Raw genomic sequence first — 57,671 nt, 5'->3', positions numbered from 1 at the left:
GAGCCTCCACCTTGCTCCAAAGCACGTGGCCCAAGGGAATAGACCCCGCTGTCGCTCGGGCCTGCCACGATTTGCAGGTTCAGCGGCGCGAGCAGCGCTTGCAGCTGACCGACCGATGCAGCCGGATCAATCACCAACCGAATTGTGGCGCCCATAGAAGCATTCTCCGCCGCAGAGAGCGTGCGATAGGATGGCGTATCACTGGCCCCCATCTTCATGCCAAGCACGGTCAAAACTCCGCTCTGCAACAGAACCAGCGCACCAAGACCGTAGGCCACCGCCAGCAGCCGTGGACGTAACACAGGACGCGGCGTATCGATACGCTGCGAGAGACGCGAAAGTCCCGCCTCAACATCAGGATAGACAGCGCCCTCGCTCACGTTCAGTGAGTTTTTCCAGTCTTGTTGTAGCGCCAACTCGGAACGGCAAATCTCACAGTGGTGCAGGTGGCTTTCGACTTCCGCCTGCTCGCTCACAGAGGCCGTCTGATTCACAACCCATGGGATCAACTGCCATATGCGTAAATGGATACGGTCGTCGTAGGTAGATTCGTTCATTGTGTGGTCCCCGTTGGCCGGCCAGAAAGCGCCGGCATCAGGTTACGAAGTTTGACGCGTGCATGGAACATCCTGGACTTGACAGCGGTGACTGGTACAGAGGTGATCTCCGCAATCTCTTCAAGAGAGTGTCCCATCACATAGGCCAATTCCAGCACCATTCGGTGCTCGGGCGACAGCAGGTTCAGCCCCTTCTCGATCCAGTCCTGTGTTTCAAGATCCTGGAAAGGTTCGACGACCATCTCCTCGATATCCGATGGCAGCGGCGCATGGTCCAGCCCCTGCTGCCGCAATGCCTTCAGCGTCACACGGTAAGCAATCCCCATGAGCCAAGTGGAGACGCGAGAGTCCCCTCGAAATTCCGCCGCTTTTTGCCAAATGATCATGAATGTATCGTTGATCACCTCTTCTATCAGGGCCTCGCTGCGCGTGAACCGATTCAGAAACCGGGCCAGTCTGCGGTGGTAGCTGCGATACAACGCGGCAAGTGCAGCCCTGTCGCCATAACCGACACGCTGAAGCAATGCGCTTTCACTAAGGAGGTCGGGCGAATGTTCTATCAAGGGACAAGAGCGATTAAAGGTTTTTGCGTTAGCCTGCCTGCGCTGAAATAGCGATGTCAGTATGTGCTGCACACGGCTAAAAAGGTTGCAAAACAGTGGAAATTCCATTTTGATGTCGTCGTAACTCCGTCCTCCGCACCCATTTTCCGAACGGGGAACCAGGTGCATTGAAGCGATGCTTGCAGTAACGGGCGCCGGCACGGGCGATAAACTGCCAGACCACTAGCCAAACCGACAAAAGGCCATCCATGGACGTGACATTCACCCGCAATTGCCACGCCTGGGCCGATGACCTAGCCATCGTCTCCTACACCGCCGGCCAGGGACCTGCACTGGTACTGCTGCACGGCTACCCCGAAACCCACTTGGCCTGGCTACCCGCAGCCCGCCTGCTGGCCGCGCATTTCACGGTGGTGCTGGTGGACCTGCGCGGCTATGGCGACAGCACGGGGCCGGCGCCGGATGCGCAGCACCACAACTACAGCAAGCGCGCGCTGGCCGACGATGTGGCCCGTGTCATGCGCGAGCTGGGGCACACGCACTATGCGGTGGCCGGCCATGACCGGGGTGGCCGCGTAGCGCACCGCCTGGCGCTGGACCACGCCGAGCACGTGCGCGCCCTGGTATCCGTCACCGTGATCCCCACCGTCGAGGTATGGAAGCGCGTGAACCTGGCGTTCGGCCTGCATGCCTACCACTGGCTCATGCTGGCCCAGCCCGCACCCCTGCCCGAGACGCTGCTGGCCGCCGACCCCGACATGTTCCTGGACAACACGCTGACGCGCATGACGCACGGGCGCCAGGTGATAGACCCGGCCAGCTATGCCGAATACCAACGCTGCTTTCGCCAACCCAGCGTACGCCTGGCCATGATTGAAGACTACCGCGCAGCCGCCGGCTATGACATTGCACTGGACGCCACCGACCAGGCCGCCGGACGCAGGCTGCAATGCCCCGTGCTGGTGCTATGGGAAAGCCGACGCTATACCGAGGGGGAAACACCAGTCGACATCTGGCGGCGCTGGGCCGGCCAGGTGCAGGGGCAGACACTGGACACGGGCCACCTGATGATGGAAGAAAAGCCGCTGGAAGTGGCCCAGGCGATCCGCGCCTTCCTGCAGAACCTCAAAGCCTTTTAGGCCTGCAGCGCAGGTAATACCTGCGCAAGCAGCTATTTATTCAATAGCACAACCTAGTCAAACGCCCAGGCAGAGGCCACAGACGGCCCTACCGGACCGCGCCATAGCCGACGCCCAGGCGCATCGCCACCCGCGCCGCTGGCCACCATCAAGGGCAGCAAATGCTCCTCGCGCGGATGCGATGCGCGGCCACCCGGAGCCGCGCTCCACTGGCTGAGTTGCTGTGTGCGTTCGGCCCAGCTGCCGGCCAGCGCGGTCTCCAGCCAGCTGTCAAACGCAAACGAAGCGGGCGCCGCAGCCTGGAAGTTGCGCAGATTGTGGAAGCTCATGCCGCTGCCCATGATCAGCACGCCCTCGTCGCGCAGGCTGCGCAGCGCCTGGCCCAAGGCACAGTGCAAGGCCGGGTCCAGGCTGTGGTGCAAGGACATGGCCAGCACCGGCACCTGGGCCTGCGGGTACATCACCTTCAGCGGGATGAAAACACCGTGGTCCCAGCCATAGCCTGGGTCCACCTGGACCGGCAAACCAGCCGCCTGCAGCAACGCGGCCGCACGTGCAGCCAATGCCGGCTGGCCGGGCGCCGGGTAGGTCAGCGCATAGGTCTCGGGCGGAAAGCCGAAGTAGTCGTAAATCAGCTCCGGCTGCGCCGCGCCGGCAAAGCTGGGCACGGCCGCCTCCCAATGGGCGGTAATGATGAGGATGGCCGTGGGCGTGGCCGGCAGCAAGGCCGGCACGCCGCGCAGAAAGTCCTCCATGGGCTGGTACAGCTGCTTGCGCTCCCCGGTCATGAAGAACGAGGGCCCACCGCCGTGCGGCAGGTACACCGCCGGCATGCGGCCGGTGGCAGACCCGCTCACAGCGTGGCTTCTATGGATTGGCGCAGCTCGGCGGTGATCACGGGCATCACGCCAAACCAGGCATTGAAGGCCGGGCGTGCCTGGTTCAGCAGCATGCCCAAGCCGTTGACTGTGGGGTTGCCGCGTGCGCGGGCAGCGGCCAGCAAAGGTGTTTCCAGGGGCACGTAGATCACGTCGGACACCAGCGCATGCGGGGGCAGCTGGGCCAGGTCCAGGTCCAGCGCGGGGCTACCGTGCATGCCCTGGTTGGTGGTGTTCACCAGCAGGGCGATATCGGCCAATGCCTCGTGGCGCTGCGACCAGGGCAGCACGCGGACCGGGCTGCCAAACTCCCGGGCCAGCTGCTCGGCCTTGTCCTGCGAGCGGTTCAGCAGGCGGATCTCCTTGGCGCCACGCTCGGCCAGACTCAGCACCACGGCACGCGCGGCACCGCCCGCGCCCAGCACAGTAATGGGGCCGGCATCGGCACTCCAGTCGGGCTGGGCATCCAGCAGACACTGGATGTAGCCGTAGCCATCGTTGTTGAAGCCTTTGAGCGAGCCGTCTGGCTGCACCACGATGGTGTTGATGGCGCCCATGCGGCGGGCCATAGGGTCGAGTTCGTGCATCAGCTCCATGGCCGTGACCTTGTGCGGAATGGTCACGTTGCAGCCCGCAAAGCCCAGGGCCGGCAGGCCGGCCAGTGCCGTAGCCAGGTTTTCCGGCTGCACCGGCAGCAGCACGTAGGAGCCGAGCAAGCCGTATTTCTGCAGCCAGTAATTGTGCAGCTTGGGGGAACGCGAATGCGCCACGGGCCAGCCCATGACGCCGGCAAGACAAACTTTGGAGGTAGACATGCGATCGGTATGCGTGGTTGAAAACTATTTTTTGCCTGCGGGCGGGAGCACGCTGATGATGACCTGTTTGCCGTTCTCGACCTTGGTCATATAGCTTTCCCGGTCCAGGTCGCCATTCTGGTCAAAACTGACGTCCATCAAAATACCGGGGCTATCTTTGACCAACAGGCTCACACCCTTCATGGCCTGGGCAAAAGCCTTGGAGTCGAACTTGCCGATCTTCTCAGTCACGGCCTTCACCACGTACATGCCGGAATAGCCCTTCAGGCCGTTGTGATCCGACTTGACCTTGTACTCGGCCAGAAAGGCGTCGCTGAACTTCTTGATCAACGGCTGCGGCGCGTCGGCCGTCAGGCCCACATGGGCGATGGCGCCGTTGGCGGCCTCGCCGGCCAGCTCTATCACCTTCTGGCTGGTCAGCACGGTCTCGCCCATCAATGGCTTGGTATAGCCCTGCTTGCGGAACTCGCGCAGCGCGCGGGCGGCCTCTTCTTCGTTGGTGTAGACAAAGGTGGCGTCGCTGCCCGACTGCTTGGCCTTGATCACGGCCGCGCTCATGTCCAGCTGACCGGGGTCTACCGAGATGGCGTTGCTGACCTTGATGCCGCGCGCCTCCAGCTCCTTGCGCACCAAATCCAGGCCGCCCTTGCCAAAGTCGTTGTTCACATAGATCACGTCCACGCTCTTGGCCTTGACCGCATCGCGGATGTAGTTGGCGATCTTGGGCATGGCCGTGGCCTGGGTGAAGCTGGTGCGGAAAATATACGGGTTGCCCTGCTGGGTGATGGAAGCCGCTTCGCCGCCGGTGAAGTTGGGAATCTCGGCGCGGCGGGTTTCCGCCATGCTGACCATGATGGAGCCCGAGAACACCGGCCCCATCACCACGTACGCGCCCTGGTCCACCGCCTTCTGCGCCAGCGCCTTGGCCACGCCGGGGTTGGACTGGGTGTCTTGCGACACGTAACTGATCTTGCGCCCCAGAATGCCGCCCGCTGCGTTGATCTCCTTCACCGCCAGCTTGATGCCATTGTCGAAATTGCTGCCCGACGTGGCGCCGGTGCCGCTGAGCTCCACCAGCCCATAGATCTGCACCGTTTGGGCATAGCCCGTGGCGGCCATAGCCAATGCCACACTGCCAATGGCGGCCCCGATAAAGCGGTTCATGTTGTCTCCAGTTTTGTAGTAGTAAACGCCCGCCCAGCCCAGACACTGGCAAGCGCCGCACATTGTGGGAAGAACGCCAGCATTTGGGGAGATAGCAAAACACCATGCGCGATAACCGCAGGTGATCGCATGGCAGCGGCGGCTACACCTCGTACACCATATGCATAGGCCAGGGCATCGCGCTGGTGCAGGAGGGGGCCTGAAAAAACTACATTTTTGATAGCAGCTTACGCAGTTATTACCTGCGCTACAGGCCTATTTCCTATAAATACTGGCAGCACTTACGACGCCATCAATTGCCGCACGGCAGCCCGCGCCTGGGCCCGCAACTCGGCCACATCCACGCCCTGCAACAGGTCGTCCGCCACCACCCTCTGCCCGGCCACGAACAAGGCCTTCAGCCTGGGCCGGCCACCGCTAACCACCGGGCCCAGCGCCACATCGTGCAGGCCGAAGTAGCGCGGGGCATCCAGCGCGTAGATGGCCAGGTCGGCGGCCATGCCCGGCGCCAGCGTGCCAACATCGCCCAGGCCCAGCACGCTGGCACCGCCCGAGGTGCCCCAGGCGACCACGTCGTCGGCGCTCACGGCGACCCGTTCGCCCTCGCCCGCGCCGCCACGGAATACCGGTTGGTTGCGGTCGCCCTGGGCGGCGCGCTGCATCAGCCAGGCGGCATGCACCTCAGAAATCATGTCGGCGGCCTCGTTGGATGCCGCGCCGTCCACGCCGATGGAGATCGGCACGCCGGCGGCCTGCAGCGCCATCACCGGTGCGGTGCCACTGCCGAGGCGGCCATTGCTTTGCGGGCAGTGGGCGATGCCGGTGCGGGTGCTGCCTAGCAAGGCGATTTCTTCGGCGTCCAGCTTGACCAGGTGGGCGAACCACACATCAGAGCCCAGCCACTCGTGCTCGGCGACAAAGCGCACCGGCGACATGCCGTGCATGCTGTGCACCGAGTCCTGGTAGCCCACGGTTTCCGACAGATGCGAATGCAGGCGAATGCCCAGGCGCCGCGCGGTGCGGGCGCACTCGACCAGCTCGCTCGGCGCCAGCGAATACGGCGGCGTGGTGGGCGCCATGACGACACGGCGCATCGCGTCAGAAGCCGGGTCGTGGTAGCGCGCGGTAAGGCGCTCCACGTCGGCCAGGTAGGCGTCCAACGTTTCGGGTCGCATGGCCTGCGATAGCTCGGCCTCCAGCTGGCGGGTGCAGGTGGCGCCGCCACGGCACAGCACAAAGCGCAGGCCCATGCGCTCGGCCTCCTCGAACAGAATCGCCGAGCTGTCGAACGGCATGTCGGGGTAGTACAGGTAGTTGTGGTCGGCCACCGTGCCGCAGCCGGACAGCGCCAGCTCCAGCAAGCCAATGCGCGCGGCGATGCGGAACAGCCGCTCGTCAAACGCCGCGCGGAAGCGGTACGGCGTGGCCGCCAGCCAGGCCGTCAGCGGCAGGTCGATGCCGTGTGCATCCCCTTTCAGCAGCGACTGAAACAGGTGGTGGTGGGTGTTGACCCAGCTCGGATAGATGACGCAATCGGTCGCGTCGATAACGGCCTCGCCCGGCTTCGGGCTGAGCTGGCCGATGGCTTCTATGCGCTGGCCACGCAGGCGGATGTCGGGGCCGGCAATGCGTGAAGCGGCACCGGGTTGGCCGCTGAGGATGGCAGCGGCGTTGCGGATCAAAGTGGTGGTCATGTCGTGCTTTCGTGCCAGTGTCCTAGAGCTTTATTGGAAAGCCAAACCATGCTGACGAACAGCAGCACGCCGGTAACCGAAATCAGTACCAAGGCCGCAAACAGGCGCGGGATATTGATCTGGAAACCGGCCTGCAAAATCTCGTACGCCAGCCCGGCGCCGGTGCCGCCGGTGCCAGCCACAAACTCGGCCACCACCGCGCCGATCAAGGCCAAGCCGCTGGAGATGCGCAGCCCGCCAAAGAAGAACGGCAAGGCACTCGGAATGCGCAACCGCACCAGGGTCTGCCAGCGGCTGGCGCCGTTCAGCTTGAACAGGTTCAGCAGGCCCGGGTTCACGCTGCGCAGACCCAGCACGGTGTTCGACAGGATGGGGAACAGCGTCACCAGCGTAGCGCACAGCACCAGAGCGAAAGTGGGGTTCTTCACCCAGATGATGATCAGCGGCGCAATCGCTACCACCGGCGTCACCTGCAGCAGGATGGCATAGGGGAACAGGCTGGCCTCGATGAAGCGGTTCTGCACAAACAGAAAGGCCCCGGCCACGCCCAGCACCACGGCCAGCGCAAACGCCAGCACCGTGACTTTCAGCGTCACGCCCAGCGCCCGCAGCAACGATGGCCCATCGGTCAGCAGAGTCTGGAAGATGTCGCTGGGCTTGGGCACCAGGTACACCGGCACCTGCCAGGCACTGCACAGCGCCTGCCAGATCAGCAGCAACACGATGCCAAAGCTGATCGGTGCCAGCCAGTTGAGCACGCCGGGGCGTTGCAGCCGGGGGGTTGTCATGGTCATCACTCCTTCAGTGCGCAGACATCAGCAAGGCTGAGAGTTCGCGGCAGTGGTCGGCGAATGCAGGCGACAAGCGATAGCTCTCGGATCGGTCCGATTCAATCAGCGGCACATCGGCCATCAGCCGACCGGGACGTGCCGCCATCATCACCACCCGGCTGGACAGAAACACCGCTTCGTAGATGCTGTGGGTGACGAACACCACGGTGAGGCCGCGCGCCGCCCAGAGCGCCCGCAGATCGGCATCCAGCTTGTTGCGGGTGAACTCGTCGAGCGCGCCGAAGGGTTCGTCCATCAGCAGCACATCGGGCTCGGTGACCAGGGCGCGGGCAATCGAAGCGCGCATCTGCATACCGCCCGAGAGCTCGCGCGGGTATGACTGGCCGAACGAGCCCAGCCCCACCTGCTCCAGCGCCGTGGCGACCCGGGCATCGGCCTCGGCGCGCGGCACGCCGTGCAGGTCCAGCGGCAGGCGCACATTCGCCGCCACCGTGGTCCAGGGCATCAGCGTGGCTTCCTGGAACACCATCGCCGTCTTCAGGCCGGACTTGGCCGGGGCGTCGAAGCCGGCCCAGCGCACATGGCCGTGCGACGGTGATTCGAGTCCGGCAAACATCTTCAGCAGCGTGCTCTTGCCGCAGCCGGACGGGCCTAGCAGCGAGACGAAGTCACCGCGCTGGATGCGCAAGCTCATGCGCGACAAGGCATGGGTGCCATTGCCATAGGTTTTCTCGACCTGGTTGGCGTGGAGCACGGTGGCGGCGTCCGGCGGCAAAGACGGCAGGGACTGCACAGGAATGGGAAGGGCTTGCATCAGCATGGTGCGGCTCCTTATGCGGCCACGGGCAGGATGGGAATGCGCCGGTTGCCCTGGTGCACTTCTTCCTCGCCATGGGCCTTCAGCAGGTCCAGCAGTTGGCGGCGCACCATCAGGCCCGGGCGGTCGCTGGGCATGTGGAATTCCTGCCGGCGCGTGGTGTCGATACAGGCGTCGAAGTCGGTGGCCTCCAGAATGTCGCGGTCTTCGGCGGTGATGGCCGCATCCCAGTCAATCAGCTCCTGCGTGCTGCACTGCGCCTCGCTATCGTTGCGGTACAGCCACTGCACCAGCATCAGGCGGTCGTCGCTGATCGGAGTCGCGCAGTTGTAAATGATGTGGTCGATGCCGCTGTCCGGGTACTGGCAGCCAAAGCGGCGCGCAAACGGCAGGTAGTAGCGGTTCGTTAGGTGCCGCTGCGTCATCGGCGCGGTGCTGCCGGTGACACGGTGGCCAGCCGGCGGGTTCTTGATCGGCACCAGGGTCTCGGCCTCGAAGCCGTAGTCGGTGTCATGGATCTCGTACTTCTGCGGCACCGGCTGGTCGATGTTGCCGAAATTCGCCTTGTGCACGAAGCTGAAGTGCGAGTTGTCGAAGGCGTTTTCCATCACCCGCACCGGGCTGGTTTTCCATTCCTCGTAGAACTGAAAGATGCGGCGGTAGCCCGGCGCGCCGTCTTCCGGGAAGTGCGGAATATCCCGCAGCGGGTCTTCCAGCGCCACCCACACATAGCCGTAGCGCTTCTGGCAATGGAAGGCCGGCACCTTGGCTCCTGCCGGGATATTGCCCTCGGGGTTTTGCGGAATGCGTACGCAGCTGCCGCTGCAGTCATAGGTCCAGCCGTGGTAGCCGCAGACGATGTTGTCGCCGTCGACAAAGCCTTTGGACAGCTTGGCCGTGCGGTGGCAGCAGCGGTCGCGCAGCGCGGCCGGCGTACCGTCCTGCTTCTTCCAGAGCACCAGGTTTTCACCCAGCAAGGTGAAAGGTTTCGGGCCGTTGTCCAGCTGGCTGATGGGCATCAGCGCGTACCAGAAGCGGCGCAATACGGGTTGTTGGGTGACTAACATTTCATCTCTCCTTCATCGGCGCAGAGCCTGCTTTGCAGCGGCTCTGCGCCACCGGCCGGCGTGCCAATGTGGTCGCCTTCGCCAGATTCTTCATCGTCCGATAATCCGTTTTAAGGCATGACCTTCAGGTCTTTCACGAACTGTGTGGTGTAGGCCTTTTTCCAGTCCACACCGGGCTTCAGCAGCCCGGCCGAGAGCATGAATTTATAGGTCTGCTCCCAGCGCGCATCGGTCATCACGCCAACGCCCTGCGTGGCCGCGTCGCCGCCGTCCACCGCCTTGACTTCCTTCAGGCGTTTCACCGCGAAGGCGATCAGGTCGTCTTCCATCTTCGGGTTGTCTTTCTTGATCAGCTCATTGCCCGGTGCCGGGTTCGCCAAGTAGCTTTTCCAGCCCTCCATCGAGGCGCGGACAAAGCGCGCCACCACGTCGGGCTTCTCGGCCACCATCTTCTGCAAGGTGACGATGGTCGTACCGTACGGCGGGTAGCCCTGGTCGGCCAGCAGGAAGAAATTTGCCGGCACACTGCTCTTCATCGCCATGAAGGGCTCGGACGAAAGGTAGGCGCTTTGTGACACGTTCTTGTCGGCGATGAAAGGCTGCAGATTGAAGGTGTAGGGCCGCACCTGGTCCATGTTGTAGCCGTACTTGCCCAGCAGCCAAGGCAGCCAGCTGGTCTGGGCCGAGGTATTGGCCAGAATGGTCTTGCCCTTTAGGTCGGCCAGGCTTTTCACATCGTCGTGCGCCATGATGCCTTGCAGGTCTTTCTGGAACGAGGCCGCTACCGTCACCACCGGCAGACCTTTCTCAATCGAGTTCAGGGTCTGGATGTCGTAGCCCATGATGAAGTCTGCCTGGCCGGCCGCCAGCAACTGGATTCCGTTGATCTGCGGGCCGCCCATCTTGATGGTCACGTCCAGCCCGTACTTTTTGTACAGGCCGGTGGCTGCTGCCTGGTAGAAGCCGCCATGCTCGGCCTGGGCGTACCAGGAGGTCAGCAAGGTGACCTTGTCTTGCGCCCAGGCAGTGCTGGCCAGAGTGGCGGCGGCCAGCGCCAATGTCAGGCGGGCACACCAGTGAACGGTGGGGAATGCTAGGTTGCGCTGCATGTCGATCTCTCCTAAAGCTACTTGCTGTGGAAAGACGAAAGCACCGCGCGGAGCCGCCAGGCGGGCTGCACACGCTCTGCGCAGCAAGCTGTTCTCCGTTGCGCCCCGCCATAAAACGGAGCACAAATGTCCAAGCCATCAGGCCTGGGCATGCGACGGTGCTGACGTCGCCGGAGCAATGACCGACAACCAACGCCTGGCTTGTATTGAGGCGGGTTGCTGACAGCTTCTACTCCAGTACCGAATGTGCAAATCCTGTGCCAGGAAAGTCGCACGGCTTTGGTGCGAAGCCCGCTGCCCCTCGGAAAAGTCAGTCCCAAAAAACTGCGGGCGCGCGCAGGTGACCGGCGTCGCAGCCGGCCACACCACTAGGCACTAGGTCAACGCAAACGCGCCTTCAACTCTTCGCTAGCCTGGTGCAAAGCGGCCTTGGTCGCGGGGACCGACGACAGCACATTCAACAGCCCGAAGTCATGGATCATGCCGTTGTAGCGGGTTGCCACGACGCTCACGCCCGCTGCGTCCAGCTTGCGGGCATAGGCCTCGCCTTCATCGCGCAGCACGTCTTTCTCGGCCGTCTGAACCAGGGCTGGTGGCAGTCCCTTCAATTGCTCTGGAGTGGCCTGCAGCGGCGAGGCGTAGATTTCCTGGCGTTGCTTTGGATCGGTCGTGTAGGCGTCCCAGAACCACTTCATCATGCCCTTGGTCAAGAAGTGGCCGTTCGCGAACTCGTCATACGAAGCATTCTCAAAATTGGCGTTGGTGACAGGCCAGAACAGTACCTGTGCGCGCAACGCCGGGCTGCCCTTGGCCTTGGCCATCAGCGCTACCACCGCCGCCATATTGCCACCCACGCTATTGCCGGCTACCGCGAGACGCTTGCCATCCACGTCGATCTGGGCGCCGTTCTCAGCCACCCATTGGGTGGCGGCATAGGCCTCGTTGATGGCCACGGGGTAGCGCGACTCGGGCGAAGGCGTGTAGTTGACGAACACAGCTGCGGCACCAGAATCGGCCACCAGGTCGCGCACGAAACGCTCATGGGTTGGGAAGTCACCCAATATCCAGCCGCCACCGTGGAAGAACATAAACGCCGGCAGCACGCCCTTGGCTCCTGCTGGGCGCACGATAGTGAGTTTCAACGGTTTGCCGTCAATGTTGACTGTCTTCTCGCTTACATCGGCGGGCGGCAGCTTGGCGCCCTGCTGTGCCCCGACCAGCACCGCGCGTGCATCTGCCGGAGAGAGGCTCTCCAGAGGCTGACCACCGCCCTTGGCGACCGCCTCCAGAAATGCCTGGGTATTGCGTTCAACCCCAGGGCTACCAGCAGCCAGCGCGACGCTGGAAACAAGAGCTGCGACGGACGCTACAAAAACTTTGGATGAGGACATGAGCTACTCCTATGTGACTAAATCGGTAGAGATATATGCCGTTTGGCAACACTTACTGTATCTGCGCAGAAATACTTTTAATCACATAAAATACGCATAAATTGATCTAGAGTATTTCATGAATACCTGTACCGACCGCCTGGATGCATTGCTGCACCACTTCCCCGTGCGGGCCCGCATGTTCCACTCGGGCGCCCTCTGCGGCATTACCGAATTCACAGAACAGGGAGACGGCCAGTTGCACCTGGTGAAAGCGGGGGCCTTGGACGCGATCCACCCAGGACTGCCCGTGCTACATGTGACAGAGCCCAGCCTGCTGCTCTACCCAAGGCCCTTGGCGCGCCAGTTCATCACAGACACTGAGCACGGCGCGGACCTGGCCTGCGCGCACCTGCACTTCGAAGGCGGCCTGGCCAACCCTATCGCGGGTGCCCTGCCCGACGTGGTCTGCCTGCCCCTGAAGGAGATTGACCGCGCCGACCACGTGCTGGCACTGCTTTTCGAGGAAGCGTTTGGCAGCAACTGCGGCCGCCGCGAAGTGGTGGACCGGCTGTTTGAAATCGTCCTGATCCAGATCCTGCGGCATCTCATGGAGACGGAGCGCATCCACAGTGGCCTGCTGGCAGGCATGTCGCACCCCAAGCTGCGCAAAGCCCTCACGGCCATGCATGAACAACCTGCAAAGGAGTGGTCGCTGGAGAGCCTGGCCGATATCGCGGGCATGTCGCGCAGCATCTTCGCCAACACCTTTCGCGACACGGTGGGCTCTACGACCGGGGTCTATCTGCAGGCGTGGCGGGTACGGCTGGTACAAAAGGCATTGCTGCAAGGGCAGCAGTTGAAAAACATCGCAAACGAAGTCGGGTACGGCAGTGAGGCCGCATTGTCCCGCGCATTCAAAGCCCAAAGCGGACTCACCCCGCGTGAGTGGAAGCAGGCTCGCCAGTCCACTTGAGTGCGGAGGCTGCATCTCCGCAAACTTTTAGAACGTGTCTACGTTCTAAAAGCCTGCTCAGACAAAAAGTCGTACATCCCAATGGTGCTGCCACATGGCGGCGGGCATAGGCCATTGCAATGTCGATCGGTATATGACTTTTGCCCCGAATGCATCCTCCAATTGAGGTAAGTTTCCCGTTCGAAAATTTACCAAAGGTTTACAGTCAAAACACAACCTGACAGCTAAAGGCTCACGCAGAAGCCTCGCGGGTGATTACGAATCGATACCCAGCGGCGCATGCCCTATTGCATGTTTTGTCGCCCACGTATGGAGACAAGCTATGCATTTCTTCAACCACTTGCTGCACCAGCTAGCTAAAGCCATGGCTGCCAACGGCACGTACCAGCATACCGTTCGCTTATCTGCATTTAGCGTTATCTCTGGCCCGCTTAAAGAAGCCAATGGAGGCTCCATACGCAAAACGCTTTAACCCGGTGCGAGAACCCCATGAACGCAAAGAGATAAGCCATCTTGTCCAGCCTCCATACATTTCATTTTATTTCCGGCCTGCCCCGCTCAGGCTCCACGTTGCTAGCGGCCCTTCTGCGCCAGAACCCGCGCTTTCACGCAGGCATGACCAGCCCGGTCGGCACTTTATTGTCTGGAATGCTGAACCAGTTCAGTGCTGGCAGCGAATTCGGTGCAACCATCGATCAAACCCAGCGCCAGCGCTTGCTGCGCGGATTGTTTAAAACCTATTACGAAGATCAGTCCGACAAAGAGGTCATTTTCGACACCAACCGCATGTGGTGCGCACGCATGCCCGCCGTGCTGGATTTATTCCCCACAGCCAAAGTCATTGCCTGCGTACGCAATGTCGCCTGGGTCATGGACAGCATTGAACGCCTTTACCGCGCCAACCCGTACGAAAACACCAAACTCTTTACGGACGACAGCGAGCGCAGTACGGTGTACAGCCGTGTAGACACACTCGCATTGCGCAACCGCCTGGTCGGCTATGCCTGGACGGGATTGAAGGAGGCCTATTACGGAGAGCACGCAAAGTCACTCTTGCTCGTCGATTACGACCTATTGGCCCAAGCGCCGGAAAAATGCCTGCGCCTTGTCTACGATTTCCTGGAAGAACCCTGGTTCAGGCATGACTTCCATCAGGTCAGTTATGACGCACCCGAATTCGACCAGGCTCTCGGCGTAAAGGGACTGCACAGGGTCAGATCCAAAGTGGAAATCCAGGCCCGCACCACCCTGCTGCCGCCAGACCTATTCAAACAGTATGCAGCCCTGTCCTTCTGGCAAGACGGTGCTGCCAGTGCCGCCAATGTCATTCGAATCACTGGCAACAAAGAACCAATGGGGTTGAGCCCATAACACCACCGGAATACGCTATGAAAAACATAATGGCGAAATGGTTCAGACCTGAAGCACGCACGACTTTGGCGGCTGCCACGGCAGATGCCAGACCGGCCCCTCCCCGGCCAGCGTTGATGATGCAGCTTGAGCCACGCATTATGTTTGACGGCGCCGCAGTGGCCACGGCCGAAGCCACTGTGATCACCCACGCCGTCCCCCATTTGGATGCACCGTTGGCGGTTGCCATGGAGAAAAGCCACGTTGTTGCCCCCCCACCCGCGCCCGACAATGCCGTTCCCGCAAACACCAACGCTGTCGTTTTTATCGATGCACGCGTTGTCGATGCGCCCAGCCTTTTGCGCGATGTGGCGAAAGGTACTCAGATTGTTTACTTGCAAGACCGACAGGACGGCTTGCAGCAGATCGCCAATTATCTTGATCAACACCAAGGTGTCAGCTCGGTGCAGATCATTGCCCACGGCAATGCCGGGGACCTTTGGCTAGGCAGCAGCTACCTGTCAGCCGAGAACGTCGCTACGCAAGCCGATGTGCTGGCACGCATCGGCAATGACATGCATGTCGGCGGCGATATCCTGCTCTACGCATGCAACACCGCCGGAAACGACAAGGGTATCGCCTTTGTCGACTCCCTGGCGCAATACACCGGGCGCGATATTGCCGCGTCGACCAACCGCACAGGACTGGGCGGCGACTGGACCCTGGAAATCGCCACTGGCACCATCGAAAGCCGCAACGTACTGTCGGCCCAGGCCATGGCCTCGTACCAGTATGGCCTCGCAACCATCACCGTGAACAACAACGGAGACAGCGGCGTCGGTACGCTGCGTCAGGCCCTGAGCGATGCAGTGGCGGGTGACACAGTGACGTTCAACAGTACCATGACGGTCAATCTGAACTCGCAACTGAGCATTACCAAGAACCTCACGGTGGAAGGTGACCTGAACCACGACGGCATTGCCGATGTGACCCTCAATGGTCAGTACAAAACCCGGGTACTTCAGGTCAATTCCGGGGTCACTGCGACCTTCGACGGGCTGATCATCAAACAAGGACTGGTGACCGGCAATGGTGCTGGCGCCGGTACGGACGGCACGGCGGCCATGGGCGGCGGTATTTTCAACGCCGGCAACCTGACCCTCCAGAATGTCACCGTAACCAGCAACGCCGCTTCGGGCGGCGGTGGCGGTGGCGGAGTTACCGCACCTTACGTCGGTGGCGCGGTCGGTGGCGGTGGCGGCGGCGGCGGTGCATTGGGCGGGCAAGCCGGCGGTCATGGTGGCACCTCCGGTTTCGGCACGGGTGTGTACGCCGGTACGAGTGGTAGTGCCAACACGGGCGGTAACGGTGGCGGGTACAACCCCAACTACATGGGCGGTCGCGGCGGTAGCAGCAGCGGTGGCGCGGGCGGTGTGGGGGCTGCCAACTACAGCAGCGGTGGTGCGGGGGGCACGGCGAACAACGGCACGATTTCCATCGGCGGCGGCGGCGGCGGCTCCGGTTGGGACAAGCCCGGCAGGGCCGGGGCGTCGGCCGCCGGTGGTATTTACAACGCCAGTAGCGGCACCCTGACGGTCATTGGCACCTCAGTGATTTCCGGCAACATCGCCGCCGGTGGTGGTGGTGGTGGCGGTGGCGGTCTAGGCGGTTCCGCCGACTCCGGTGGTGCGGCCGGTAAAGGTATCGGTGCAATCTGGAACAAAGGCACGTTGTTGATGACCGCTGCCAACTTCGCCGCCATGACCGGTAACGTTGGTGGCAGCGGCTCCGGTGGTCCGGCGCTGGGCGGCGGCAGTACCGGCGCCAGCACAGCAGCCGTGAACAACATCTTCAACGATGGCGGCACATTGAATACCAGCTATGCGCCAGCCCCGACCGCGACCGTCGTGGTCACCAACACGGCCCAACACATCGGTAGCACATCGCTGGTGACCTTCACCTTCAACCAGGCAGTGACTGGGTTCACCAATGCCGACCTAACGATTTCCAACGGTACCCTCAGCCCAGTCAGCTCCAGCGACGGTGGCATCACCTGGACTGCGACCTTCACCCCCAGCTCAAGTGTCACCAGTGCCACCAACCACATCGTCCTAGATAACACCGGTGTCAGCAGCACATCGACGAGCACGGCGGGTATTGGCACCACAAACTCCAACAACTACGCCATTGATACCGTACGGCCCACAGCAACCCTCGTGGTCGCCGACAACGCATTAAAAGCCGGCGAAACCTCACTGGTGACCGTCACCTTCAGCGAAGCGGTCAGTGGGTTCACCAATGCCGACCTGACCATTGCCAACGGCACACTGACCGCGGTGAGCAGCAGTGACGGCGGGATCACCTGGACCGCAACCTTCACCCCGAGCACCAGCACCACCGACGCCACCAACCTGATCACCCTAGACAACACGGGCATAGCTGACCTGTCTGGCAATGCCGGCACCGGCAGCACCGATTCAAACAACTACGCTATCGACACCCAGCGTCCGACCGCCACGATTGTGCTGGCCGACTCGGCGCTGACAGCGGGGGAAACCTCGCTGGCAACCATCACATTCAGCGAAGCGGTAACCGGCTTCACCAACGCCGACCTGACGATTGCCAATGGCACATTAACCGCGGTCAGCAGCAGTGATGGCGGCATCACCTGGACAGCTACCTTCACGCCCACCGTCGGCGTGAATGACTCCAGCAACGTCATCACCCTGGCCAATACTGGTGTGACCGATGTGGCCGGCAATACCGGCAGCGGCACCACCAACTCCGGCAACTACACGATCGATACCGTGCTGCCGACAGCAACTATCGTAGTGGCAGACAACGCGCTGAAAATCGGTGATACGTCTCTGGTGACCATTACCTTTAGTGAAGCCGTCAGCGGCTTCTCCAACGCCGACCTCAGCATCGCCAATGGCACGCTGACCGCCATGAGCAGCAGCGACGGTGGCATCACCTGGACGGCGACGTTCACCCCGACTGGCGCAATTACCGACACCAGCAACGTCATCACCCTGGATAACAGTGGTGTACAAAACGCATCCGGTAATGCCGGCAGCGGCACGACGGATTCCAACAACTACGCCATCGATACCGTGCGGCCCACTGCAACTGTCGTGGTGGCAGACAATGCTCTGAGCATCGGCGAGACCTCGCTGGTCACTTTCACGTTCTCTGAAGCAGTGAGCGGCTTCACCAACGCCGACCTGACAATTGCCAACGGCACGCTGACATCCGTCAGCAGCGGCGACGGCGGCATCACCTGGACGGCAACCTTTACGCCGACCGCCAGCACCACCGACGCCACCAACCTGATTACCCTGGACAACACCGGCGTGATGGACCTGTCCGGCAACGCCGGGACCGGCAGCACCGATTCCAACAACTACGCCCTCGACAGCCAACGTCCAACGGCCACCATCGTTTTGAGCGATACGACTCTTAAACCAGGCGAAACCGCGTTGGTGACCGTTACATTTTCCGAAGCGGTGACGGGATTCGACAACAGTGATTTAAGCATCGCAAACGGCACACTGACCGCAGTGAGCAGCAGTGACGGCGGCATCACCTGGACCGCAACCTTCACCCCGACCGCAAGCACCACCGACGCCACCAACGTCATCACCCTGAGCAACAGTGGCATATCCGACCTGGCCGGCAATACCGGAGCGGGCACCACAAGCTCGGCCAACTATGCTGTCGAAACCGAAGTGCCGACTGCCACCATCCTAGTAGCCGACAACACCCTCAAGGCAGGTGAAACCTCGCTGGTGACCATCACCTTCTCGGAGGCAGTGAGCGGTTTCACCAACGCCGACCTGACCATTGCGAACGGCACACTGAGCACCGTTTCATCCGGTGATGGCGGCATCACCTGGACCGCGACCTTCACACCCACAACCAGCGTGACAGATGCCACCAACCTGATCAGCCTGGACAACACCGGCTTCACCAACGCTTCGGGCAACAGCGGCATTGGCGTAACGGACTCGAACAACTACGCCATCGATACCGCTCGCCCCGCCGCAACCATTGCGTTCGCCGATACGACACTGGCCACCGGTGAAACCTCACTGGTTACTTTCACTTTCAGCGAAGCAGTCACTGGCTTTACCAATGCCGACCTGACCATCGCCAACGGCAGCTTGAGTGCGGTGAGCTCCAGCGATGGCGGCATCACCTGGACCGCAACCTTCACACCTGCTGCCAGCACCGCAGATACCACCAACCTAATAAGCATCGACAACACTGGCGTGCAGGATACGGCGGGCAACACCGGCACAGGCACGACCGACTCCACAAACTACATCGTCGATACACAGAACCCCACCGTCACCTCTGTCAGCGTGCCGGCCGACGCCACCTACATAACCGGGCAGAACCTGGACTTCACCGTCAATCTGTCGGAGGCCGTGCTGGTCGATACCAGCGGCGGCACACCGCGCATCGCGGTCAGCCTCGATACCGGCGGTGTCGCCTATGCCAACTATCTATCCGGCTCAGGCACCAGCGCCCTGGTGTTCCGCCTCAGCGTCACCTCGGGCCAGCTCGACAGCTCAGGCATCAGCCTGGCTGGCAGCCTGGACTTGAACGGCGCCAGCGTGCGCGATGCAGCTGGCAATGACACAGCCACGGGGCTCCACAGCGTGGGCAGTACGGCCGGCGTGCTGGTCGATGCCGTGGCCCCTGGCGTGACTTCTGTGGATGTCCCGGCGGCTGGCGACTACAAAGCTGGCGACGTGCTCAGCTTCACGGTCCAGACCTCCGAAGCCGTGGTCGTAAATACCGCTGGTGGCATACCGCGCCTGCCTATCGACCTGGACGGCACCACCGTCTATGCGACCTATATGTCCGGCTCCGGCAGCACGTCCCTGGTATTCCAGTACACCATACAGACAGGCCATACCGATACCAACGGCATTTCTGTCGCCAGCAGCCTGGAGCTCAACGGTGCGACGCTACGCGATGCGGCAGGCAACGCCACGGCCCTGGCGCTCAACGGCGTGGGCTCCACCAGCGGGGTTCTGGTCGACACCACCCCACCAACGATTCTCAGCGTCAGCCCCCTGGACAGTTCGCCAACCTCCGACGACAGCGTGCACTACACAGTCACCCTTTCCGAAGCGGTGCAAGGGCTGGACGCTGGAGACTTTCAATTAACCAAGGATGGCACAGTAACCGGCACGATTTCCGCACTGACCCAGGTAGATGCCCAAACCTATGTGGTAACCATCTCGGGCATTAGCGGCACAGGCGCTTTGCAACTCAGCCTAGCCGGAGCGGGCAACAATATCAGCGATGCCGCTGGCAATGGCTTGCAAGGTTCTCTCAGCGGCGCGGCATATGCCATTGCCCCGCCGGAATCCACCGCCCCACCAGCACCTATTGCCCCGCCGGTTGCCATACAGGTCTTGCCTCCCCCCAGTCCGCCAGTGCCCACCATCGGCAGCGACCCGATCCAGCTCGGGCCGGTCACACCCAATATCGTATTGGCCGTTTTTAGCAACGGGACGGGCGCAACAGCCTCGCCATCGCTCACGTTGGATCCCTTTGGCAGCAGCCAAGCCGGTAATGGGTTACAGCTGTACAGCCCGCCTGGCCAGTCGATTGGCTTTACCCTGAACCTGCCCACAGTAGGTGCCGGCCCCTCCGATGGCCACGCAACCTCGATACCGGTCCGCGACACCCCATTCATCACAATGGCCGATCCAAGCCAGCGCGAGGCCATCAGGTCCCTGCCTGATCTCGGAACCCATAGCATCCAGAGCGGCCAGAACTTTGGCTTTGCCCTGCCTGCTGACAGTTTCAGCCAAAAAGATCCGGACGCGCGCGTCAGCATTGCCGTGCGCCAAGCCAATGGCAGCGCCCTGCCCCCCTGGATACGCTTTGATCCAGCTACTGGCTGGTTCAGCGGCAAGGCACCACCTGGACAGAGTCAGACTCTGGTGCTGGAAATTGTGGTCCGTGACGCTAGCGGCGCGCAGGCCATCAGCCGCATGGAGATTTCGTTCGAAAAAAGCGATGCACCAGTCGTCCCTGGCGGTGGCACAAGCTTTCTGATGCCGCAGGGCAAGCCTGGGCTGCATGAACAGCTCGCGCAATTCGGCCACACGGCCTTCGAGCGGGACTGCGATGCCTTGTTGGATCTTCTTGCCACTGCCTAACCCCAGAACCACAAGGACATCGCCATGCAACACAAACTCAAACTGCTGCCGCTCCTGGTTCTGGCGACACTCGCCACTGGCTGTGCCGTACAGCCCCGACAAATCGGCATGGACGAGCGCCAGGCCAGCCTGGCCGAGGACCACAAGGCCTTGTTCGACCAGCAGGATGCGGTCACAGGGGCGATCAGCCTGGAAGAAGCCATGGCCCGGGCTTTGAAACACAACCTGGACTTCCGTGTCAAACTGATGGAAGAAGCCCTGGCACAGCGCCAGCTCAAACTCTCCAATATGGACATGCTGCCGCGCCTGGCCCTGGCCGCCGGCTACACCCACCGCAGCAACGACGCCGCGTCCAGCTCGCAGGACGTGGTCACCGGCAAGGAATCGCTGGTGCCATCCATCTCCAGCGAACGTGACAGCAAGACCATCGACCTGAACCTGAGCTGGAACGTGCTGGACCTGGGTGTCAGCTACTACAGCGCCCAGCAGCAATCCGACCGTGTGCTGATATTGCAGGAGCGCAAACGCAAGGTGGCGCACCAGTTGATGCAGCAGGTACGGCAGGCCTATTGGCAGGCCGTAGGCGCACAGCAGCTGGCCGAACCCATTGAAACGCTTTTGAAGGACGCCGAAAGCGCCCTGACCGATGCGCGCAAGATCGAAAAAGAAAAGCTGCGCGCACCGCTGGAGGCGCTCAACTACCAGCGCCAACTGCTCGACATCATCCGCCAGATGTCGCAGATCCGCGCCTCACTGGCCCAGGCCAAGCCGCGCCTGGCCAGCATCATGAATGTGGCACCGGGCAGCAGTTTTGAGGTCAAGATCAGCAACGAGCTGCCAGTACCCGCTCTGAACATGACGCAAGACAAGATGGAGGAAATGGCGCTGCTAAACCGGCCCGAACTGATGGAAGCCCGCTACAACCAGCGCATCAGCGCGCTGGAGACGCGCAAGGCTATCGCCAAAATTCTGCCCGGGCTGGAGTTCAGCCTTGGAACCCACCGCGATGACAACCATTTCCTGGTCAACCAGCAATGGAGCGATGCCGGATTGCACCTGACCTGGAACCTGTTCAACATCTTGAACGCCGGTACGATCCGCGACTCCGCTGAGGCCCAACTAAAAGTGGCCAAAGAGCAGCGGCTGGCACTGAATATGGCGGTGATGACCCAAGTCTACGTTGCCGTGCTGGACTACGAAGGGCGCACCCGCCAGTACGGGTTGGAGCGCGAACTCAACACGGTGGAACAGCGCATTTTCGAGCAAACCCGCAACGCCGCCCAAAGCGGTTCGCAGGGCAAACTGCAAGCCATACTCTCCAATGCCAATGTGGTGCTGTCGCAGTTGCGGCTCTACCAAAGCTATGGTGACCTGCAAAACGCCTATGGACAAATAGGCGCCACGCTGGGCCTGGACCCCTTGCCGCAGCAGGCTGCGGGCCATGACTTGGCATCATTGACGGCGGCCTTCCAGAACGCCGAATCCAGCTGGCAGGGCACGATAGGAGATGGCAAGCCATGAGGTTCCGCCTGAGCGCGGCGTTGTGGCTTGCGTTGTCGATACCAGCGCTTGCCGCAACGCCCCCAGCACCTGCCCCAGCCAAATCCGACGAGGGCCGCATACGCACCCAGTTGATGGCAAAGAACGCGGTAGTGATTGCTGGCGAGCTTTCCGCCAAGATCGCACGCCTGCCGGTGCCTGAAGGCGGCAGCTTTGGCCGAGGCCAGCTGCTGGTGGAGTTCGAATGCAGCAGCTACCGCGCCCAGCTGAGCAAAGCCGAGGCCACACTGGAGGCAGCACGCCAACTGGTCAAGGTCAACAACCGCCTGGCCGAGCTCAACTCCATAGGCCAGCTGGAGCTGGAACAAGCCCAATCCAAAGCCAAGGAAGCGACCGCAGAACTTCACTATATGCAGACGATGGTGGCCAAATGCACCATCAGCGCACCGTTCACCGGCCGGGTGGCCAAACGATCCGCCGCGCCGTTTTCATATGTAAGCCCGGGCACGCCGATCCTGGAGGTACTGGATGTCAGCAGCCTGGAGCTGCGCATGATCGTGCCGTCGAAATGGCTGGCCTGGCTCAAGCCTGGTGCCAAATTCAACGTGCAGGTCGATGAGCTGGGCCGCACGGTGAATGCACGCGTCGAGCGCCTGGGCGCGCAGATCGATCCGGTCAGCCAATCGGTGCTGGCCATCGGTGTGGTCGAGGGTAGCAGCGCAGACCTACTGCCCGGCATGAGCGGCTGGGCTAATTTTGTCCTTCCGTGAAGCGTGGGCATGAATGCACCCGACCCTGGCCGCGAACTCGCCACCCTGTTGCAACTGATGCGCCGCGCGCGCGAAGCCGATAGCGAAGAATCGCTCGGCTTTGTGCTGGTCAACGAAACGCTGCGCCTGCTGCCCTACCGCCAGGCAGCGCTGTGGCGCGACGGAGCCCTGGGCCGCGTCAGCGCGCTGTCCGGTGTACCCGAAACAGACAGCAATGCACCCTATGTGCAATGGCTGGGCAGTCTGTTCCGCTGGCAGCGGCGGCGCATTGAGAGCCCCCCCATCACCCCCCTGTGTGCCGCCGATCTGGATACAGACCTGGCGGAAGACTGGCCCCAATGGCTGCCGCCCCATGCCCTCTATCTGCGCCTGGATCCACCCGGTACCCGGCTCAGCGGCGCTTTGCTGCTGGCACGCGATGCTCCCTGGACGGCGCGCGAGTTGGCACTGGCCGCCGAACTGGCCCATGCCTACGCCCATGCGCAGGCCCGCTATGCCCCCCAACAGCACTGGCGCGATCGCTTGGGCGACTGGGCCCGCCCTGGCAAAACCCGCCGCCGGGTGCTGCTGGGCCTGCTGCTCGTGCTGTGCCTGCCGCTGCGGCTGAGCGTGCTGGCCAAAGGCGAAGTCCAGCCCATGAACCCCTTGCTGGTACGCGCGCCGCTGGCCGGTGTGATCGACCGTGTGGAGGTGCAGCCCAACGATCGCGTCGAAGCCGGGGCCGCGCTGTTCAATCTGGACGCCACCGTGCTGGCTGGCCAGCAAGCCCTGGTCAGTAAGGAGCGCGATGCGGCCAGCGAGTCCTACCGCCAAAGCGCACAACTGGCGGTGACCGATGACAAGGGCAAGCTGGACATGGCGTTGAACAAGGCGCGCCTGGAAGAAAAATCCATCGAGGCCGACTTCAGCGCCCGCCAGCTCAGCCGCATCCATGTGCGCGCGCCGCGCGCCGGGGTCGTGGTGTTCTCGGACCCCAACAACTGGATGGGCAAGGCAGTGGCCGCGGGCGAAAAAGTCATGACCCTGGCCGACCCCAGCCAACTGGAACTCAGCGCCTACCTGCCCGCCGCCGAGGCGATACGCATCGCACTGGGCGGCGAATTGAAGCTGTACCCCAACGCCTCGCCCACCGAGTCCTACGGTGCGACGATCACCCGCATCGCCTACCGGGCCGAGCTGACCGAAGACGGCATCCTGGCCTACCGCATCCAGGCACGCTTCAATCCTGACGAGCCTCCGCCACGCCTGGGCCAGACCGGTACCGTGCGGGTCTACGGCGACTGGGTACCACTGGGCTACTACGCGCTGCGCCGGCCGCTCACCGGGCTGCGCCAATGGCTGGGCTGGTAATGGCCACGCTAGACCACCTGCCTCCGCTGCGCCAGGAACTAAGCCTGCACCCCGGCCCAACCCAGGAGAACGGCACCCCCAGCTGGACTCTCCACGACCCTGCGGCCAACCGCTTCTACCAGCTCAGTTGGCAAGCTTTCGAACTACTGACACGCTGGCCACTGGGCCAGACTACCGCACTGCTGGCAGCCGTAAACAGCCAGACCACGCTGCGCCTGCAAACCGAAGACGTAGCCGCGCTGTGCGACTTCCTGGCACGCCACCATTTGCTGCAGACGGGTATGCCCGGACATACCGCGCAGCTCACCCGTGCGGCACAAGCCAGCCGACCCAACCAGCTGCAGTGGCTGCTCAAGAATTACCTGTTCTTTCGCGTGCCATTGCTGCGGCCCATGCCCATCCTCAAGCGCCTGGCACCGGCCTTCGCGCTGGTATTTACACCGGGATTCTGGTGGGCAGTAGCCGCCATGGCGCTGTGCGGCCTGTTTTTGGTGTCGCGACGCTGGGATGAATTTACCCACACCTTTTCGGCCTACGGCGGCGTCGCCGGGCTAGTCGGTATCGGCCTGTCGCTGAGCTTTGCCAAGCTACTGCATGAGTTCGGCCATGCGCTGACAGCGCAACGCTTCGGCTGTCGCGTGCCCAGCATGGGCGTGGCTTTTCTGGTGATGGTGCCGGTGCTCTATACCGACACCAACGAGGCCTGGAAGCTGCCCCGGCGGCGCCAGCGCCTGCTGATAGGCGCGGCCGGCATGCTGGCCGAGCTGGTCCTGGCGGCACTGGCCACCCTGCTGTGGAGCTTCCTGCCCGACGGCCCGCTGCGCGCCGGGGTTTTCATGCTGGCCACCACCGCCTGGGTTGCCACCCTGGCCATCAATGCCAGTCCCTTCATGCGCTTTGACGGCTACTTTCTGCTGTCCGACTGGCTGAACCTGCCCAATCTGCACCCCCGCGCCTTTGCCCTCACCCGCTGGGCACTGCGCCGCGCACTGCTGGGCTGGGACGAGCCGCCGCCCGAGCACTTCACACCCGGACGCCAACGCTTGCTGATCCTGTTCGGCCTAGCCACCTGGCTCTATAGGCTGGTGCTGTTCCTGTCGATCGCGCTGCTGGTCTACCACCTGTTTTTCAAGCTGCTGGGCCTGTTGCTGCTGGCCGTGGAGCTGAGCTACTTCATCCTACGGCCGATCGTGTCCGAGCTGACCGTCTGGTGGCGGCGCCGCGCCGAGCTTCGCTGGTGCTACCAGTCCTGCCGCAGCAGCCTGCTGTTGTTGGCGCTGCTTCTGCTACTGGCGCTGCCTTGGCAGTCACGTACCAGCGCACCGGCCATCGTGGGCGCAAGCCAAGCCCAGAGCCTGTATGCCCCGGCTCTGGCCGAAGTTGCATCCCTCCAAGCGCAAGACGGCGAATGGGTCCGCCAGGGCCAGTTACTGCTGCAGCTGCAGTCGCCAGAGCTCGAGTCCCAGTTGGCCCAGGCTAGCAGCCAGGCCCAGTTGCTGCGCTGGCAGCTGGAGCAGCAGGCCTTCAACAGCGCATTGATGCAGCTCGGCCCGGCCCTGTCCAAGCAATGGCAGAGCGCACAGGAGAAAGTCGCGGGCCTGCAGCGCCAGCGCGCACAGTTGGCCGTACGCGCCCCCTTCGATGGCCGCGTCGTCGACGCCAACCCGGCGCTGCAGGTTTCCGCCGTGATTGGAGCGGGCGAGCGCCTGCTGCAGGTCGTTGGCGACCAAGGCGTGAAGGGTGAAGCCTTTGTAGACGAGGCTGCGTTGGCCCGACTCCAGGCCGCCGGTAGCGCGGTCTTTATCGCGCAGCGCCTGGAACAACCTCGCTGGAACTGCCGCATCGGCGAGATCGACCGCCTGCCGCTGACTTCACTGGACCAGCCGGCCCTGGCCGCCACCTATGGCGGGCCCATCGCCACCCAGCGCTCGGAGCAGCAGTTGGTACCACTGCAAGCCCTGTTCCGCGTACGCATCCTGGGCTGCCAGGACGATACCGGCCAGACCCGCGCGCCGCTGCGCGAAATGCCTGGAGTAGTGCAATTGCAAAGCCGGGGCCATAGCATGGTTATGCAAGCCTGGTTATGGCTAACAACCGCGTTGCAAGCCGAAGCAGCACTGTAGCGTGTTGACTTCACGCTGAAATGGCGTAAAGCTGCACAACGCCCCATCCGGGACAATAGCCCCATGTCTACCTCTCTCCATGTGTTGATCCCCCTCGCTGCCAGCGAGGCCGAGGGCTGCCGCCAAGCCCTGGCTACCCTGCGCCTGCCAAAACTGGAGCGCCTGCTGGCGCGCCTGACACCGGCCGTGCTAGACAGCGGGCCGGACGACAGCCTCTCGCCCCCCCACGAACGCGCACTGGCCCGCCACTACGGCCTGGGTGCCGCCGACGGTCAAATCCCCTGGGCTGCCTGGCAAGCGGGCGCCGCGGCCGACGGCCATGCCTGGGCCTTCATCACCCCTTGCCACTGGCAAGTGATGACGGACCACATCACCATGCCCCACCCAGACAGCCTGAACCTGCAGGAGGCCGAATCCCGCGCCATCCTGGCCGCCGTGCGGCCCTTCTTTGAAGAAGACGGCATCCAGCTGGAATACGTCAGCCCGACGCGCTGGCTGGCGCACAGCGAGGTCTTCCGCGGCCTGGCCACAGCCTCGCTGGACCGCGTGGTCAGCGGCGTAGGCGCGCGCAACGTGGACGAATGGATGCCGCCCACCGCGCAAGCCGGCCCACTGCGCCGCCTGCAGAGCGAAATGCAGATGCTGCTCTACACCCATGCGGTGAACGACGCACGCACGGAGCGCGGGCTGGCGCCGATCAACTCCTTCTGGGTCAGCGGCGCTGGCGCCCTGCCCACCCCGCCGCCGCCAGCGGCCGCCCCCCGCATGCCACTGACCCTGCTGCAAGCCGCGCAGTACGAAGATTGGGCCGGCTGGGCCGCCGCCTGGCAGCAGATCGACGCCAACGCCTGCACCGAGCTGCTGGCCGCGCTGGACCAGGGCCACAAAGTGCAACTCACCCTGTGTGGCGAGCGCAATGCACAGAGCTTCGAGGCCGCGCCGCGCAGTTTCATGCAAAAAATAACAAGCCTTTTAAGCCCCCAGCGCTTATATACCGTGCTAGAGGTGCTATGAAAATTACAGCACGCGACATTCCACCGCGCGCCGTCTGGGCGCTGGAACAAGCCGGTGTACACCCGCTGCTGGCGCGCCTGTTCGCCGCCCGTGGCGTGGCCGACAAGGACGCGCTGGACGACGGCCTGGGCAAGCTGCTGCCGCCTTCCAGCATGCTGGGCACGCAGGCCGCGGCTGTGCTGCTGGCCGACGCGATTGCCGCAGATAAAAAGCTTTGCATCGTCGCCGACTACGACTGCGACGGCGCCACCGCCTGCGCCGTGGGACTGCGCGGCCTGCGCCTGCTGGGTGCCAAGCATGCCGACTACATCGTGCCCGACCGCGTCACCGACGGCTACGGCCTAACGCCCAGCATCGCCCGCCGCGTCAAGGACAGCGGCGCCGACATGCTGGTCACCGTGGACAACGGCATCGCCAGCCTGGAAGGCGTGGCCGAGGCCAAGGCCCTGGGCCTGCAGGTGCTGGTGACCGACCACCACTTGCCCGCGCTGAAAGACGGCCTGATCGTGCTGCCGAATGCCGACGTGCTGGTGAACCCGAACCAGCCGGGTTGCACGTTCGAGAGCAAGTCGATCGCCGGCGTCGGCGTGATGTTCTACGTGCTGCTGGCCTTGCGCGCCGAGCTGCGCCGCCGTGGCGTCTTCACCGCTGAGAACCAGCCCAAGCTCGACCCGTTGCTGACCCTGGTGGCACTCGGCACGGTGGCCGACGTGGTGAAGCTGGACGCAAACAACCGCCGCCTCGTAGCCCAAGGCTTAAAACGGCTGCGCGCTCAGGCGCAACCTGCGGGACTAGCTGCGTTATTTGTAGCAGCCGGGCGCCAGGCCAAGGTGGCCACCACCTTCGATTTCGGCTTTGCACTCGGCCCGCGCATCAACGCCGCCGGCCGCCTGGCCGACATGACGCTGGGCATTGAATGCCTGCTGACCGACGACCCAGTGCGCGCCACCGAACTCGCCACCACGCTGGACAAAATCAACCGCGAGCGCCGCGAGATCGAGGGCGGCATGCGCGACCAGGCGATGCTGGTGGCCGAGTCGTTGTTCGACGAATCCGAAGAGCCGCCGCCAGCGGTCTGCGTGTTCGACCCCGATTTCCACGAAGGCGTGGTCGGCATCGTCGCCAGCCGCCTCAAAGACAAGCTGCACCGGCCGATCTTCGTGTTCGCCGCCAGCAAGGCGCCGGGCAAGGAGCATGAGCTCAAAGGCTCGGGCCGCTCGATCCCTGGCTTCCACCTGCGCGACGCACTCGACCTGGTGGCCAAGCGGCACCCGGGCGTGCTGCTGCGCTTTGGCGGCCACGCGATGGCTGCCGGCTGCACCGTGCACGAAGACAATTTCGAACAGTTCGAGCAAGGCCTGCAGCAGGTGGCGCTGGAATGGCTGGACGCCGCCACCCTGACGCGGCGCCTGGAAACCGACGGCCCGCTGGCGCCCGAATACCGGCGCGCCGAGCTGGTCGATGTGCTGCACAAGGAGGTCTGGGGCCAGGGCTTTGCACCACCGACCTTCAGCGAAGAAGTCGAGGTGGTGTCGCAGCGCCTGGTCGGCGAAAAGCATTTGTCGCTGAAACTCAAGCACCAGGGCCAGCCGGTGGATGGCATCTGGTTCGGCCATACCGAGAGCCTGCCGGCCCGGGTGACCCTGGCCTTCCGCCTGGATGTGAACGAGTGGCAGGGCCAGCGGCGCGTGCAGTTTCTGGTGGAAGGCGTGGAGGAGTAGCCGCGGGAACTGGCGTGCGAGCCTAGCGTGAATAGCGCGCCATGGCAGCAAATCTGCAAGCCTTTTAGCCCACCGCGGCAATCTTTCCCTGCGCTAGCAGCTATTACTTCAATAGCATCAGATGAATACCGCCCTTGTGTGCCTGTAGCGGCGTGCGCCGGGTGTGCGGAGCAGTGCAACTACTGCACGCGCCCCTGCGGATCTGACCTTGGGCGGCCCCGCGTCGGCGACTCGACCGGGGTCGCTGGCGAGAGCTCACCACGCGCCAACCTTTGCAGCAAGGCGCTGGCACGGTCTACTTCGTCCTGGGTGGCCCAACGCGCGGCCTCGCGCTCACCATCGGCCGGCGAGCCGGCAACCGCCGGTGCGTCGGCGGAACGGCTCTCCAGAAAGCGCCGCAACTCCTGCTGCGCCTGGGCATCGCCCTGCTCCACCAGCGCTTCCAGTTGACGAAGCCAGCGGGGCGCCTGCACCTGGGCGGCGTCGCAGCGCTCGGCGGAACGGGAGTCCGCCGGCTGCCCTGCCCGTGGGCAGCTGTTCAGCACATGCAGCAGCATTCCCATGGCCTGCACATTGCCATTGCTGGCAGCCTGCTCCGTAGGGTCCGATGGTGGGGCAAGCGCCGGCTGTGACGCAATGGCGGATTCGCCGGGCATGGCGTCACACGCAGTGCCCCCGCCCGGGCAAGACACTGGGGCCGAGGCCGTGCTAGCCATCAAGGGAGCACCCGCCCCCGAGGACGGCGCGAGCACCACCGGCTCCGGGCTCTGTGCTGAGTCAAACCCGTACCATAGCAAGCCCGCGCCCAAAACCGCCGCGCCCAGGATCCAAGCAGGCTTCACCCAGTGACCCATCAACGCTATGGACTTGACGGCTTAGTTCACCCGCTCAAACAACCAGCGTTGGGGCGCCAGGTCGTTATTGGTCCATTGCTGTATGACAGCTCCATCGCTGAGGTCCCCATTCTTGAGATCCAGAGTCAGGCCGCTCTTCTGGTTTTGCACTTTGAAGTACTGGGTGTCGGTGGGGCTCAGCTTCCAGTGCTGGTTAGCGCCGCCATTGGCCACATACGACTTCACCAATGCTCCCGCCGCCGTGCTGCCGGCGAAAACGTCCGCAACATTGCCGTTGAAGCTGGTGGTGAACTGCACGAAGCCAGAGCCAGTGGGGTCCAGTGCCCAGAGCTGGTCCGTGTTGTTGAAGTTGGTCCAGTCCCATATAGCGGCCCCGTTGGCGGTTGCGGCACCGCGGTCGATGCTCATTACCTTGCCGCTTGCCTGGTTGCGGATGCGGTACAGAATGGTGGCCGTACCTTCGCCGGAAGGGCGAGTAACCGGAGTACCTGGCACCGTGGGCGCCCCCACCACCATGGTGTCGCCACTCCAGGTGAGCTTTTGGATGCGGGTGGTGCGCTGGTCCAGGCAACCTTGTCCAGAAGCGGGGTTGGCGTGGTAGACGACCCAGTCCTCTGCACCATCAGGCGACTTGACGAAAGCATGGTGGCCCGGGCCGAAGGCACCTGGGCCTTTTTGCAGAAACGGTGTCGCGTTCTTGGTCCAGTTGGATGCGACGCTCAGGTCGGCCCCGACATTGGCAGTCCACTCACCCAGCTTGTAGTCATCGGTCCAGCAGCCGCTGGCCGAGAAGGTCAAGTGCACTTTGCTGCCATGCACGATGAACTGCGGTCCTTCGTTCACTGGCGAGCCCGAGGTCTCCCATGCCAGCGTGGGCATGAAGACCGTGGTGCCGCGCACGCCAGGGACAATTGTTGTCGGATCGCTCATTTTTGCGATCACCACATGCTGGTCCTTGCCCGCGAACTCAGACCAGGCCATATACATTTGGCCATTTACCGTGGTCACCGTCTGGTCAATCTGCCATCCGTCAAAAGTATCGTGGATCTTTTTCGGTGCGCTCCAGCTGCCGGTTGTCGGGTCGGCGCTGGTGTTGGTAATGACCCAGATCCGGTTGCTGCCAGTGTCATCGCCGGATGCCGAAAAGTACAAATACCAAATGCCGTTGAAGTTGTAAATCTCTGGCGCCCAGACGTCCTGGGTGTAGCAGTTGTTGCCCGAGCATGTGCCGGTAGGCGGCGTCCAGACAGTTACCGTGGCTCCAGCGCCTATGCCGCTGAGCGTGCGCGATTTGGTGACTTGCAGATTGGTCTGGTGCGAACTCCAGCCCTGGGTGGTGTGCACGTAGTAATAGAAGCCATCGCTGTGCCGCATCACAAACGGATCGGCAGACGATGCATTAGTTGGACCTACGGGATTGATAAAGGTACTAGATGCCGCAACAGCCGGTGTGACCGGAACGAGCATGCACAACGCGGCAGGCAGGGCGAACGCAAGCCCTCGTAGGTAAGAACGAACCATTTCAATTTGTCTCCAATGTGGGCCATGCCTCGCGAGGGGCCAACCCGTTTTTTTACTTCCGTGCCGGCCTGCAGCATCGAGATGGCAGAACCGGCGTCAGCGCCTTTTGGCCCGCGAAGTGTAGAGGGGGTTGTCGAATTCGTGCCATGAAATTGCGCACGGTTGCGATAGCAAAAATATTTTTTAAGGAAGTGCGTCGCGACCGGCTCCATGGTCAAAACGCAGGCTTACCCCACGCCACTTCAATGCAGCTTGACGTGCGATTCGGTGCGGCGTGTAATGGCGCGGGTGAGGGTTTCCAGGGCCACCTTGGTCACGCCGTGCAGCGCCAGTTCATGCATCTTGTACAGCGAGGTGTACATCACGCGCGCCACCAGTCCGTCGATGAACAGGCTGCCTTCCATGAGCCCTCCCATCAAGCTACCCACGGCGCTGTAGTCCCCCAGCGACACCAGCGAGCCAAAGTCGCGGTAGTGGTAGGGCTGCAGCGGCTTGCGCGCCATACGGCGCTGGATCTGCTTGAACAGGTGCGATGCCTGTTGGTGCGCGGCCTGAGCGCGTGGCGGCACGAAGCCATTTTTCTCGGGCCAGGGGCAGGCCGCGCAGTCGCCCATGGCGAAGATGTTTTCGTCGCGGGTGGACTGCAAGGTCTGGTGCACCACCAACTGGTTGATGCGGTTGGTTTCCAGGCCGTCGATGTCTTTCAAAAAGCCCGGCGCCTTGATGCCGGCGGCCCAGACCACCAGCTCGGCCGGGATCACCTCGCCACTGGCCAGCTGCACGCTATCCGCCCCTACGCCCGAGACCCGGGCCGAGGTATGCACCTTGACGCCCAGGCCATTCAGCAGCTGCAGGGCGCCGGTGGAAATGCGCGGTGACAGCGCAGGCAGGATGCGATCAGCGGCTTCGATCAAATGCAGCTTGATATCGCGCTCGGGGTCAATGCGGTCCAGGCCAAAGGCCACCACCTCGCGCGTGGTGCGGTGCAACTGGGCCACCAGCTCCACACCGGTGGCGCCCGCGCCAATCACCGCCACCTGCAGTTGCTCGGGGCGCAACGGCCCGGTCTGCGCATGGGCGCGGATGCAGGCGTCGAGCATGCGGCGGTGGAAGCGCTCGGCGTCGGCCAGGGTTTCCAGCTTCAGCGCATGCTGGTCCACACCGGGCGTGCCAAAGTCGTTGCTGCGGCTGCCCACGGCCATCACCAGGGTGTCGTAACCAAAGCTTTGCTGGCTGGTCACGGCCACGCCGTCTTCATCGATGAAGGGTGCCACGTGCACCAGCTTGTTGGCGCGGTCCAGGCCGTTCATCTCGCCCAGGCGGTAGTGGAAATGGTGCCAGTGCGCCTGGGCCAGGTAGTTCAGCTCATGCCGCCCCACATCCATGCTGCCGGCGGCGATCTCGTGCAGCTTGGGCTTCCACACATGGGTGCGGGCTCGGTCTATCAACGTAATGTCGGCTAGGCCGCGACGCCCCAGTGCATTGCCCAGTGCGGTCGCCAGCTCCAGCCCGGCTGCCCCTCCGCCAACGATGAGAATGCGATGGACCGGTGTGCTGGAGGGAGTGGGTGTGCGCATCGGGAAATTCTACGTTGCACCGCCCAGAGCGCAAGCCAAGAAAATCTCTGTGCCCCGCTACGTCGACAGCGAACGCGTCACCAACAGCTCCACGCTGCCATCGTGCGTAAAGCCCACAGCCTGGGCCAGTGGCGTATGCAAGGGTGGGTAGGCGGCAAACAGACGCTCAATCTGCGCATCCGGCGCATAGTGCACCAGCGCCCGGCGGTCGGCGCCAAAACGCGCAACCAGTGCATCTACCACGTCGGCAACGGCCAAGTGCAGCGCGGGCATCTGGTAGACGCGGCGCGCATCCAGCCAGGCTGGGGCTATACAGGCGGCCAGCAGCAGGTTGTCCACGCAAGCCCCCACGGAAATCCACCAGGCCCGGCCCTGGGCGGACACGGGCACGGTGATGGGCTGGCCGGCCTGCAAACGCCAGAACAGCTGGCTCATGAAGGCCGACATCAGGCCGGCGCCTTCCCCCGGCCGGGCCACCACGCCGGGCACGCGCAGCGAGCAGCCCTGCACCCAGCCCAGGCGGGTGGCGTCGGCCACCAAGGCCTCGACCATGAGCTTGTGGGTGCCGTAGCTCAGCGCCGGTGCGGGCTGTGTGGCCTCGTCCACCACGGCGGGCAGATTCGCACCGTACACCGCCACGCTGCTGGCAAACACAAACCGCGCTGGCTTGGGTTGCACGCGCAGGTCTTCCAGCAGACCCAGGCTGGCGTCCAGGTTGATGCTGCGACCCAAGGCATAGTTTTTTTCCGCCAAGCCGCCGGGGCAACTGGCGAGGTGGAAAACCACATCCACCGGCTCGACCAGCGCGCGCTGGCGCAGCGCCGGGTCGGCAATGCTGCCGGCGAATTGGGTCACGCGGGTATCGCTGGGTGGCTCGGCAAACGCCAGGTCCATCAAGACCAGCTGGTCCACCGGCTGGCCTGCCAGCCCGTCCTTCAACAGACGCTGGACCAGCGTATGGCCTACAAAACCGGCAGCGCCGGTGACGAGGATACGCATCAGCCGCCCCTGCCATGGGCCATCGACACGACCTGCTGGTCTATACCGCCGAACGGTCCCGCGCTGCCGTCTTCAAACAGTGCCTGCATGCGCACCCGATCACCGAAGCGCATGAAGGACGTGCTCGCCGCACCCTGGTCAATCATCTCAATGACGCGGCGCTCCGCCAGGCAGGCCGAACCCGCCGTGCGTGCCGCGTTGGACACCGTGCCCGAGCCCACGATGCAACCCGCCGTGAGGCGCCGGGTACGCGCAGCGTGGGCCACCAGCGCGTCAAAGCCGAAGCCCATCTCTCCGCCATGGGGCTCGCCAAAACGCTCACCGTTGTGTTCCACTTTCAAATGCATCTGCACGCGGCCATTGCGCCAGGCGGCACCCAGCTCATCCGGTGTCACGGCCACGGGCGCGAAGGCGGTGGACGGCTTGGCCTGCAGAAAGCCAAAGCCGGTTTTCATCTCGTGCGGCCCCAACGCGCGCAGGCTCCAGTCGTTGATTTGCACGATCAAACGCACGGCGGCCAGGGCCTGGGCCGGCGTTGCGGCCATGGACACCGGGCCGACCACCACGCCGAACTCGCCTTCAAAGTCGATGCCATCGGCTTCGCTGGGCAATGGCACGTCTGCATATGCCCCCAGAAAGTCGTCGCTGGCGCCCTGGTACATCACCGGCACGGTGTCGAACTGGGGAATCGGCGGTGTGTTGAATGCCTGCTCCATCAGCCTGCCATGGTTCAGGAACGCCGAAGCATCCAACCATTGCGGGCTGCGCGGCAAGGGTGCCAGGCATTGCTGTGGGTCGAAGGCGAAGGCGTCGGCCGCCCGCCCGGCGTTGAGCGCATCGCTGCGCGCCTGCAGAGCCGGCACGACGGTGTCCCAGCGCTGCAGGGCATCCAGCAGGCTGGGGGCGATGTCCTGCGCATCGCAGGCCTGGTGCAGGTCGCGCGAGACGATGACGAGGCGGCCGTCCAGTTGGCCGTTGGGAAGTGTGGCAAATCGCATGGGTATCCTGTTCAGCGGGGCAAGGCCATCAGGCCATCGTCAAAAATCGCCACGGCCCGCGTCCAGCCGGCCGAGCCGCGCCGCACCTTGTGCGGGAAGCAGCTGACGTAGAAGCCGTGGCCCGGCAAGGCTTCCAGGTTGTGCAGCTTTTCCAGGTGGCAGTAGCCGATGTCGCGGCCAGCCTTGTGGCCTTCCCATATCAATGCCTTGTTGCCGGTTTCGGCAATCTTTTGGGCGGTATAGGAAAACGGCGCGTCCCAACTCCATGCGTCGGTGCCGGTCAGGCGCACACCACGCTCCAGCAAATACATGGTGGCCTCGTAGCCCATGCCGCAGCCGGCAGACACAAAGTCGTTATGACCGTAGCGCGAGCCGGCGCGGGTGTTGACCACCACGATGTCCAGCGGTGCCAGCGTGTGGCCTATGCGTGCGAGCTCGGCCTCCACATCGGCAGCGGTGGCCACATAGCCGTCAGGAAAGTGGCGAAAGTCCAGCTTCACACCGGGCTGGAAGCACCATTCCAGCGGCACCTCGTCAATCGTGATGGAGGCCTTCTTCTCGCCGTTCTTCGCGTCCATGGTCGAGTGGAAATGATAGGGCGCGTCCAGGTGGGTGCCGCTGTGCGTGGTCATGGTCACCCATTCCGCCGCAGCGGCCTCGCCGTCCGGGTAGTCCTCGGCCGTGGTGCCGGGAATCATGGCCATGAACTCTGGCAAGGTGTCCTGGTGCTTCTGGTAGCTGATCTTGGGCGCCAGCGGGGGCGGGTCGGACAGCACCTCGTTTTCCAGGTAGATCGATAGGTCAATGAATTGGCGTGGCATATGTGAAATCCTCAATGGCCGTCTATGGTCAAAGTGAAGCGAAACTGGTGGAATCGTCTGGCGAAACGGGAAGATCGAAAAAATAGTCCCAACCTGAAAAAAGCGACCTTTCAGTCACCCTTACGGGCCTGCAATGCCGCACGCAGCGCCGGCGTGTAGGCACCATCCACCAGCACAAACAGCATGCGGCACATACGGCCCGAGCGGTTGGCCCAGGCGTGGTTGGTGCCACGCTGCACCACCACATCGCCCTGGCGCAGCAGGGTTGCGCTGTCGTCCAGCACCAGGGTCATCTCGCCATCCAGCACCACGCCGTAGTCCACCGACTCGGTGCGGTGCATCAGCGGATGCGGTGAATCGGCCCGCACAGTCGAGGCACTGGCATCGCCAATCTGGGTAAAGGCGTCGTGCATCGTCGCTGCACCGTGGGCCAGGAAGTCCTCGGTATCGGGCGGAATGTCCACGATGCGTATGCGGGTGCCGGTCTGTGGGGGCGGCAGCACCAGTGCGCCCAGCGTCGGGTCGGCGGCGTTGTCAATCGGCGCTGGCATGCCCTGGGTGGACCAGACCTCATGGAACACGGTGCCCGGGATCTTCTCGATGGCCACCACGGTGGGCAACGGCCCGGCCTCGCTGACAATGGCCTTGCCCTGGGCGTCGTGCCCGGTCACGATGCGGCGGATGGGATGGAATGCCATGCTATACACCGCCATCAAATGGACGCGGCCAGGGCCATCAGCGTCTCGCGCATGATGCGGCCATGCTCGGCCTTGTCGCCGCCGGTAATCTCGATCTCGCCCAGGCGCACCGAGTTCTCCACCACCATGCGGCAGCGTTCCCAGCGCCGTGCCTGGAAGCGCTCCAGCGCAGCGGCCACGCCGGTGTTGGCGGCCAGCTCGTCGGCCAGCACGATGGCATCTTCAATGCCAATGCAGGCACCGGAGGCCATGTGCGGCGTGGTGGCATGCACCGTGTCACCTATCAACACCACCCGGTTCTGGTACCAGGGCTGGGGCATGAGCAGGCTTTCCAGCGGGCGGTAGACGATCTGCGCATCGGCATTGATCTGGGCGCGCACGCTTTGCATCAACGGCGCCGGGAAGGGAGTCAGCAGGTCGGCCAGCATCTGCGGAAACTGCTGGGCATCCAGCCGCTCGTTGCTCGCCCGGTCTTCGGTCACGAACAGGTACATCTCGTCTTGCGACACGGCGTTCAGCCCGGTCTTGACCTTGGGGCCCAGCCACATCATGGTGCGCTGCACCTCTGCAGGCCGGGGCAGCACGGCGCGCCATACACACTGGCCGCTGTACAGCGGCTGTGGTGCTTCCGGGAAAAAGGTTTGGCGCAGCTGGGAGTACAGGCCGTCAGCGCCAATCACCAGGTCGTAGCGTTGCTGGCTGCCATCGGTGAACTGCACGTCCACGCCATCGGCATCCTGCTGGATGGAGGTAAAGCTGCAGCCCAAGCGCACATGGGCGCCCGATGCGCGGGTGGCATCGGCCAGTATCTTGGCCAGCACCGGCCGCATGATGCCGCCACCACCCGGCACGTCCGGCCCCGCCAGGCGCGGCGTGGGCAGGGAGCCGATCTGCTGCCCCGCAGGGGTGAACAAGTCCACGCCATCGGCCGCAAAGCCCTGGGCCAAAAACGCGTCCAGCACGCCCAGCGTGCGAAAGGCGCGCAAGGTGGCGCCCCCCAGGCTGATGCCGGCGCCATAGGAACGCCAACCCGGATCGATCTCGACCACATCCACCGCGCAGCCCTGCTTGCGCAGCTGGATGGCCGCCGCCATGCCGGAGAAGCCTCCGCCTATCACCAAAATCTTGTGTGCTGCTGTCATTCTTGTATCTCCTTTTTATCTATCAATCTCACATAACCCTGGGCATCTATGGCGTGGGCCACGGCCTGCAGCGACTGACCCATACAAGGCCCCAGCGTGCAGACGCCTGTATCTACATCAAACAGCGCGCCGTGGGCAAAGCACACGATGGCGTCGCCCGCATGGTTCAGGTACGCGTCCTTGCGCCAGGCCATGGGGCTGTTGGCGTGGGGACAGTTGTCACGGTACACCCGCAGCCCATCGCCGCAGCGCACCGCAAACAGCGTGTCCCGGCCCGTGTGCCCGGGGTCGAAGCCGCGCGACGTGCCCAGGCGCACATCGTCCAGATGGCACAGCGGCGTCATCTGCTCCAGCCTTTAGTGCGCAGCGCCGGGTGGCGGGCCGCCGGATGGTGCCCACTTGTCGCGGTGCTGGAACAGGAATAGCTGGGACGCGTCCGCACCCATGGGTGCCTCGCGGGCCAGCCAGTCTGCGTCGTGCAGGTCCATGTCGGCGTCGTACTCCACATGGCAGCCCAGTGGGCTATTGAAGTACCAGAACCAGTTGGAGCCAAACAGATGGCGCCCCGGTCCCCAGAAGGACTGGTAGCCCTTGTTGGCGAAACGGGTGCCGGCCAGCATCACCTCGGTGGGCCCGCCCATGTGGAAGGTGAAGTGCTCGCAGCCCTTCATGAACGGCGGCGTCTGGATCATGAACAGCGTGTGGTGGTCGGCCGTGCCGGCCGGGCGCAGGAACGGGCCCACGCCGGTAAAGCGGTCGGTGCAAACAAAGCCCAGGCGCTGGTAGAAAGCCTCGGCCTTGGCCGCGTCGGGCACGAAATACACCACGTGCGACAAGGAGCGCGGCAGGGCCGGCATGTCTGGCGTGACACCGACCTGGTTGGCCGAGCGCTGCGGCAAGGCACCGGGTGCGTTGACGGTTTCGGCTGGCAGCTGGATAGGCCGGCGCACGCTGACCTGAAATGCCAGCGCGAAACCCATATCGTCCACGGCCAGCACGCGGCCCTGGGCGTCGCGGCGCACCTCGCGGTCGCGGCCCAGCTCGGAGGCGATCGCGTCCAGCGTCGCCACGTCGGCCACGCCGTACACGGTCTCGCGCAGCATGCTGGCCGTACCCATGGCGGGCGGCAGGCGCGGGTCGGCCTGATGGCGGACTTCCACGGCCGTGCCGTCCAGCGCCTCGAAACGCCCACCTTCGGCAGTGACGCCCACCGGCGCCAGGCCGTAATCGGTCAGGTACTGGATGCAGGCGTCTAAGTCGTCCACGCCAAAGACCAGTGCATCGGGTCCAATAATGTTCATAGCTTGTTGCCCAGTTCAGAAGTAAGAGAAAAATCAGCGCGCCCCGGCATACAGCACGGCTTCGCTTGCCAGCAGGCCAAAGTGGCCGGATGCGGTGGCCATGCCCTGTGCCACCAGCTTGTCGCGCACCCAGGCCTGCCACTGCGTCCACAGCGTGCGGGCGGCGGCCTCGTCGTCCAGCCAGAATTCGTCGATGCCATCCAGCGGGGCCGTCGTGCCGGGTTTGGCCATCACATCGTTTTGTACGTGGCGGCGCAGCTTGGCGGCCACGGGCCAGGTCTTCAGCTCCGCAGCACCTTGCAGCCAGGCGGCGCGGAATGCCCCGGCATCGGCATCCGGCGCGCACTGGATGCAGAAGAACAGCTTGCAGGCACCGTCCAGCGGAGCGCGCGGAGCCACCAGCTCGCGCTCACGCACCGTCAATGGCACCACCGTGCTCTGGTCTACAAAGTTGTCTTCGTCACCCTTCAGGTTCTGAAGATAAAACGGCGTTTGCAGCGAACGCCCCAGCGCGGCAAAGTCCGGGAACCAGATCTGGGTCACGAAATCGCGGTTCAGCGCGAACGGGTCGCTGCCCGGTGCGCTCGCGCGGTACTGGCCGTCGAACACCGCGTTCTGCACATAGCGGCGCGGCGCATTCTGCGGGTCGGTGGCGATGTAGCGCAGCACCATCTCGCCATGCACATGGCGGATGTGCTGGCGGTGTTCCGCCAGGCTGGTGCCGGGCCGGCGACGGCCCAGGATCATCAGCTTCAAGTCAAACGGCCCAGGGGCTGGCGCCGGCGACTGGCCATGGCCCGAAGCTGCCGCGCCCAGCGCCAGAGAGGCCAGCAGCAGGTGCCGCCGGTGGATCATTGCGTTCATTGAATACTCCTATTTTTATAGCTACTTGCGCTTGATTTACCTGCGTAATCAAGCGGTTCGACCACCCAAGGTTTCGGCCACCCAGTCGGCGATGAAGGCGCCGGCATTGGCACTGTTGTCGAAGCTGCTGTGCTGCACCCCACCCTCGCGGTCGGTGAAGATCTTGAGTTCGCGCTTGGGGCTGTTCACCAGTTGCTCGTAGGTGCGTTGCGCCCACTTCAGCGGGATCTGCGAATCCTTTTCGCCGTGGGTGACCAGGAAGGGCACCTTGATGCGGTCCAGAATGCCGTCCAGGTGCACGTCCTGCGCAATGCGCATGAAGTCGTCGATGTCCTTGGCACCCCAGACCCAGCAGACATGCGCCCAGTAGTGCGGGACTGGCAGATTGCCTTCTCGACGCGATCCGGCTTGGCCGGGCGCGTCGCCCCCCTCGGGGGGCGGCGGCGGCACCGCCGACGTCTGGGGGCGATCGTTCGCCAGGCGTTTGGCCTGCACGTCGCGCCAATCGTGGTTGGCGCCCCAAACCACGCCCATGGCGAAGCGCGGCTCGAAGGCCACGGCGCGTGGGCAGTAGTAGCCGCCCAGAGACACGCCTTCCATGCCTATGCGCTTGGCATCCACGTCAGGCCGGGTTTCCAGCCAGTCCACCACGCGGCTGGCCCAGTGTTCGCTATCAAAACGCGCTGTCAGGCCGCGCAGACGTAGCGCGTCGCCGGTGCCGGGCTGGTCGATGATCAGTGACGAGACACCCCGCTTGGCCAGCCAGGCCGGCAGGCCCACCAGGTACTTCATCTCCTTGGTCGAGTCCAGGCCGTTGACCTGCAGCAGCAGGGGTGCCGGGCCGGATGTTTTTTCGGCGCGCACCAGCAAGCCGGACAGAAAGCTGTCGCCGTAGGGAATCTGCACCCGCTCGCAGTTGTCGCCAGCCAGCGTAATACCTTTGGTGAAAATTTCCTCGAAGCGCTGGTACAGCGCAAGCCGCCCAGGTGCACCGTGGGCCTGCAGCCGTTCGCAGGTCAACAGGTAGTTGGCCGCACGTTTGTATTTCTCACCGGCGGAGAACATGCGGCCCGCGGCCTCGTCTTCTTCGGCCAGGCTGCACAGCTTCTCGGCCATGTTTTGCCAGGTTTCGCGGAAGGCTGCGGTGCCTGCGGCATCGGGTTGCTTGGCAGCCTCTTGCAAAGGCTTGCACATGACCTCGATTTCACCCATGCGTGCGCCCATCTCAATGGCCAGGTTGACCGACAGGTCCCAAACGTAATTGGTGGGGAAGTAACGGAACATAACTGCTTTCTCAGAGTAAAAATCAATGGGCCGCAGCGGGCGTAGGTACAGCCTGCGCAGCGCCGGACGAAAGATGGGCCGCACGCCGGTAGCACAGCCAGGACACGCTGCACACCAGCAGCGCGGCCAAGCCGATGGACGAAGTGCCAAAGCCCGCAACCAGCACACCGCCCACCACCGGGCCGATCGCCGCGCCGCTCATCAGCATGGCGGGCGTCAACGCCACAGCGCGGCCACTGGCGTCGTTACGCGACAGCCAGCCGAAGACAAAGGTGTGGGTGAAAATCATTGGCGTCACAAACAATGCGGTGGCCACCGCATACAGCGCAAAACCACTGCCCCAGGCCAGCGCCATGGCCAAGGTGGCCTGCACCAGTACGCCGCCTGCGGCTGCGCTGAAAGCCGGCCAGCGCCGCTCCGTCAGCGCCGCCAGCACCGGTGGCAAAAGGTTGATGAAGCCCAGCACGACCAGCACCACCAGCACGCGGTCGCCAAAACCCCGCTCAGTACCGATGCGCTCAGCAAAGCTGAACACCATGGACTGCGTGACGGCCATCAGCGTCAGACCGGCAATCGCCCACCAGACCGGTGCAGCAATGGGCTGGACCTCGCGCGGTACCGGCTTGGCGCTGCCATCCACCGCCGTGGGCCGGGGGAAAGCCAGCGCCGTGCCCAGGGTGGCGCAGGCCATCAAGGCCGCAAACATGGCAAACATTGCCACGCCGCCATGCTTGGTCACCATGCTCTGGGCCAGCCCGATGAACACGATGCCGGACACGCCCAGACCGATGCTGACGATGGCAAACAAGCGGTGCGGCCGGGCGCTGCGGCCTATGGTGCCGTGCACGAACGACAAGCCCATGCCTGCGCCAAACCCGGCCAAGGCGTGGAGTGCCGTCATGGCACCTACATGCGTAGTCTGGGTGATGGCAGCAAAGGCAGCAAAGGCGATCGCATAGCCCAACGGCGCGGCCCGCCAGGGCGCATGCCGGTGAAAGCGTGGAGCGAACACTAGGCTGGCCAGCACTGCCGCCGCCAGGTAGGCAGTGACCATGGCTCCGGCCTGCGGCGGGCTCAGCTGGTACTGGCCTATCAATGCGGAACCCACCCAGACGGGCAGCGCCACCAGGTCCACCATGCCGGCCACATGGGCCAGCAGCAGAATGGCCCGTCCCTGCCAATGCTCGGTATCTGTTTTCATGCGGTTGTCTCCTTGGCTGCCGTCTGCGCGGCGGGTTTGAGTAGGAAGTGGGCGAGCGCCGGCAGCAAGATCAGCGCGCCCAGCATGTTCCAGAGGAACATGAAGGCCAGCAGCAAACCCATGTCGGCCTGGAACTTGATGGGGCTGGCCACCCAGGTGATTACGCCAATTGCCAGCGTCACGCCGGTCAGCATCACCACCTTGCCGGTGAACAGCAGCGCCTGGTAATAGGCCTGCGACAGGCTGGCGCCGGCACGCAATTGCGCCAGGGTGACGCTGAGGATGTACAGCGCGTAGTCCACGCCTATGCCCACGCCCAAGGCAATCACCGGCAACGTGGCCACCTTGACGCCCATGCCGAAGGCCACCATCAAGGCCTCGGCCAAAAAGGAGGTCAGCACCAGCGGCAGCACCGCCACCACTACCGCACGCCAGGAGCGGAAGGTGATGAAGCACAGCAGCACCACGGCGCCATACACCATCAGCAGCATCTGGTGCCAGGCCTGCTTGACCACGATATTGGTAGCCGCCTCGATACCGGCATTGCCTGCCGCCAGCAGAAACTGCACGTCCGGTGTGTCGTTGTCATGGGCGAAGGCGGCCACGTGCTCGACCGCGCGTGTCAGGGTGTCAGCCTTGTGGTCACGCAGGTAGACGTACATCGTCAGCAGGCCGCAGCTGTCGTTGTACAGCCCGCGCGGCGCGCCGGCGGTCACAGTGTTGAGCATGTCCTGGTTGTTCAGGAACTCGTACCACTTGGGGTTGCCTTCGCTCAACCCGGTCAGCACGCGGCGGTTCAGCAGCGCCAGGGTGTTGGTGGACTCCACGCCGTCCAACTGGCGCAGCTGCCATTCCAGCGCATCCACCTTGTTCAGCGTCTCGTATTGGGAGCACTGGCCTTCGGGCGTTTTGACCATCACTGCCAACACATCGCTGCCTGCACCGTAGGCGCTGTTGATGAAGGCCACGTCGCGGTTGTAGCGGCTGTCGGCGCGCAGCTCGGGGGCGCCCGGATCCAGGTCGCCAATCTTCAGCTGCGACGACACCAACGCACCGGCCACGCCCAGCAGCACACCGCCAGCCACGGCTGCCGTGGCCCAGCGGCGCTGGGTGAATCGGTCCAGCCAGACCCACAGCGGGCTGCGTGCCGCACCGCTGGCATCCCCCGCCTCGGCGCGCAGGCTGCGCTGCGCGGCCGCAGGGCTGACGCCGGTGTAGCTGAGCAGAATCGGCAGCAGGATCAGGTTGGTGAAGATCAGCGCCGCCACGCCGAGGCTGGCCGCCAGGGCCAGCTCACGGATGGCCTGGATGTCGATCACCAGCAGCACCGCAAAGCCCACGGCGTCGGCCAGCAGCGCCGTCAGCCCCGCCAGAAACAGGCGGCGGAAGGTGAAGCGTGCGGCCACCAGGCTGGGCATGCCACGGCCAATGTCCTGCATGATGCCGTTCATCTTCTGCGCACCATGGCTCATGCCGATGGCAAACACCAGGAAAGGCACCAGGATGGAATACGGGTCCAACTGCTGGCCCAGCAAGGGCAGCAGACCCAGCTGCCACACCACGGCCACCATGGACGCGGCCACCACCAGCGCGGTGGAACGCACGCAGCGGGTGTAGGCAAACACCATCACGCTGGCAATCGCCACCGCCAGCGCAAAGAACACCAGCACCGCCTGCACGCCGTCGATCAGGTCGCCCACGATCTTGGCAAAGCCGGTGATGTGGACCGTCACCCCTTGTGCGCTGTACTTGGCGCGCAGCAGTTCCAGGCGCTGGGACAAGGCGCGGTAGTCCATCGCATGGCCCTGGGCATCGCGCGCCAGCAATGGCACGAACAACACGCTGGAACGGCGGTCCAGCGCCACGGTCTGGCCGATCTCGCCCGAACGTTCGATATTCGCCTCCAGCCGCTGCAGGCTGGCCGCGCCTCCGTCATAGCCATCGGGGATCACCGGGCCGCCCTCCAGGCCGTCCTCCGTCACGCCGACCCAGCGGGTGGATGGCGTCCACAGTGACTTCATGCCCACGCGGTCCACGCCAGTCATCAGGAATACTTCATCACTGATTTTGCGCAGGGTCTCCAGATAGGCCGCGTCGTAAATACTGCCCTTGGGGTTGGCCACCGCGATGCGTACGGCATTGCCCAGGCCGCGCAGTTCGTTCTGGTGCTGCAGGTAGTTCTGGATGTAGGGGTGGTGGCCAGGAATGGTCTTCTCGAAGCTGGCGTTCAGGTCCAGCCGGGTAGCCTGCCAACCCAGCAGCAGCGTGACCAGCGCGCAGATACAAACTACCCACAGCCGGTTGTTGAACAGCAGCCGCTCAACCACTGAGCCAGACTGCACATCAAAGGCCGTCTGTGTAGACGGAAGGGGTTGAGGCGCCATCATGGTGTGGACCCCGCAGCTACGGGAATCACCCCACGTACTGTCAGCGCCAGCAGGCGGCCATCGGCCAGTGGCAATAGGCCCGTTGGCGATGGCAATGCCGCGCCAGGCAACTGGCTCAAGACGCCGTCACGCAACGCAAACAGCTGCCCGCCCTGGTTGGCCAATACAGCCCCCTGCCCCGCACGCAATGCCGAGGCCGTGAAGGAAATCGGCGCAGCCGCCGCCAAGGCCGACCAGGTGGCGCCCGCATCCGTGGAACGCCAGGCATTGCCGCGCAGACCAGCCAACACGATCTCGCCAGAGGCGGGCAGTTCGACTGTAAAGAAGCTGCCTGGGTAGGGCGTGGTTAAGCGCGTGAAGTGCTGGCCGGCATCTTGCGATTGCAGTACCAGGCCCTGCTCGCCCGCTATCACCACCGTGTTGCCCTGGGCGCGCACTGTGTATAGATGCAGGCCCTTGGGGTTGTCCAGTTGCTGACCCCAGGGCTTCCAGCTGCGGCCGCCGTCTTCGGTGATGAATGCCAGGTTGTAGGCGCCCACCACGATGCCGCGCTGCGCGTCAAAGAAATGCAGATCCAGCAAGGGCTTGTCGGCGCCATCGGCCACCAGGCGCTGGGCGTTCCTTACCGCCGCCGCATCGCCACGGGTCTGGGCTTCGTCCAGCACCAACTGGGCCGCCTGTTTGCCATCCAACTGGCGCACCCAGGTCTCGCCACCGTCCACCGTGGCCAGCACCACGCCGCTGTGGCCCGTGGCCCAGCCATGCTGCGCATCGACGAAGCGCACAGCGGTCAGGGTCACGCTAGTGGGCACCTGGGCCTGGCGCCAGTGGGCTGCAGCGTCATCCGACAGCAGCACAATGCCGCGCTCACCCACCGCCACCACACGCGGGCCGGCCATGGCCGCGCCCAGCAGCACCGCGTGTGCGGCCTGCGGGCTGGCCAAGGCAGGACGGTCCAGCGCACTACCTACCGGTGCGGCCCAGGCTGATGGCACAGCCAGTGCTGCGGCGCACACCAGCACGGCACGCATCTGGCCCGCGGCCTTCAAGGAAGTCAAAACCATGTTGTACTGCGCCTCAGCGAACGCTGTCGCCGGCCATGGCATCGGGCGAGAAGGTGGAGTCCGCGTAGCGCGGCTGCAGCGTGTATTGCGCCGACTTGCTGTTGTACAGGTCGCCCACATAGGCGGTGCCCGACAACAGGTCGTTGAAGCCGAAAGCCCCGGTCACCGTACCTGGCAGGTCGGGCGCGACAAAGGTGGCGGTCCAGATGCTCTTCCAGAGCTGGCCGTTGGAGTCCCAGCGGTCGGCCAGCACACAGGTCCAGGTGTCTTCATCACAGTAGTAGCGGCTCTTGGCGGCCGGGTGGCGCTGGCCGGACCGCAGGCTGGCATCCACGACCCACACGCGGTGCAGCTCCCAGCGCATGAAGTCAGGATTGACGCCGTTCTTGCCCAGCACCTCGGCATCGGTCTTGGGCTGCAGCAGGCGGTTGCCGTTGTAGGGGATGAACATCTCCTTCTTGCCTACCAGCTTGAAGTCGAAACGGTCCAGCTTGCCTGACCAGGTTTGCACCTCGTCAAAACTCATCAGTCCGGCGGTGACCGGCGACGGCGTATCGCAGCAGGGGTTGGGCAGCTTGCGTACGCGGCGCTGACCGGTCAGGTAGACCCAGGACTGGGTTTTCGACGGATCGATCTGGTCGCGGCCGACGATGGCTTCGCCCGCGCGTATCGGCGGCCCCACATTGACCAGGCGGATCAGCTGGGTCTCGGGCGCCTTGGCGAACGACTCCAGCGTGACGTCGGGGTAGTAGTAGGGAATCTGGAAGTCGATGACACCATCGGTGGTCATCACCGGTTTGCCGTCGGCCGTGATCTGGTACTGGGTGACCTTGGACTGGAAGGAGGTACCGCGCCAGCGCAACATATGGTTCCACATCACCTCTGCACCTGCCTTGGGCAGGGGGAAGGGAACGCCACCCACCACATCGGCCGGCACATCGCCCTGCAGCTTGCCACGGGTGGCGTTCTTCAGCGTGTTGTCATACACCCACTGTGGTGCGGCAGCGGTGCGGTGCGTCTTGTACACATCCACGCGGTAGTCAGGGTACTTTTTCAGCAAAGCCATGACGCCGTCGCTGAGCTTGTCGGCGTACTGGTCGGCGTTCTTGCCGGTGATGCTGGTCAAGGGCTTTTCGTCCTTGAACGGATCGCCGCGGCGGCCGCCGGCTTTGTCGCCAGCGATGGCGGTTGTCATGCCGCCGGTCCAGGCGGGAATGCTGCCGTCCTTGTTGGCGGCCTTTTCAGCGCCCAGCGGGGTCAATTCAGTTTTCAGTTTCGCGGCTTCTTCCGCGCTCACGGCGGCCCAGCCGGGCAGGCTGGTGGCGGCGCCCATCAGCAGCCCACAGGCCGCCAGCAGGGTATGGTGGTTTTTTTTCATGGTGTCTCCGGTAATTCCAATGCGCGGGGTTCAGAACGTGCGGCGCAGGTTCAATGAGATGAAGTCGCGGTCGCCCAGCGGGTTGCCGTCGCTGAACTGGCCTGTGCTGTAGTCGTGGAAGGGCTTGGTGGTACCGATGTAGCGGGTGTAGTTCAGCCCGAACTGCCAGGTGTTGCGGTAATTGCCCTCGATGCCGATGTTGGCGCTGCCCGTGCCCTTGGGGCCCCAGGCCGTGACGCTGGAACGGCCGGACAAGGTGTAGCGCAGGCCCACAGGCACATTGATGTCGACACCGTCAAACAGCTGCCGGTAGGTCGGGGTGTAGACGAATTGCAAGATGCTGGCGTCACGGGTACGGCCCTGGTCGATCTCGTTGTCCGGGTCGTTCTTGTGCAGCACGCGGTTCCAGGCCAGCTCGGCCGCCAGGCCGCTTTCCTTGGCCAGGAAGTTCGGGCCAAAGCTGGCAATCGTGGACAGATTGACGTGCGCGGTACGCCCGGTCGGGTAGGCAGGCCGGGATGCGCTGCTGGGGCCGAAATACACAGCGTTGTTTACATTCAGCGGCATGTTGTCGCGCAGCGATGCCTCGGCGGACACATTGAAGTCGCCCATCGAGCGCGTCACGCTGGCACCCGCCACATCGATGTCGCGGCCGAACACATAGAACCAGCTGCTGTCCGTGGTGGGGGCACCGGGATTCAAGCGCGAGTAAAGCTGACCGGTCTTGTCGTGGTAGTGCGCGTAGTAAAAGCCCAGGTCGGTCTCATCCAGCCGCCACTTGGCCTGCAGGCCAAACTGCCCGCTGTTACGCGGCTTGTCGTCGCTGCCCGGGGATGCCACATAGTTGCCGCCCACGCCGGGCACCGACAGCGGTATGCCGACAAACTCCGGCCCGGTGGCGCCCCAGGGAATGTTGGCGGTGGAAAAGTAGCTGCCGGCGGCCGGCACGCGGCTCTCTTTCCACTGAAACTGCACATAGCCACCGAGGCTGAAGTTGGGCGCCACCTGCCACTGACCCGACAGCTGCGGCACGGGAATGGCAATTTCCTTGAACTGTGCATTCGGCGAGGACAGCAATTTGGACACGTCTGTCGGCCCCTGGGCCGCCGCAATACCGTTGTCGCCAAAGAACAGGCTTTCGCCGTACAGCAAGGTGTGCTGGCCCAGCCGGCCGCTGATCTTGCTGCCGTTGGCCAAGGTGGTGCTGCCAAACACAAACGCATCCATCAGCTCCGCCTTGCGACCCGACACCTGCTGGGTGTGGTCGGCGAACTGGTTGTAAGGTGACTGGCCGTTGGTCGGGTCGTTGGGCGCGTCCGTACCACGCTGGTAGGCCCGGTCGTACCAGCCCGCGGCACTCACCCGCAGGCCAAAGCGGCCCTGGTACACCGCGTCGAACTCGGACAGCAGGTCCACCCGCTCCGACACAAAGCCGCGCTTGCTGAAGTTCTGGTCACCTGCATTGAAGTTCAAAGCCTGCGGCGCACCCTGGGCACTGAAAGACTGTGACAGCACCGGGTCCGCGTTGCGCAGCCGGTACATGGTGCTGGCCTTGACCGTGTTGTCAAAGCGCAGGCTCAGGTCCGGGTTGCCGCTGTCCAGCTCCATGGACCGGGCACCAGACGCAGCCCCCAGCGCAGCGCAGGCCATGGCCGTGCGCGTAATCAGCTGAACATGAGAATAAGGGCGTGTGGCCCGGGCGGACGGTGTCCGCCTCCATAGACGTGGTTGCATTGTTTGTCTCCGTTTTGTTGTCTTACGGTGGGCTGCAAACGGCGGTTTGCCCCGACCTGGAAACGGAATGTACGGAGGGGTAAAGCATTCGTAAAATGGATTCTTTCGATTCCACAAATCCACGCTACCAATACCAAGGGTTACCCCGAGCATGCGATTCAACAAACTCGACCTCAACCTATTGGTGGCGCTGAACGCCTTGCTGACCGAGCGAAACATCAGCCGTGCGGCCGTGCGCGTGCATCTCAGCCAACCCGCCATGAGCAATGCGCTGGCACGCCTGCGGGCTTATTTCGAAGATGAATTGCTGGTGCCCTCAGGGCGCCAGCTGATCTGGACGCCACGCGCCGAAGCACTGGTGGAGCCGGTGCGCGAGGTGCTCATGCGCATCGACAGTACGATTGCCGCGCAGCCCCGCTTCGACCCGGCCACCGCCTCGCGGGCCTTCACCCTGCTGGTGTCCGACTTCACCACCACGGTCTTCGTACCCGCTCTGCTGGAGCGGCTGTACCACGAGGCGCCTGGCGTGCGCATAGACCTGCGCATGCAATACACCAACCCCGCAGAAATGCTGGAACAGGGCGATGCGGACCTGCTGATCATTCCTGCCCAATACGCCTCGCCCGACCACCCGTCCCAGCCCCTGTTCGAAGAGAACTACCTGTGCGTGACCTGGACCGGTAACCGGCATATCCAGGACAAGCTGAGTTTTGACGACTACCTGGCGGCCGGCCATGTGCTGGCCAACTTTTCCGGTGCCGCGCAGACACCGGCATTCGATGGCTGGTTTCTGGAGCGCTTTGGCATCACCCGCCGGGTCGAGGTCACAGCCCCAACCCTGGCGGCCCTCCCCAGCCTGGTGGTGGGCACCGACCGCATCGCCACCGTGCACCGCCGGCTGGCCGAGCGGGTGCGCCACCTGCTGCCCATCCGCATCTGGGAACCCCCGCTGGAAATCCCCAAGCTGGTCCAGATGCTGCAATGGCACAAGTACCGCAACAACGACCTGGCACTGGCCTGGCTGCGCAACTGCGCGCTCGAAGTGGGCGCGAAAATCTAGCTATTCCAAAGCCGCAGCCGGGCCAAAAAATTCATAACGGGTCTGTGCCTCGGGCACGCCCAGTTCACGCAGCTGTTTTTTCATCTGGCGCATAAAGGGCTTGGGGCCGAGGAAATACGCATCCACATCGCGCGATGCGGGCAGCCACTCGGCCAGCTGCGCCTGCTGCAGATGGCCTACGGCATGCGGCACATCGTCCGCGCCGCTGTGCTCGTCATAGGCGTAGAAGCGCTGCAGCTGCGGGTGCTTGGCCAGGCGTGCCTCGATGGCGTGGCGGAAGGCATGGACCTGCCGATTGCGTGCGCAATGTATGAAGTGCACGGGCCGCGTGCCCTGCAACGCCGCGTCCAGCATGGCCAGGGTCGGCGTGATGCCGACACCGCCGCTGATCAGTACCAGCGGCTTGTCGCTGGCGGCCAGCACGAAGTTGCCCGCGGGTGGAAACAGGTCCAGCACCGTGCCGACCTGCACCTGGTCGTGCAGGTAGTTGGAAGCCACACCACCGGCCTCGCGCTTGACGCTGATGCGGTAGTCCACGCCGTTCGGCGCAGCCGACAGCGAGTAGTTGCGGCGGATCTCGTTGCCGTTCACCACCAGGCGCAGGCCGATGTACTGGCCGGGCTGGAAGCCGATCAGCGCACCGCCGTCCTGCGGCTGCAGGTAGAAGGAGGTGATCTCGTCGCTCTCCACTTCCTTGCGCGCCACGCGGAAGGCCCGCGCACCGCGCCAGCCACCGGGGGCGGCCGCCACGTCGGCGTAGATTTTTTCTTCCGCGCCGATCAGGATGTCGGCCAGCTGGCCATAGGCCGCGCCCCAGGCTGCGATGACGGCGTCGGTGGCGATCTCGGCGCCCAGCACCTCACGGATGGCGCGCAGCAGGCAGGCGCCGACGATGGGGTAGTGCGCGGCCTCGATCTGCAGCGACACATGCTTGTTGATGATCTGCGACACCAGGCCGCCCAGCTGTTCCAAATGGTCGATGTGCCGGGCATACATCAGCACGCCATTGGCCAGGGCGCGCGGCTGGTCGCCATTGGCCTGGTGCGCCTGGTTGAAGAAGGGCCGCACTTCGGGGTGCTCGGCCAGCATGGTTTTGTAGAAATGCGTGGTCAATGCCTCGCCGCCGCTTTCCAGCAGGGGCACGGTGGATTTGACGATGGCGCGTTGTTCTGGGGTCAGCATGTGTGGCTTTCAATCGGATGCAGGGCGGCGCCCGGCTGCAGCTACTAACTCAAGTTCCATGCCCGCCCTGTAGCCCATAGAAATCAAGCACTTAGGTGTACACACTATCTTTTTGATGCAGTCATAATGATTCACCAAGGAATCATTTTGATAACAAAAAGCCTGCTCCAGACCCTGGTGCCCCTGGTCGACGACCTGGCGCGCGAACTGCCCGACGGCGAGCGCTACCGCCGCCTGCTGGAGGCCGTGCGCGCCCTGCTGCCCTGCGATGCAGCCGCGCTGTTACGCTTGGACGGCGGCTGGCTGCTGCCGCTGGCGGTGGATGGCCTGAGCCATGACACGCTGGGGCGCCGCTTCAAGGTCAGCGAACACCCGCGCCTGCAGCAGCTGCTGGAAGCCCCCGGCCCAACCCGCTTCCCGCCCGACAGCCCGCTGCCCGACCCCTACGACGGCCTGATCGAAGGCGTACAGCTGGAGGTGCACGACTGCATGGGCTGCCCGGTGCTGCTGGGCGACACCCCCTGGGGCGTGCTGACCCTGGACGCGCTGGACAAGGAGCGGTTTTCCAGCGTCGACCTGGGCGATCTGCAGGCCTTTGCCAGCCTGGCGGCGGCCACGGTCAGCGTGGTGCAGCGCATGGCCGGGCTGGCGCAGCAGTTCGAGGCCGAGCATGCGCGCGCCGAAAGCTACCGCGCGCTGGCCGAAGAGCACCCAGCCCCTACGCTGATCGGCCAGAGCCCGGCCCACCAGCGCCTGCTGGCCGACATCGCCACCGTGGGCAACAGCGACCTGACGGTGCTGATCACCGGCGAAACCGGGGTCGGCAAGGAGCTGGTGGCCCAGGCCCTGCACGCCGCCTCGCCGCGCGCCAGCCGGCCACTGATCAGCCTGAACTGCGCGGCCCTGCCCGAGTCGCTGGTGGAAAGCGAGCTGTTCGGCCATGTGCGCGGCGCGTTCTCGGGCGCGGTGGCGGACCGGCGCGGCAAGTTCGAGCTGGCCGATGGCGGAACCCTGTTCCTGGACGAGGTGGGCGAGTTGTCGCTGAGTGTGCAGGCCAAACTGCTGCGCGTGCTGCAGGGCGGCCAGCTGCAGCGCCTGGGCTCGGACCGCGAGCACAGGGTCGATGTGCGGGTCATCGCCGCCACCAACCGCGACCTGGCGCAGGAGGTGCGCGCCGGCCGCTACCGCGCCGACTTCTACCACCGGCTCAGCGTGTACCCCTTGCCCGTGCCGCCGCTGCGCGAGCGCGGCCACGACGTGCTGCTGCTGGCCGGGCATTTCTTGGAGCTGAACCGATCCCGCCTGGGCCTGGGCAGCCTGCGCCTGGATGCCGATGCCCAGGCCGCGCTGCTGGCCCATCGCTGGCCCGGCAATGTGCGCGAGCTGGAGCACCTGATCGCCCGCAGTGCCCTCAAAGCCCTGCAGGGCGCGGCCCCCAGGGCGCGCATCGTCAGCCTAACGGCCGCACACCTGGACCTGGGCGCCCAAACCGCAACGGTGGACGTGCCGGCCGATACGACGCCGCCCGTCGATCTGCGCACCTCGCTGGACGACCACCAGCGCCAGCGCATCGCCGAAGGCCTGCAGCGCCACCAGGGCAACTGGGCCTCGCTGGCCCGTGAACTGGGCTTGCACCGGGCCAATCTGGTCCGTCTGGCAGGTCGGCTGGGTTTGCGCAAGCAGTAATAATCGGCATCAAGAATCAAACGAAAGCCCGCGATGGAACTCCCAGCACACCAACTGAGCATGACGGTCTTGATGACCCCGGATATGGCCAATTTTTCAGGCAATGTGCACGGCGGCGCCGTGCTCAAGCTGCTGGACCAGGTGGCCTACGCCTGCGCCAGCCGCTACGCGGGCCGCTATGTGGTGACCGTCAGCGTGGACCAGGTGATGTTCCTGCAGCCCATCCACGTGGGCGAGCTGGTGACCTTTCTGGCCAGCATCAACCACACCGGCACCTCGTCCATGGAGGTCGGCATCAAGGTGGTGGCCGAGAACATCCGCAGCCGCAGCGTGCGCCATGTGAACAGCTGCTTCTTCACCATGGTGGCCGTGGACGACGACCGCAAACCCGCGCCGGTGCCGGCGCTGGTGCCCAGCACGGACGACGAAAAACGCCGCTTCGAGCAGTCCATCATGCGCAAAAAAGTACGCCGCGAGCTGGCCGCGCGCTTCGCCTCCATCAAGGAAGCTTCTGAACAAAATAAGCCTCCAGCGCAGGAAGTTACTGCGTCATAAGCTACCAATTCAATAGCAACCGCTATTTATCAATGGATGAGCCCATGTCATCCAGCCACAGCACGCGGTCCGCGTAGCACTGCAGATCGGCCGACAGCGTGGCCTGCGCGCCGTTGAGCCAAACCTCTTTGCGCAGATCGGACTTGAGGTAGGAGATGGCGTCTTCAAAGTCGCCGTCGCCGGCCGACAAGATCACCCGGTCGTAAATGCCCTGGGCAGCAAGCTTGATCATCAGCGTGGCAATTGCCACGTCCACGCCTTTTTGCACCGTGCGGTCAAAGTGGGTTTTGCACGACGGGCACTGGTTGTGCTGCTCCTTGAGCTTGTACAGCTGCACCCGCATCTGCGGGCCCTTGGGCGGCGCGGATTTGATCCAGGTGTGGAAGGCGTTCTGTGCTTCGGCGTTCGGGTCGCCGGTGGAATTCAAGTAGTAGCTCTCGTAGATCGGGCCGCCGTTGGCCTTGACCAGCTCGTGCTTGAGCTTCAGGTAGTCAAAGCCGTTGGCACGTGAACGGCCGAAGTTGTACATGTACGCGGCGTCTACGATCCAGACTGTTTTCATGGGGGTCACGGGTTCACTTCGTAGAGTTCAAGGGGTAAGCCATCGGGGTCGGCAAAAAAGGTGAAGCGCCGGCCTGTGAATTCATCGACACGCACCGGCTCCACGGCCACGCCGTCAGCTTGCAGGCTGGCGATGTTCGCATCCAGATCGGCCACCGCAAACGCCAGGTGGCGCAGGCCACAAGCCTCGGGCCGCGAGGGACGCGGTGGCGGCGCGGGAAAGGAAAACAGCTCGATCTGCGAACCATCTACCAGCGCCAGGTCCAGCTTGTAGGACTGGCGCTCGGCGCGCAGGTTCTCGGCCACGATGCGCAGGCCCAGGATGCGGGTGTAGAAGTCCCGGGACCGCGCGTAGTCGGAGCAAATGATGGCGGCGTGGTGCAGGCGGCTTAGTTCCATAGGCTCAGAGCTTAACCCGCCATGGCTTCGCGCACCGCTGCCAGTTGGCGGCGCGACACCATCAGCACTTCATCCAGCCCCTGCAGGCGCACGGCCCAGCCCTCGCCCTCCTCGGGGTCGAAATGCTTCTCCAGCGCCCGCAGCGCACGGCGCGACACCAAGGCGTTGCGGTGGACACGGATAAACACACTGGCGTGACGCGCCTCCAGCTCGCTCAAGGAGCCGTCCAGCACATAGCTGCGGCTGGCGGTACGTACGGTGATGTATTTCAGCTCGGCCTTCAGATACAGCACGCTGGCCAGGGGCACGCGCTCGGTGCGGCCGCGGTCGTGTATCACCAGCACATCCTGCATCAAATCGGGCTCTGGCGCAGGTGCTGCCTGCAGAAGACGCTCCACTTTCTGTAGCGCTTGCTGCAGACGCTCCAGGCGCACCGGCTTGGTCAAGTAATCTGCCGCGGCCAGGTCAAAGGCCTGCAGCGCATGGCCGGCGTGGGCGGTAACGAAGACCACGGCCGGCGGCCGGGGCTGGGCCTGCAGCTGCTGGGCCAGTTGCAGACCGTCCATGCCGGGCATGTGGATGTCCAGCAGCAGCAGGTCCACCGTCTGGCTGGCCAGCGCGGCGCAAGCCTGCTGCGCGTTCGCCGCCTCGGCCACCACCTGGGCGGCCGGCGCCTTGCAGTCGCCCAGCAGGGTGCGCAGCCGGGCGCGGGCCAGCGCCTCGTCGTCCACGATCAATATGCGCAGTGTCATGGGCCGCGTCCTTTCATACCGGTATCTCGATGCGCACCAGGTAGATGCCGTCCTTCAACACAGCCTGGAACTGGCACTGCACATCGTGCAGCAGCTTCAGGCGGTCGCGCACATTGTCCAGCGCCACGCCAAAGCCGGCCGCGCCCGGCCCGGCGGGCACGGTGTTGCTGATCTTGATGACCACCGTGTCGCCGCGCCGCTCGGTGCTGATGCGCAGGTCGGCCCCGCTGGCGCTGGGCTCCACACCGTGCTTGACGGCGTTCTCCACCAGCGGCTGCAGCAGCAGGGGCGGCAGCTGGGCCTGGGCGGCGCGCGGGTCCAGTGCCCAGTGGATGCGCAGGCGCTCGCCAAAGCGCACCTGCTCGATGGACAGGTAGCGCTCGGCCAGCGTGGTCTCCTGCTCCAGCGTGACGGACTCGCCCTGGTCCACCAGCGCGTGGCGGAACAGGTCGCTCAGGTCTTCCAGCAGGGCTTCGGCCCGGGCCGGCTCGGCGCGCACCAGGGCAATCGCGCTGTTCAGCGTATTGAACAAAAAATGCGGCCGTATGCGCGCCTGCAGCTCGCCCAGCCGCGCCGTGGTAGCCGCCGGCGTACGGGCGCGGGCACGCAGCACCAGGCCGGCCACCACCATGGCGGACAGCCAGGCACCGGCCGCCGCGCAGGCCAGCCAGGGCACGGGGTCCATCAGGCCGATCAAGGCCAGCATGCCGCAGCCGTACAGGCCAGCCAGCGCGCCCAGCAGCACACCGGCCACATACTGCGCCCAGGGTGGCAGGCGCGCCAGCGTGCGCTTCAGGCTGCAGGCGGACAGCAGCCAGACCAGCACAGCGGGCAAGGCACCACCGGTCCACAGGGCCAGCCGGGTCAGCCAATCGCCGGCACCCAGGGCGCCAAACAGCGCCGCCACGGCCACCGCCAGCTCGACAAACAACACGGCGCGCAGGATCACACCCACCTGGCAGGCATCAAATACCAGGGCCCTGGACACGCGCGTGGGGGCGTCCGGGTCGGCTAGCGTACCGAAGCTCGATAAAATTTGCGTCTCTTGCATACCAACGTCCATGACAAGACCCGATTATTGGGTATGAACCGGCCGTTGGTACGCCACTCCATCTCCCCCTCTGCCACATTGGTGCCTGCCGCATGTCCTCCTCCATAAACCAACTCGACAAAAAATCCGAAGCCTGGTCGGCGCTGTTCTCCGAGCCCATGAGCGATCTGGTCAAGCGCTACACCTCCAGCGTGTTTTTTGACAAGCGCCTGTGGCAGGCCGACATTGCCGGCAGCCTGGCGCACGCCGAGATGCTGGCCGCGCAGAACATCATTGCCGCCCAAGACCATGCCGACATCCAGCGCGGCCTGGCGCAGATCAGCGCCGACATCGAGTCCGGCAACTTCGAGTGGAAGCTGGACCTGGAAGACGTGCACCTGAACATCGAAGCCCGCCTGACCCAGCTGGTCGGCGACGCCGGCAAGCGCCTGCACACGGGACGCAGTCGCAACGACCAGGTGGCCACCGACGTGCGTCTGTGGCTGCGCGGCGAGATGGACCTGATCAACGGCCTGCTGACCGATCTGCAGCTAGCCCTGGTCAGCATCGCCGAGAAGAATGTCGACGTGGTGATGCCCGGCTTCACCCACCTGCAGGTAGCCCAGCCCGTGAGCTTTGGCCACCATATGCTGGCTTATGTGGAAATGTTCGCCCGCGATGCCGAGCGCATGCTGGACGTGCGCAAGCGCGTGAACCGCCTGCCGCTGGGCAGTGCGGCCCTGGCCGGCACCAGCTACCCGCTGGACCGCGAACGCGTGGCCAAGACGCTGGGCATGGAAGGCGTTTGCCAGAACAGCCTGGACGCCGTGAGCGACCGCGACTTTGCGATTGAATTCACCGCCGCCGCCAGCATCGCCATGGTGCACATCAGCCGCTTGAGCGAAGAGCTGGTGCTGTGGATCAGCCAGAGCTTTGGCTTCATCGACATCGCCGACCGCTTCTGCACCGGCTCGAGCATCATGCCGCAGAAGAAGAACCCCGACGTGCCCGAGCTGGCGCGCGGCAAGACCGGCCGCGTGGTCGGCCACCTGATGGGCCTGATCACCCTGATGAAGGGCCAGCCCCTGGCCTACAACAAGGACAACCAGGAAGACAAAGAGCCGCTGTTCGACACCGTCGACACGCTGAAAGACACGTTGCGCATCTTTGCCGAAATGGTCGGCGGCATCACCGTCAAGGCCGAGGCCATGGAGCGCGCCGCGCTGCGCGGCTACGCCACCGCCACCGACCTGGCCGACTACATGGTCAAAAAAGGCCTGCCTTTCCGCGACGCGCACGAGGCCGTGGCCCATGCTGTGAAGGCCGCGATCGCGCACAGCGTGGACCTGTCCGAGCTGCCGTTGAGCGTGCTGCAGCAGTTCAACCCGAAGATCGAAAAAGACGTGTACGACGTGCTCAGCCTGCGCGGCTCCATGAACGCCCGCAACACCCTGGGCGGCACCGCGCCGGCCCAGGTCAGCGCCCAAATCGCACGGCACCGCGCCCGCCTGGTCTGAACCACAGCGCTAGCAAATAAATAGCTGCCAGCGCAGGTTTTACCTGCGCCGGAGGGCTATTTTTTATGTAACAAAACAACCTGATTAGCTACCTGCCTCAGACAGACTTGAATTTTGGTTCAGATGCGCCATACTGGTGTTTCATCCAGTTGTGTG

48 protein-coding genes (1 of these 48 running past the window's edge) are annotated in these 57,671 nt (G+C 64.0%); 15 read left to right on the top strand and 33 right to left on the bottom strand.

Features of this window, described 5'->3' with window-relative positions; all coding sequences use genetic code 11:
- Together AC07VY_RS23845 and AC07VY_RS23840 are read right to left on the bottom strand one after the other, a co-directional pair.
- Window positions 1-557, bottom strand: the 5' portion of a protein-coding gene (locus AC07VY_RS23845; protein WP_495099624.1) for an anti-sigma factor. Its footprint begins 97 nt before the window's first position; only the first 557 of its 654 coding nucleotides appear in the window; its start codon is at window positions 555-557; its stop codon lies off the left edge, out of view.
- Window positions 554-1,228 (bottom strand): RNA polymerase sigma factor, encoded by a 675-nt coding sequence (locus AC07VY_RS23840; RefSeq protein WP_495075232.1) that lies wholly within the window; start codon window positions 1,226-1,228, stop codon window positions 554-556. Before AC07VY_RS23840 ends, AC07VY_RS23845 begins: the two co-directional genes overlap by 4 nt.
- Before the next feature lie 140 nt (window positions 1,229-1,368).
- Here AC07VY_RS23840 and AC07VY_RS23835 point away from each other — a divergent pair, with 140 nt between their 5' ends.
- Complete coding sequence (locus AC07VY_RS23835; RefSeq protein ID WP_495099625.1) at window positions 1,369-2,259, top strand: alpha/beta fold hydrolase; 891 nt, start codon at window positions 1,369-1,371, stop codon at window positions 2,257-2,259.
- A 53-nt stretch (window positions 2,260-2,312) separates the two neighbouring features.
- Here the strand turns inward: AC07VY_RS23835 and AC07VY_RS23830 are convergent, their stop codons facing one another.
- From AC07VY_RS23830 to AC07VY_RS23790, 9 genes are all read right to left on the bottom strand, one after another.
- On the bottom strand, window positions 2,313-3,116 hold the full coding sequence (locus AC07VY_RS23830) for a DODA-type extradiol aromatic ring-opening family dioxygenase (protein ID WP_495099626.1): 804 nt from the start codon (window positions 3,114-3,116) through the stop codon (window positions 2,313-2,315).
- Complete coding sequence (locus AC07VY_RS23825) at window positions 3,113-3,952, bottom strand: shikimate dehydrogenase (RefSeq protein WP_495099627.1); 840 nt, start codon at window positions 3,950-3,952, stop codon at window positions 3,113-3,115. The genes AC07VY_RS23830 and AC07VY_RS23825 overlap by 4 nt, the downstream gene beginning before the upstream one ends.
- A 24-nt stretch (window positions 3,953-3,976) precedes the next feature.
- A complete protein-coding gene (locus tag AC07VY_RS23820) occupies window positions 3,977-5,116 on the bottom strand; it encodes an ABC transporter substrate-binding protein (RefSeq protein WP_495099628.1) in 1,140 nt (379 codons plus the stop codon).
- 281 nt (window positions 5,117-5,397) lie between these two features.
- Window positions 5,398-6,810, bottom strand: coding sequence for an amidohydrolase family protein (locus tag AC07VY_RS23815; protein WP_495099629.1), 1,413 nt, complete (start codon window positions 6,808-6,810; stop codon window positions 5,398-5,400).
- A complete protein-coding gene (locus AC07VY_RS23810; RefSeq protein ID WP_495099630.1) occupies window positions 6,807-7,598 on the bottom strand; it encodes an ABC transporter permease in 792 nt (263 codons plus the stop codon). Before AC07VY_RS23810 ends, AC07VY_RS23815 begins: the two co-directional genes overlap by 4 nt.
- A gap of 13 nt (window positions 7,599-7,611) precedes the next feature.
- Entirely contained in the window at window positions 7,612-8,421 is an 810-nt protein-coding gene (locus AC07VY_RS23805) for an ABC transporter ATP-binding protein (protein WP_495099631.1), read from the bottom strand.
- An 11-nt stretch (window positions 8,422-8,432) separates the two neighbouring features.
- A complete protein-coding gene (locus tag AC07VY_RS23800; protein ID WP_495099632.1) occupies window positions 8,433-9,485 on the bottom strand; it encodes an aromatic ring-hydroxylating dioxygenase subunit alpha in 1,053 nt (350 codons plus the stop codon).
- Window positions 9,486-9,595: 110 nt separating this feature from the next.
- Entirely contained in the window at window positions 9,596-10,594 is a 999-nt protein-coding gene (locus AC07VY_RS23795; RefSeq protein WP_495099633.1) for an ABC transporter substrate-binding protein, read from the bottom strand.
- Between the two features lie 380 nt (window positions 10,595-10,974).
- The gene (locus tag AC07VY_RS23790; protein ID WP_495099634.1) at window positions 10,975-11,985 is read right to left on the bottom strand and encodes an alpha/beta hydrolase; all 1,011 of its coding nucleotides are present in this window, start codon (window positions 11,983-11,985) and stop codon (window positions 10,975-10,977) included.
- 118 nt (window positions 11,986-12,103) lie between these two features.
- Here AC07VY_RS23790 and AC07VY_RS23785 point away from each other — a divergent pair, with 118 nt between their 5' ends.
- From AC07VY_RS23785 to recJ, 10 genes are all read left to right on the top strand, one after another.
- Entirely contained in the window at window positions 12,104-12,940 is an 837-nt protein-coding gene (locus AC07VY_RS23785) for a cupin domain-containing protein (protein ID WP_495099635.1), read from the top strand.
- A gap of 322 nt (window positions 12,941-13,262) precedes the next feature.
- A complete protein-coding gene (locus tag AC07VY_RS23780; RefSeq protein ID WP_495099636.1) occupies window positions 13,263-13,412 on the top strand; it encodes a hypothetical protein in 150 nt (49 codons plus the stop codon).
- Window positions 13,413-13,453: 41 nt separating this feature from the next.
- Entirely contained in the window at window positions 13,454-14,311 is an 858-nt protein-coding gene (locus AC07VY_RS23775) for a sulfotransferase family protein (protein WP_495099637.1), read from the top strand.
- A 140-nt stretch (window positions 14,312-14,451) separates the two neighbouring features.
- Window positions 14,452-20,472 (top strand): Ig-like domain-containing protein, encoded by a 6,021-nt coding sequence (locus AC07VY_RS23770; RefSeq protein WP_495111394.1) that lies wholly within the window; start codon window positions 14,452-14,454, stop codon window positions 20,470-20,472.
- A gap of 24 nt (window positions 20,473-20,496) precedes the next feature.
- Entirely contained in the window at window positions 20,497-21,993 is a 1,497-nt protein-coding gene (locus AC07VY_RS23765) for a TolC family protein (protein WP_495099639.1), read from the top strand.
- The gene (locus AC07VY_RS23760; protein WP_495099640.1) at window positions 21,990-22,742 is read left to right on the top strand and encodes an efflux RND transporter periplasmic adaptor subunit; all 753 of its coding nucleotides are present in this window, start codon (window positions 21,990-21,992) and stop codon (window positions 22,740-22,742) included. Before AC07VY_RS23765 ends, AC07VY_RS23760 begins: the two co-directional genes overlap by 4 nt.
- Window positions 22,743-22,751: 9 nt before the next feature.
- Window positions 22,752-24,092, top strand: coding sequence for an efflux RND transporter periplasmic adaptor subunit (locus AC07VY_RS23755; protein ID WP_495099641.1), 1,341 nt, complete (start codon window positions 22,752-22,754; stop codon window positions 24,090-24,092).
- Window positions 24,092-26,215: a site-2 protease family protein gene (locus AC07VY_RS23750; RefSeq protein WP_495099642.1), complete on the top strand. Its 2,124-nt coding sequence runs from the start codon at window positions 24,092-24,094 to the stop codon at window positions 26,213-26,215. The genes AC07VY_RS23755 and AC07VY_RS23750 overlap by 1 nt, the downstream gene beginning before the upstream one ends.
- A 63-nt stretch (window positions 26,216-26,278) precedes the next feature.
- The gene (locus tag AC07VY_RS23745) at window positions 26,279-27,229 is read left to right on the top strand and encodes a phosphoglycerate mutase (protein WP_495099643.1); all 951 of its coding nucleotides are present in this window, start codon (window positions 26,279-26,281) and stop codon (window positions 27,227-27,229) included.
- Window positions 27,226-28,950 carry a single-stranded-DNA-specific exonuclease RecJ gene (gene recJ / locus AC07VY_RS23740; protein WP_495099644.1) on the top strand — a complete coding sequence of 575 codons (1,725 nt, stop codon included), beginning with the start codon at window positions 27,226-27,228 and terminating at the stop codon, window positions 28,948-28,950. Before AC07VY_RS23745 ends, recJ begins: the two co-directional genes overlap by 4 nt.
- Before the next feature lie 179 nt (window positions 28,951-29,129).
- Here recJ and AC07VY_RS23735 read toward each other — a convergent pair whose 3' ends face one another.
- The 17 genes from AC07VY_RS23735 to AC07VY_RS23655 all read right to left on the bottom strand — a co-directional run bounded on the left by AC07VY_RS23735 (window position 29,130) and on the right by AC07VY_RS23655 (window position 48,689).
- Window positions 29,130-29,606, bottom strand: a complete 477-nt coding sequence (locus tag AC07VY_RS23735; RefSeq protein WP_495099645.1) for a hypothetical protein — start codon at window positions 29,604-29,606, stop codon at window positions 29,130-29,132.
- A 219-nt stretch (window positions 29,607-29,825) separates the two neighbouring features.
- Window positions 29,826-31,271 carry a family 43 glycosylhydrolase gene (locus AC07VY_RS23730; RefSeq protein WP_495106250.1) on the bottom strand — a complete coding sequence of 482 codons (1,446 nt, stop codon included), beginning with the start codon at window positions 31,269-31,271 and terminating at the stop codon, window positions 29,826-29,828.
- Between the two features lie 296 nt (window positions 31,272-31,567).
- Entirely contained in the window at window positions 31,568-32,902 is a 1,335-nt protein-coding gene (locus AC07VY_RS23725; protein WP_495099647.1) for an NAD(P)/FAD-dependent oxidoreductase, read from the bottom strand.
- A 57-nt stretch (window positions 32,903-32,959) separates the two neighbouring features.
- Window positions 32,960-33,901: an NAD-dependent epimerase/dehydratase family protein gene (locus tag AC07VY_RS23720; RefSeq protein ID WP_495099648.1), complete on the bottom strand. Its 942-nt coding sequence runs from the start codon at window positions 33,899-33,901 to the stop codon at window positions 32,960-32,962.
- Window positions 33,901-34,899: a fumarylacetoacetate hydrolase family protein gene (locus AC07VY_RS23715; RefSeq protein WP_495099649.1), complete on the bottom strand. Its 999-nt coding sequence runs from the start codon at window positions 34,897-34,899 to the stop codon at window positions 33,901-33,903. Before AC07VY_RS23715 ends, AC07VY_RS23720 begins: the two co-directional genes overlap by 1 nt.
- An 11-nt stretch (window positions 34,900-34,910) precedes the next feature.
- Window positions 34,911-35,720 carry a cyclase family protein gene (locus tag AC07VY_RS23710; RefSeq protein ID WP_495099650.1) on the bottom strand — a complete coding sequence of 270 codons (810 nt, stop codon included), beginning with the start codon at window positions 35,718-35,720 and terminating at the stop codon, window positions 34,911-34,913.
- Between the two features lie 110 nt (window positions 35,721-35,830).
- Entirely contained in the window at window positions 35,831-36,418 is a 588-nt protein-coding gene (locus AC07VY_RS23705; RefSeq protein ID WP_495099651.1) for a cupin domain-containing protein, read from the bottom strand.
- 14 nt (window positions 36,419-36,432) lie between these two features.
- Entirely contained in the window at window positions 36,433-37,560 is a 1,128-nt protein-coding gene (locus tag AC07VY_RS23700; protein WP_495099652.1) for an FAD-dependent oxidoreductase, read from the bottom strand.
- Window positions 37,557-37,904 carry a Rieske (2Fe-2S) protein gene (locus AC07VY_RS23695; RefSeq protein ID WP_495099653.1) on the bottom strand — a complete coding sequence of 116 codons (348 nt, stop codon included), beginning with the start codon at window positions 37,902-37,904 and terminating at the stop codon, window positions 37,557-37,559. Before AC07VY_RS23695 ends, AC07VY_RS23700 begins: the two co-directional genes overlap by 4 nt.
- 12 nt (window positions 37,905-37,916) lie before the next feature.
- Window positions 37,917-38,861, bottom strand: coding sequence for a VOC family protein (locus AC07VY_RS23690; RefSeq protein ID WP_495099654.1), 945 nt, complete (start codon window positions 38,859-38,861; stop codon window positions 37,917-37,919).
- Window positions 38,862-38,894: 33 nt separating this feature from the next.
- Window positions 38,895-39,725: an EthD domain-containing protein gene (locus tag AC07VY_RS23685; RefSeq protein WP_495099655.1), complete on the bottom strand. Its 831-nt coding sequence runs from the start codon at window positions 39,723-39,725 to the stop codon at window positions 38,895-38,897.
- 48 nt (window positions 39,726-39,773) lie between these two features.
- The gene (locus tag AC07VY_RS23680; RefSeq protein ID WP_495099656.1) at window positions 39,774-41,009 is read right to left on the bottom strand and encodes an alpha/beta hydrolase family protein; all 1,236 of its coding nucleotides are present in this window, start codon (window positions 41,007-41,009) and stop codon (window positions 39,774-39,776) included.
- A gap of 22 nt (window positions 41,010-41,031) precedes the next feature.
- Entirely contained in the window at window positions 41,032-42,210 is a 1,179-nt protein-coding gene (locus AC07VY_RS23675) for an MFS transporter (RefSeq protein ID WP_495099657.1), read from the bottom strand.
- Window positions 42,207-44,594: an efflux RND transporter permease subunit gene (locus AC07VY_RS23670; protein WP_495099668.1), complete on the bottom strand. Its 2,388-nt coding sequence runs from the start codon at window positions 44,592-44,594 to the stop codon at window positions 42,207-42,209. Before AC07VY_RS23670 ends, AC07VY_RS23675 begins: the two co-directional genes overlap by 4 nt.
- Entirely contained in the window at window positions 44,594-45,661 is a 1,068-nt protein-coding gene (locus tag AC07VY_RS23665) for a WD40/YVTN/BNR-like repeat-containing protein (protein ID WP_495099658.1), read from the bottom strand. The genes AC07VY_RS23670 and AC07VY_RS23665 overlap by 1 nt, the downstream gene beginning before the upstream one ends.
- Before the next feature lie 13 nt (window positions 45,662-45,674).
- The gene (locus AC07VY_RS23660) at window positions 45,675-47,039 is read right to left on the bottom strand and encodes a DUF1329 domain-containing protein (protein ID WP_495099659.1); all 1,365 of its coding nucleotides are present in this window, start codon (window positions 47,037-47,039) and stop codon (window positions 45,675-45,677) included.
- A 30-nt stretch (window positions 47,040-47,069) separates the two neighbouring features.
- The gene (locus AC07VY_RS23655; protein ID WP_495099660.1) at window positions 47,070-48,689 is read right to left on the bottom strand and encodes a DUF1302 domain-containing protein; all 1,620 of its coding nucleotides are present in this window, start codon (window positions 48,687-48,689) and stop codon (window positions 47,070-47,072) included.
- Window positions 48,690-48,924: 235 nt separating this feature from the next.
- Between AC07VY_RS23655 and AC07VY_RS23650 the strand changes: the two genes are divergently transcribed.
- Entirely contained in the window at window positions 48,925-49,833 is a 909-nt protein-coding gene (locus AC07VY_RS23650) for a LysR family transcriptional regulator (protein WP_495099661.1), read from the top strand.
- On the opposite strand, the gene hmpA is transcribed toward AC07VY_RS23650, so the two are convergent.
- On the bottom strand, window positions 49,834-51,015 hold the full coding sequence (gene hmpA, locus AC07VY_RS23645; protein ID WP_495099662.1) for an NO-inducible flavohemoprotein: 1,182 nt from the start codon (window positions 51,013-51,015) through the stop codon (window positions 49,834-49,836).
- A 126-nt stretch (window positions 51,016-51,141) separates the two neighbouring features.
- On the opposite strand from hmpA, the gene norR reads away from it, so the two are divergent.
- Both norR and AC07VY_RS23635 read left to right on the top strand, forming a co-directional pair.
- Window positions 51,142-52,701, top strand: a complete 1,560-nt coding sequence (norR, locus tag AC07VY_RS23640; protein WP_495099663.1) for a nitric oxide reductase transcriptional regulator NorR — start codon at window positions 51,142-51,144, stop codon at window positions 52,699-52,701.
- A gap of 33 nt (window positions 52,702-52,734) precedes the next feature.
- Window positions 52,735-53,256 (top strand): acyl-CoA thioesterase, encoded by a 522-nt coding sequence (locus AC07VY_RS23635; protein ID WP_495099664.1) that lies wholly within the window; start codon window positions 52,735-52,737, stop codon window positions 53,254-53,256.
- A 22-nt stretch (window positions 53,257-53,278) separates the two neighbouring features.
- Here the strand turns inward: AC07VY_RS23635 and AC07VY_RS23630 are convergent, their stop codons facing one another.
- From AC07VY_RS23630 to AC07VY_RS23615, 4 genes are read right to left on the bottom strand one after another with little or no spacing between them, the layout of a single operon-like run.
- Window positions 53,279-53,818: an NYN domain-containing protein gene (locus AC07VY_RS23630; RefSeq protein ID WP_495075198.1), complete on the bottom strand. Its 540-nt coding sequence runs from the start codon at window positions 53,816-53,818 to the stop codon at window positions 53,279-53,281.
- Between the two features lie 5 nt (window positions 53,819-53,823).
- On the bottom strand, window positions 53,824-54,216 hold the full coding sequence (gloA2, locus tag AC07VY_RS23625; protein WP_495099665.1) for an SMU1112c/YaeR family gloxylase I-like metalloprotein: 393 nt from the start codon (window positions 54,214-54,216) through the stop codon (window positions 53,824-53,826).
- Between the two features lie 11 nt (window positions 54,217-54,227).
- Complete coding sequence (locus tag AC07VY_RS23620; protein ID WP_495099666.1) at window positions 54,228-54,968, bottom strand: LytR/AlgR family response regulator transcription factor; 741 nt, start codon at window positions 54,966-54,968, stop codon at window positions 54,228-54,230.
- 13 nt (window positions 54,969-54,981) lie between these two features.
- Window positions 54,982-56,019: a sensor histidine kinase gene (locus AC07VY_RS23615; protein ID WP_495099667.1), complete on the bottom strand. Its 1,038-nt coding sequence runs from the start codon at window positions 56,017-56,019 to the stop codon at window positions 54,982-54,984.
- Window positions 56,020-56,123: 104 nt separating this feature from the next.
- Here AC07VY_RS23615 and argH point away from each other — a divergent pair, with 104 nt between their 5' ends.
- Window positions 56,124-57,515, top strand: a complete 1,392-nt coding sequence (argH, locus tag AC07VY_RS23610; RefSeq protein WP_495099669.1) for an argininosuccinate lyase — start codon at window positions 56,124-56,126, stop codon at window positions 57,513-57,515.
- The last annotated feature ends 156 nt before the right edge of the window (window positions 57,516-57,671 follow it).

The organism is Rhodoferax sp. GW821-FHT02C08 (genome assembly GCF_059421805.1).
The sequence above is the reverse complement of the archived record's forward strand: the minus strand, read 5'-3'. Positions and strand labels throughout refer to the sequence as shown.

Bases quoted from the DNA above. Each gene is read 5' to 3' on its own strand.
- AC07VY_RS23810 (WP_495099630.1), bottom strand. From the start codon at position 7,598: ATGACAACCCCCCGGCTGCAACGCCCCGGCGTGCTCAACTGGCTGGCA.
- AC07VY_RS23685 (WP_495099655.1), bottom strand. From the start codon at position 39,725: ATGAACGCAATGATCCACCGGCGGCACCTGCTGCTGGCCTCTCTGGCG.
- AC07VY_RS23725 (WP_495099647.1), bottom strand. From the start codon at position 32,902: ATGCGCACACCCACTCCCTCCAGCACACCGGTCCATCGCATTCTCATC.
- AC07VY_RS23730 (WP_495106250.1), bottom strand. From the start codon at position 31,271: ATGCTCGTTCCGGTCACACCGGCTGTTGCGGCATCTAGTACCTTTATC.
- AC07VY_RS23700 (WP_495099652.1), bottom strand. From the start codon at position 37,560: ATGACAGCAGCACACAAGATTTTGGTGATAGGCGGAGGCTTCTCCGGC.
- AC07VY_RS23840 (WP_495075232.1), bottom strand. From the start codon at position 1,228: ATGGAATTTCCACTGTTTTGCAACCTTTTTAGCCGTGTGCAGCACATA.
- AC07VY_RS23630 (WP_495075198.1), bottom strand. From the start codon at position 53,818: ATGAAAACAGTCTGGATCGTAGACGCCGCGTACATGTACAACTTCGGC.
- AC07VY_RS23745 (WP_495099643.1), top strand. From the start codon at position 26,279: ATGTCTACCTCTCTCCATGTGTTGATCCCCCTCGCTGCCAGCGAGGCC.
- AC07VY_RS23690 (WP_495099654.1), bottom strand. From the start codon at position 38,861: ATGAACATTATTGGACCCGATGCACTGGTCTTTGGCGTGGACGACTTA.
- AC07VY_RS23695 (WP_495099653.1), bottom strand. From the start codon at position 37,904: ATGACGCCGCTGTGCCATCTGGACGATGTGCGCCTGGGCACGTCGCGC.
- AC07VY_RS23795 (WP_495099633.1), bottom strand. From the start codon at position 10,594: ATGCAGCGCAACCTAGCATTCCCCACCGTTCACTGGTGTGCCCGCCTG.
- AC07VY_RS23750 (WP_495099642.1), top strand. From the start codon at position 24,092: ATGGCCACGCTAGACCACCTGCCTCCGCTGCGCCAGGAACTAAGCCTG.
- AC07VY_RS23785 (WP_495099635.1), top strand. From the start codon at position 12,104: ATGAATACCTGTACCGACCGCCTGGATGCATTGCTGCACCACTTCCCC.
- AC07VY_RS23805 (WP_495099631.1), bottom strand. From the start codon at position 8,421: ATGCTGATGCAAGCCCTTCCCATTCCTGTGCAGTCCCTGCCGTCTTTG.
- AC07VY_RS23715 (WP_495099649.1), bottom strand. From the start codon at position 34,899: ATGCGATTTGCCACACTTCCCAACGGCCAACTGGACGGCCGCCTCGTC.
- AC07VY_RS23705 (WP_495099651.1), bottom strand. From the start codon at position 36,418: ATGGCATTCCATCCCATCCGCCGCATCGTGACCGGGCACGACGCCCAG.
- gloA2 (WP_495099665.1), bottom strand. From the start codon at position 54,216: ATGGAACTAAGCCGCCTGCACCACGCCGCCATCATTTGCTCCGACTAC.
- AC07VY_RS23755 (WP_495099641.1), top strand. From the start codon at position 22,752: ATGAATGCACCCGACCCTGGCCGCGAACTCGCCACCCTGTTGCAACTG.
- AC07VY_RS23680 (WP_495099656.1), bottom strand. From the start codon at position 41,009: ATGTTCCGTTACTTCCCCACCAATTACGTTTGGGACCTGTCGGTCAAC.
- AC07VY_RS23770 (WP_495111394.1), top strand. From the start codon at position 14,452: ATGTTTGACGGCGCCGCAGTGGCCACGGCCGAAGCCACTGTGATCACC.
- AC07VY_RS23765 (WP_495099639.1), top strand. From the start codon at position 20,497: ATGCAACACAAACTCAAACTGCTGCCGCTCCTGGTTCTGGCGACACTC.
- AC07VY_RS23670 (WP_495099668.1), bottom strand. From the start codon at position 44,594: ATGGCGCCTCAACCCCTTCCGTCTACACAGACGGCCTTTGATGTGCAG.
- AC07VY_RS23655 (WP_495099660.1), bottom strand. From the start codon at position 48,689: ATGGCCTGCGCTGCGCTGGGGGCTGCGTCTGGTGCCCGGTCCATGGAG.
- AC07VY_RS23660 (WP_495099659.1), bottom strand. From the start codon at position 47,039: ATGAAAAAAAACCACCATACCCTGCTGGCGGCCTGTGGGCTGCTGATG.
- AC07VY_RS23815 (WP_495099629.1), bottom strand. From the start codon at position 6,810: ATGACCACCACTTTGATCCGCAACGCCGCTGCCATCCTCAGCGGCCAA.
- AC07VY_RS23710 (WP_495099650.1), bottom strand. From the start codon at position 35,720: ATGCCACGCCAATTCATTGACCTATCGATCTACCTGGAAAACGAGGTG.
- hmpA (WP_495099662.1), bottom strand. From the start codon at position 51,015: ATGCTGACCCCAGAACAACGCGCCATCGTCAAATCCACCGTGCCCCTG.
- AC07VY_RS23675 (WP_495099657.1), bottom strand. From the start codon at position 42,210: ATGAAAACAGATACCGAGCATTGGCAGGGACGGGCCATTCTGCTGCTG.
- AC07VY_RS23665 (WP_495099658.1), bottom strand. From the start codon at position 45,661: ATGGTTTTGACTTCCTTGAAGGCCGCGGGCCAGATGCGTGCCGTGCTG.
- AC07VY_RS23780 (WP_495099636.1), top strand. From the start codon at position 13,263: ATGCATTTCTTCAACCACTTGCTGCACCAGCTAGCTAAAGCCATGGCT.
- AC07VY_RS23615 (WP_495099667.1), bottom strand. From the start codon at position 56,019: ATGCAAGAGACGCAAATTTTATCGAGCTTCGGTACGCTAGCCGACCCG.
- recJ (WP_495099644.1), top strand. From the start codon at position 27,226: ATGAAAATTACAGCACGCGACATTCCACCGCGCGCCGTCTGGGCGCTG.
- AC07VY_RS23735 (WP_495099645.1), bottom strand. From the start codon at position 29,606: ATGCCCGGCGAATCCGCCATTGCGTCACAGCCGGCGCTTGCCCCACCA.
- AC07VY_RS23760 (WP_495099640.1), top strand. From the start codon at position 21,990: ATGAGGTTCCGCCTGAGCGCGGCGTTGTGGCTTGCGTTGTCGATACCA.
- AC07VY_RS23620 (WP_495099666.1), bottom strand. From the start codon at position 54,968: ATGACACTGCGCATATTGATCGTGGACGACGAGGCGCTGGCCCGCGCC.
- AC07VY_RS23825 (WP_495099627.1), bottom strand. From the start codon at position 3,952: ATGTCTACCTCCAAAGTTTGTCTTGCCGGCGTCATGGGCTGGCCCGTG.
- AC07VY_RS23835 (WP_495099625.1), top strand. From the start codon at position 1,369: ATGGACGTGACATTCACCCGCAATTGCCACGCCTGGGCCGATGACCTA.
- AC07VY_RS23790 (WP_495099634.1), bottom strand. From the start codon at position 11,985: ATGTCCTCATCCAAAGTTTTTGTAGCGTCCGTCGCAGCTCTTGTTTCC.
- AC07VY_RS23800 (WP_495099632.1), bottom strand. From the start codon at position 9,485: ATGTTAGTCACCCAACAACCCGTATTGCGCCGCTTCTGGTACGCGCTG.
- AC07VY_RS23720 (WP_495099648.1), bottom strand. From the start codon at position 33,901: ATGCGTATCCTCGTCACCGGCGCTGCCGGTTTTGTAGGCCATACGCTG.
- AC07VY_RS23820 (WP_495099628.1), bottom strand. From the start codon at position 5,116: ATGAACCGCTTTATCGGGGCCGCCATTGGCAGTGTGGCATTGGCTATG.
- AC07VY_RS23650 (WP_495099661.1), top strand. From the start codon at position 48,925: ATGCGATTCAACAAACTCGACCTCAACCTATTGGTGGCGCTGAACGCC.
- norR (WP_495099663.1), top strand. From the start codon at position 51,142: ATGATTCACCAAGGAATCATTTTGATAACAAAAAGCCTGCTCCAGACC.
- AC07VY_RS23635 (WP_495099664.1), top strand. From the start codon at position 52,735: ATGGAACTCCCAGCACACCAACTGAGCATGACGGTCTTGATGACCCCG.